51 protein-coding genes and 11 pseudogenes (1 of these 62 running past the window's edge) are annotated in these 57,671 nt (G+C 45.2%); 19 read left to right on the top strand and 43 right to left on the bottom strand.

What is annotated here, in order from left to right:
* Nucleotides 1–38: 38 nt before the first annotated feature.
* On the bottom strand, nt 39–467 hold the full coding sequence (locus UA76_RS08240; protein ID WP_047044953.1) for a GNAT family N-acetyltransferase: 429 nt from the start codon (nt 465–467) through the stop codon (nt 39–41).
* Nucleotides 468–527: 60 nt separating this feature from the next.
* Entirely contained in the window at nt 528–1,442 is a 915-nt protein-coding gene (locus UA76_RS08245; RefSeq protein ID WP_047044823.1) for a LysR family transcriptional regulator, read from the bottom strand.
* Between the two features lie 256 nt (nt 1,443–1,698).
* Here UA76_RS08245 and UA76_RS08250 point away from each other — a divergent pair, with 256 nt between their 5' ends.
* Together UA76_RS08250 and UA76_RS08255 are read left to right on the top strand one after the other, a co-directional pair.
* Complete coding sequence (locus UA76_RS08250; protein WP_052771992.1) at nt 1,699–3,429, top strand: alkyl sulfatase dimerization domain-containing protein; 1,731 nt, start codon at nt 1,699–1,701, stop codon at nt 3,427–3,429.
* Nucleotides 3,430–3,500: 71 nt separating this feature from the next.
* Nucleotides 3,501–3,989, top strand: coding sequence for a hypothetical protein (locus tag UA76_RS08255; RefSeq protein WP_047044825.1), 489 nt, complete (start codon nt 3,501–3,503; stop codon nt 3,987–3,989).
* A gap of 26 nt (nt 3,990–4,015) precedes the next feature.
* Here the strand turns inward: UA76_RS08255 and UA76_RS25430 are convergent.
* Nucleotides 4,016–4,527, bottom strand: a pseudogene (locus UA76_RS25430) (DNA alkylation repair protein).
* The gene (locus UA76_RS24545) at nt 4,464–4,715 is read right to left on the bottom strand and encodes a DNA alkylation repair protein (protein ID WP_337588522.1); all 252 of its coding nucleotides are present in this window, start codon (nt 4,713–4,715) and stop codon (nt 4,464–4,466) included. Before UA76_RS24545 ends, UA76_RS25430 begins: the two are co-directional and overlap by 64 nt.
* Before the next feature lie 272 nt (nt 4,716–4,987).
* On the opposite strand from UA76_RS24545, the gene UA76_RS25180 reads away from it, so the two are divergent.
* Nucleotides 4,988–5,497: a TonB-dependent siderophore receptor gene (locus UA76_RS25180; RefSeq protein WP_202906920.1), complete on the top strand. Its 510-nt coding sequence runs from the start codon at nt 4,988–4,990 to the stop codon at nt 5,495–5,497.
* Nucleotides 5,491–7,122 (top strand): TonB-dependent siderophore receptor, encoded by a 1,632-nt coding sequence (locus tag UA76_RS08265; protein WP_202906921.1) that lies wholly within the window; start codon nt 5,491–5,493, stop codon nt 7,120–7,122. Before UA76_RS25180 ends, UA76_RS08265 begins: the two co-directional genes overlap by 7 nt.
* Before the next feature lie 399 nt (nt 7,123–7,521).
* On the opposite strand, the gene UA76_RS08270 is transcribed toward UA76_RS08265, so the two are convergent.
* From UA76_RS08270 to UA76_RS08315, 10 genes and pseudogenes are all read right to left on the bottom strand, one after another.
* Nucleotides 7,522–8,748 (bottom strand): tetratricopeptide repeat protein, encoded by a 1,227-nt coding sequence (locus UA76_RS08270; protein ID WP_047044827.1) that lies wholly within the window; start codon nt 8,746–8,748, stop codon nt 7,522–7,524.
* Nucleotides 8,745–9,361 (bottom strand): annotated as a pseudogene (locus UA76_RS08275) (energy transducer TonB). The gene UA76_RS08270 and the pseudogene UA76_RS08275 overlap by 4 nt, the downstream one beginning before the upstream one ends.
* Nucleotides 9,361–9,765, bottom strand: a complete 405-nt coding sequence (locus UA76_RS08280) for an ExbD/TolR family protein (protein WP_047044830.1) — start codon at nt 9,763–9,765, stop codon at nt 9,361–9,363. The pseudogene UA76_RS08275 and the gene UA76_RS08280 overlap by 1 nt, the downstream one beginning before the upstream one ends.
* On the bottom strand, nt 9,762–10,319 hold the full coding sequence (locus UA76_RS08285; RefSeq protein ID WP_047044832.1) for a MotA/TolQ/ExbB proton channel family protein: 558 nt from the start codon (nt 10,317–10,319) through the stop codon (nt 9,762–9,764). The genes UA76_RS08280 and UA76_RS08285 overlap by 4 nt, the downstream gene beginning before the upstream one ends.
* Nucleotides 10,319–11,673 (bottom strand): annotated as a pseudogene (locus UA76_RS08290) (MotA/TolQ/ExbB proton channel family protein). The gene UA76_RS08285 and the pseudogene UA76_RS08290 overlap by 1 nt, the downstream one beginning before the upstream one ends.
* 29 nt (nt 11,674–11,702) lie before the next feature.
* Nucleotides 11,703–12,467, bottom strand: coding sequence for a DUF3450 domain-containing protein (locus UA76_RS08295; protein ID WP_202906922.1), 765 nt, complete (start codon nt 12,465–12,467; stop codon nt 11,703–11,705).
* A 246-nt stretch (nt 12,468–12,713) separates the two neighbouring features.
* On the bottom strand, nt 12,714–13,475 hold the full coding sequence (locus UA76_RS08300) for an iron ABC transporter ATP-binding protein (protein ID WP_047044838.1): 762 nt from the start codon (nt 13,473–13,475) through the stop codon (nt 12,714–12,716).
* Nucleotide 13,476: 1 nt separating this feature from the next.
* Nucleotides 13,477–14,426, bottom strand: a pseudogene (locus UA76_RS08305) (iron chelate uptake ABC transporter family permease subunit).
* Nucleotides 14,419–15,377: pseudogene (locus tag UA76_RS08310) on the bottom strand (ABC transporter permease). The pseudogenes UA76_RS08305 and UA76_RS08310 overlap by 8 nt, the downstream one beginning before the upstream one ends.
* 90 nt (nt 15,378–15,467) lie before the next feature.
* Entirely contained in the window at nt 15,468–16,406 is a 939-nt protein-coding gene (locus tag UA76_RS08315) for a siderophore ABC transporter substrate-binding protein (RefSeq protein WP_047044955.1), read from the bottom strand.
* Between the two features lie 278 nt (nt 16,407–16,684).
* On the opposite strand from UA76_RS08315, the gene UA76_RS08320 reads away from it, so the two are divergent.
* The 6 genes from UA76_RS08320 (at nt 16,685) to UA76_RS08340 (ending at nt 22,505) form a co-directional block, all read left to right on the top strand.
* The gene (locus tag UA76_RS08320; protein ID WP_047044842.1) at nt 16,685–17,464 is read left to right on the top strand and encodes a siderophore-interacting protein; all 780 of its coding nucleotides are present in this window, start codon (nt 16,685–16,687) and stop codon (nt 17,462–17,464) included.
* A gap of 93 nt (nt 17,465–17,557) precedes the next feature.
* Complete coding sequence (locus tag UA76_RS08325; protein ID WP_047044845.1) at nt 17,558–18,019, top strand: hypothetical protein; 462 nt, start codon at nt 17,558–17,560, stop codon at nt 18,017–18,019.
* A 404-nt stretch (nt 18,020–18,423) separates the two neighbouring features.
* A complete protein-coding gene (locus UA76_RS08330) occupies nt 18,424–19,923 on the top strand; it encodes a DUF1800 domain-containing protein (RefSeq protein WP_047044848.1) in 1,500 nt (499 codons plus the stop codon).
* A gap of 5 nt (nt 19,924–19,928) precedes the next feature.
* Nucleotides 19,929–20,300, top strand: a complete 372-nt coding sequence (locus UA76_RS24550) for a twin-arginine translocation signal domain-containing protein (RefSeq protein ID WP_238322222.1) — start codon at nt 19,929–19,931, stop codon at nt 20,298–20,300.
* A gap of 128 nt (nt 20,301–20,428) precedes the next feature.
* Nucleotides 20,429–21,688: a DUF1501 domain-containing protein gene (locus UA76_RS08335; RefSeq protein WP_238322223.1), complete on the top strand. Its 1,260-nt coding sequence runs from the start codon at nt 20,429–20,431 to the stop codon at nt 21,686–21,688.
* A gap of 145 nt (nt 21,689–21,833) precedes the next feature.
* Nucleotides 21,834–22,505, top strand: a complete 672-nt coding sequence (locus tag UA76_RS08340; protein ID WP_238322224.1) for an enoyl-CoA hydratase-related protein — start codon at nt 21,834–21,836, stop codon at nt 22,503–22,505.
* 238 nt (nt 22,506–22,743) lie between these two features.
* On the opposite strand, the gene UA76_RS24055 is transcribed toward UA76_RS08340, so the two are convergent.
* Both UA76_RS24055 and UA76_RS08345 read right to left on the bottom strand, forming a co-directional pair.
* Complete coding sequence (locus tag UA76_RS24055) at nt 22,744–22,911, bottom strand: hypothetical protein (protein ID WP_202906924.1); 168 nt, start codon at nt 22,909–22,911, stop codon at nt 22,744–22,746.
* Between the two features lie 86 nt (nt 22,912–22,997).
* The gene (locus UA76_RS08345) at nt 22,998–23,852 is read right to left on the bottom strand and encodes a hypothetical protein (RefSeq protein WP_238322225.1); all 855 of its coding nucleotides are present in this window, start codon (nt 23,850–23,852) and stop codon (nt 22,998–23,000) included.
* 200 nt (nt 23,853–24,052) lie between these two features.
* On the opposite strand from UA76_RS08345, the gene UA76_RS08350 reads away from it, so the two are divergent.
* A complete protein-coding gene (locus UA76_RS08350) occupies nt 24,053–24,751 on the top strand; it encodes a hypothetical protein (RefSeq protein ID WP_047044850.1) in 699 nt (232 codons plus the stop codon).
* A gap of 73 nt (nt 24,752–24,824) precedes the next feature.
* Here the strand turns inward: UA76_RS08350 and UA76_RS08355 are convergent, their stop codons facing one another.
* The 3 genes from UA76_RS08355 to UA76_RS08365 form a co-directional block, all read right to left on the bottom strand.
* The gene (locus UA76_RS08355; RefSeq protein WP_047044853.1) at nt 24,825–25,241 is read right to left on the bottom strand and encodes a DUF192 domain-containing protein; all 417 of its coding nucleotides are present in this window, start codon (nt 25,239–25,241) and stop codon (nt 24,825–24,827) included.
* Between the two features lie 90 nt (nt 25,242–25,331).
* A complete protein-coding gene (locus UA76_RS08360) occupies nt 25,332–26,024 on the bottom strand; it encodes a DUF1826 domain-containing protein (protein WP_084705490.1) in 693 nt (230 codons plus the stop codon).
* Between the two features lie 218 nt (nt 26,025–26,242).
* On the bottom strand, nt 26,243–26,575 hold the full coding sequence (locus tag UA76_RS08365; protein ID WP_047044856.1) for a zinc ribbon domain-containing protein YjdM: 333 nt from the start codon (nt 26,573–26,575) through the stop codon (nt 26,243–26,245).
* Nucleotides 26,576–26,970: 395 nt separating this feature from the next.
* Here UA76_RS08365 and rsgA point away from each other — a divergent pair, with 395 nt between their 5' ends.
* Nucleotides 26,971–28,032 carry a ribosome small subunit-dependent GTPase A gene (gene rsgA, locus UA76_RS08370; protein ID WP_047044859.1) on the top strand — a complete coding sequence of 354 codons (1,062 nt, stop codon included), beginning with the start codon at nt 26,971–26,973 and terminating at the stop codon, nt 28,030–28,032.
* A 108-nt stretch (nt 28,033–28,140) separates the two neighbouring features.
* Here rsgA and UA76_RS24555 read toward each other — a convergent pair whose 3' ends face one another.
* Both UA76_RS24555 and UA76_RS24560 read right to left on the bottom strand, forming a co-directional pair.
* On the bottom strand, nt 28,141–28,434 hold the full coding sequence (locus UA76_RS24555) for a DMT family transporter (protein ID WP_238322226.1): 294 nt from the start codon (nt 28,432–28,434) through the stop codon (nt 28,141–28,143).
* 20 nt (nt 28,435–28,454) lie between these two features.
* A complete protein-coding gene (locus UA76_RS24560) occupies nt 28,455–28,934 on the bottom strand; it encodes an EamA family transporter (protein ID WP_238322227.1) in 480 nt (159 codons plus the stop codon).
* A 268-nt stretch (nt 28,935–29,202) separates the two neighbouring features.
* Between UA76_RS24560 and UA76_RS08380 the strand changes: the two genes are divergently transcribed.
* Nucleotides 29,203–29,697, top strand: a complete 495-nt coding sequence (locus tag UA76_RS08380) for a peptidylprolyl isomerase (protein ID WP_047044862.1) — start codon at nt 29,203–29,205, stop codon at nt 29,695–29,697.
* Nucleotides 29,698–29,766: 69 nt separating this feature from the next.
* Here the strand turns inward: UA76_RS08380 and UA76_RS08385 are convergent, their stop codons facing one another.
* From UA76_RS08385 to UA76_RS08405, 5 genes are all read right to left on the bottom strand, one after another.
* Nucleotides 29,767–30,009, bottom strand: a complete 243-nt coding sequence (locus UA76_RS08385) for a DUF3297 family protein (protein WP_047044865.1) — start codon at nt 30,007–30,009, stop codon at nt 29,767–29,769.
* A 110-nt stretch (nt 30,010–30,119) separates the two neighbouring features.
* Nucleotides 30,120–30,593, bottom strand: a complete 474-nt coding sequence (locus UA76_RS08390) for a GNAT family N-acetyltransferase (protein WP_047044867.1) — start codon at nt 30,591–30,593, stop codon at nt 30,120–30,122.
* A gap of 17 nt (nt 30,594–30,610) precedes the next feature.
* Complete coding sequence (locus tag UA76_RS08395) at nt 30,611–31,366, bottom strand: ribonuclease H1 domain-containing protein (RefSeq protein WP_047044966.1); 756 nt, start codon at nt 31,364–31,366, stop codon at nt 30,611–30,613.
* A 168-nt stretch (nt 31,367–31,534) separates the two neighbouring features.
* Complete coding sequence (locus UA76_RS08400) at nt 31,535–32,929, bottom strand: serine hydrolase domain-containing protein (protein WP_047044869.1); 1,395 nt, start codon at nt 32,927–32,929, stop codon at nt 31,535–31,537.
* A 252-nt stretch (nt 32,930–33,181) separates the two neighbouring features.
* Entirely contained in the window at nt 33,182–33,520 is a 339-nt protein-coding gene (locus UA76_RS08405; protein WP_047044969.1) for a hypothetical protein, read from the bottom strand.
* A gap of 264 nt (nt 33,521–33,784) precedes the next feature.
* On the opposite strand from UA76_RS08405, the gene UA76_RS08410 reads away from it, so the two are divergent.
* The gene (locus UA76_RS08410) at nt 33,785–34,273 is read left to right on the top strand and encodes a PaaI family thioesterase (protein ID WP_047044872.1); all 489 of its coding nucleotides are present in this window, start codon (nt 33,785–33,787) and stop codon (nt 34,271–34,273) included.
* Between the two features lie 49 nt (nt 34,274–34,322).
* Here the strand turns inward: UA76_RS08410 and phnX are convergent, their stop codons facing one another.
* The 3 genes and pseudogenes from phnX to phnW form a co-directional block, all read right to left on the bottom strand.
* Entirely contained in the window at nt 34,323–35,138 is an 816-nt protein-coding gene (gene phnX, locus UA76_RS08415; protein WP_047044875.1) for a phosphonoacetaldehyde hydrolase, read from the bottom strand.
* A gap of 41 nt (nt 35,139–35,179) precedes the next feature.
* A pseudogene (locus tag UA76_RS08420) lies at nt 35,180–36,573 on the bottom strand (aspartate aminotransferase family protein).
* Between the two features lie 26 nt (nt 36,574–36,599).
* Nucleotides 36,600–37,703 (bottom strand): 2-aminoethylphosphonate--pyruvate transaminase, encoded by a 1,104-nt coding sequence (phnW, locus tag UA76_RS08425; protein WP_047044877.1) that lies wholly within the window; start codon nt 37,701–37,703, stop codon nt 36,600–36,602.
* A gap of 269 nt (nt 37,704–37,972) precedes the next feature.
* On the opposite strand from phnW, the pseudogene UA76_RS08430 reads away from it, so the two are divergent.
* The 5 genes and pseudogenes from UA76_RS08430 (at nt 37,973) to UA76_RS08450 (ending at nt 43,692) form a co-directional block, all read left to right on the top strand.
* Nucleotides 37,973–38,982 (top strand): annotated as a pseudogene (locus UA76_RS08430) (putative 2-aminoethylphosphonate ABC transporter substrate-binding protein).
* 182 nt (nt 38,983–39,164) lie between these two features.
* Entirely contained in the window at nt 39,165–40,286 is a 1,122-nt protein-coding gene (locus UA76_RS08435; RefSeq protein ID WP_047044880.1) for a putative 2-aminoethylphosphonate ABC transporter ATP-binding protein, read from the top strand.
* An 8-nt stretch (nt 40,287–40,294) separates the two neighbouring features.
* Nucleotides 40,295–42,012 (top strand): annotated as a pseudogene (locus UA76_RS08440) (putative 2-aminoethylphosphonate ABC transporter permease subunit).
* 9 nt (nt 42,013–42,021) lie between these two features.
* Entirely contained in the window at nt 42,022–42,726 is a 705-nt protein-coding gene (phnR, locus tag UA76_RS08445) for a phosphonate utilization transcriptional regulator PhnR (protein ID WP_047044884.1), read from the top strand.
* Between the two features lie 60 nt (nt 42,727–42,786).
* Nucleotides 42,787–43,692 carry an EamA family transporter gene (locus UA76_RS08450; RefSeq protein ID WP_047044887.1) on the top strand — a complete coding sequence of 302 codons (906 nt, stop codon included), beginning with the start codon at nt 42,787–42,789 and terminating at the stop codon, nt 43,690–43,692.
* A 355-nt stretch (nt 43,693–44,047) separates the two neighbouring features.
* On the opposite strand, the gene UA76_RS08455 is transcribed toward UA76_RS08450, so the two are convergent.
* The 14 genes and pseudogenes from UA76_RS08455 to UA76_RS08515 form a co-directional block, all read right to left on the bottom strand.
* Nucleotides 44,048–45,280 carry an MFS transporter gene (locus UA76_RS08455; RefSeq protein ID WP_047044890.1) on the bottom strand — a complete coding sequence of 411 codons (1,233 nt, stop codon included), beginning with the start codon at nt 45,278–45,280 and terminating at the stop codon, nt 44,048–44,050.
* Nucleotides 45,281–45,547: 267 nt separating this feature from the next.
* Nucleotides 45,548–46,810 carry a metal-dependent hydrolase family protein gene (locus UA76_RS08460; protein WP_047044891.1) on the bottom strand — a complete coding sequence of 421 codons (1,263 nt, stop codon included), beginning with the start codon at nt 46,808–46,810 and terminating at the stop codon, nt 45,548–45,550.
* Nucleotides 46,811–47,002: 192 nt separating this feature from the next.
* Nucleotides 47,003–48,525, bottom strand: a pseudogene (locus UA76_RS08465) (PTS transporter subunit EIIC).
* 346 nt (nt 48,526–48,871) lie between these two features.
* Nucleotides 48,872–50,131: an ABC transporter substrate-binding protein gene (locus UA76_RS08470; RefSeq protein WP_238322229.1), complete on the bottom strand. Its 1,260-nt coding sequence runs from the start codon at nt 50,129–50,131 to the stop codon at nt 48,872–48,874.
* On the bottom strand, nt 50,128–50,235 hold the full coding sequence (locus UA76_RS25435) for an ATP-binding protein (protein ID WP_337588523.1): 108 nt from the start codon (nt 50,233–50,235) through the stop codon (nt 50,128–50,130). The genes UA76_RS08470 and UA76_RS25435 overlap by 4 nt, the downstream gene beginning before the upstream one ends.
* Nucleotides 50,236–50,237: 2 nt before the next feature.
* A complete protein-coding gene (locus UA76_RS08475) occupies nt 50,238–51,560 on the bottom strand; it encodes an ATP-binding protein (protein ID WP_238322230.1) in 1,323 nt (440 codons plus the stop codon).
* 1 nt (nt 51,561) lies between these two features.
* A pseudogene (locus UA76_RS08480) lies at nt 51,562–52,259 on the bottom strand (response regulator).
* A gap of 222 nt (nt 52,260–52,481) precedes the next feature.
* Nucleotides 52,482–53,033 (bottom strand): hypothetical protein, encoded by a 552-nt coding sequence (locus tag UA76_RS08485; RefSeq protein ID WP_238322231.1) that lies wholly within the window; start codon nt 53,031–53,033, stop codon nt 52,482–52,484.
* Nucleotides 53,034–53,070: 37 nt separating this feature from the next.
* On the bottom strand, nt 53,071–53,634 hold the full coding sequence (locus tag UA76_RS08490) for a copper chaperone PCu(A)C (protein ID WP_047044894.1): 564 nt from the start codon (nt 53,632–53,634) through the stop codon (nt 53,071–53,073).
* A gap of 55 nt (nt 53,635–53,689) precedes the next feature.
* Nucleotides 53,690–54,301 carry an SCO family protein gene (locus tag UA76_RS08495; RefSeq protein ID WP_047044897.1) on the bottom strand — a complete coding sequence of 204 codons (612 nt, stop codon included), beginning with the start codon at nt 54,299–54,301 and terminating at the stop codon, nt 53,690–53,692.
* Nucleotides 54,302–54,374: 73 nt separating this feature from the next.
* Nucleotides 54,375–55,274, bottom strand: a complete 900-nt coding sequence (gene cyoE, locus UA76_RS08500) for a heme o synthase (protein WP_047044899.1) — start codon at nt 55,272–55,274, stop codon at nt 54,375–54,377.
* Nucleotides 55,275–55,286: 12 nt separating this feature from the next.
* On the bottom strand, nt 55,287–55,637 hold the full coding sequence (cyoD, locus tag UA76_RS08505) for a cytochrome o ubiquinol oxidase subunit IV (RefSeq protein WP_047044901.1): 351 nt from the start codon (nt 55,635–55,637) through the stop codon (nt 55,287–55,289).
* Nucleotides 55,637–56,293, bottom strand: coding sequence for a cytochrome o ubiquinol oxidase subunit III (gene cyoC, locus UA76_RS08510; protein WP_047044905.1), 657 nt, complete (start codon nt 56,291–56,293; stop codon nt 55,637–55,639). Before cyoC ends, cyoD begins: the two co-directional genes overlap by 1 nt.
* A gap of 17 nt (nt 56,294–56,310) precedes the next feature.
* Nucleotides 56,311–57,671 (bottom strand): annotated as a pseudogene (locus UA76_RS08515) (cbb3-type cytochrome c oxidase subunit I) (it continues 567 nt past the right edge of the window).

The raw sequence follows: 57,671 nt of genomic DNA on the forward strand, positions 1-57,671 counted from the left end.
AAGAGACAGCCCATGTAGAAGCCTTAAGACAAATAATTTTAGTCGGTGAATGTTTTTCTTAGCCCAATTCGGCTGTGGCCGACTGGGAAGTTATCTAATCGTGTAAACTCTTCAAAACCTAGGCTCTTATAGAAATCTGGCGCTTGCCAGCTTTGCGTCCACAGCCAAAGTCCTGAGAGATCCTTATCTACAGCGTACTCCTCTGCCTTGGCCATTAACTGCTTGCCCATGCCTGTACCACGGCAACTTTCATCAACCCAGAGCTCGTCAATATATAACCAGTCCCACAGTAGATTAGCGGTTAACGCGGCGATAAGTTTCCCCTGCTCATTAACCAATGTCCAATTCACATTTTCTTTGACGTAGGGAGGCGCTTGTTGAACTTCACTGTGCGACTCAAAGCCAACCTTCAACTGAGCTTGATAACTATCGGACAAAGGCCCTTGGTTAAATTCAATTTCTAACATGTTTCTCACTCTACTCGTTTGATATGTGTCCATATCAATCATTTTTTATATCCAAGTAACTTAATGTGCAACGCTCGAATCAATAATCTGCTTTAATCGCTTTCGACACCATTGATGGCTTGCTATTGAGCTATTCGACTTGTGCCAGTACATATAAAAAGGGATTTTTTTGAGTTCAATTGGAACTTCCAAAACACGCAATGATAGGGCATCTTTATACTGATTAGCTAACCGACGAGTGGTATGACAGAATAACTCAGTGCTACTGGCTACCAACATGCTTGTCACTAGAGAGCTTGCTTCATGAGCCACATTGCGCTCAATCTTAACCGGAGAATCTAAAAACATCTCTAACGCACGTTTATTATTGCGCCTAACATTTAATACTGCTTGAGGAAGTTCTTGATACTGTTCTAATGTCATCGTACTTCCAATTTGGCTGTTATGATTAGAAACTACGATGACAATTTCATCCTCAAACAAAAGCTCACTTTCTAGTCCAAAGTCTTCCAATAGATGGCTATCTACCGCAAGATCCACCCTACGAGATCTCAAACCACTAATGGCTGAGTCTTCATCGAGAGCTTGTTCAACCAAAGAAAACGTTAACTGTTGATTACTTTCCAATGGTAGGTATTTAAGTAGAGTAGGATTAAGTTCTTCTGGCACTGAAAGGGTAAAATGAAATGCAGATGAGTCTGGTGTGAATTCTTCAAATGCATTCACCACTCGTTCTAATGCAAGGTATTCACCTCGTACATTATCATATAAAGCTAGAGCCGTTGAGGTGGGCTGTATCACACTGTTACCGCGTATAAACAACTCTTTACCCAGCGCTTTTTGCAAGCGTCCCATGGCAAGGCTCACGGCTGGTGGTGATATTTCCAATACTTCCGCAGCCGCCGCGTAACTTCCTGTTTCAATCACCTTAATAAAAGCTTTAAATAAATTAAGGTCAAATCCATTAAATTTCATACGCTTTCCTCTACTGCAAGTAGTGTTCAATCCACGAGGTAAATAAAACTTATCTCAAAGGTAATCATAGGTCAATGTTGTTTATCTCAAATCTTCTTTACAGTTGCTCTGTTCCAATAACTCACCGACAAGAGAGTGACAATGAAATTAGTAAAAACATTACTTGGACTTGCGATTGCGGGTGCCGTGACATCAGCGAATGCCTTAACCGTGCATGAGTCGAACCTTTTTTTTTGGAGAAGGTGAACGGATCCAGGTGATCGACCGCAACGGTAAGAATAAGGCCTACACAAAAAATGATGACCGCGTACATCCAAAGCTAACTGAGCACTCACGTAAAATGGATCAAGCTGTTATACAAGTCGATAATAATACATATATGATTTACGGCTACGGTATCACAGCACCAGTAGTATTCGAAGGTGACCACGGACTGATCGTTGTCGACCCGGGTGAAACTACTGAGCACGGAACAGAAACTCATGACGTTTTTCGCCAAGTCACAGGGATTACTAAACCCATAGTTGGTGTTGTCTATACCCATAACCACATTGACCACATCGCAGGTGTGCGGGGATGGGTCGATCAAGAAGATGTTGACGCTGGCGAAGTGAAAATCTATGCCCACGATACACTTGTGGCTGCTGTCGCTAATTGGTCATCCAACGTAGGTAATATTCTTGGTCACCGTACCTCCTACACGGCTGCATCATTTTCAGGAATTGGTCCCTATGGTTCGATTAACTCAGCTTTAGGCTCACAATTCGATGTTGGGCATATTGGGTTTATCTTACCTACTGACACTTTTGCAGACGTGTTGGATGTAAGTATTCCAGGCCTGAATATTGAGCTTCATTACGTTCCTTCTGAAACCAATGATGAGATTGTCGCTTGGTTACCTGATCAAAAGATCCTCCACGCTGCTGAAGTGCTGCAAGGGGAGAACTTCCCTAACCTGCATACCATACGCGGAACAAAAACTCGTGATGCTGAAGTTTGGTACCGTGGTATCGACCAAATGCGTCAGTTCCCTGCTGAAATCATGGTCAACGCCCACGGCCGTCCTGTAGAGGGCGCAGAGTATGTTTCTGACGTACTGACCGCTTACCGTGATGCAATACAATATACTCATGACCAATCCGTTCGTTACATTAACCATGGCTACCGACCATTTGAAATGATTGAAGCCGTTAAGCTGCCAAAGCACCTAGCTGAGCACCCTTGGCTTGGGGAACACTACGGCACTGTTTCACACGCTGTGCAGCAGCAATACAGTAATTACATCGGTTTCTACCATGCAGACCCTTGGCAACTTGAGCCAATGCAATACGATCGTCGCGCTGAAGAAACAGTCAAGCTTATGGGTGGTCGCGACGCAGTTCTTAAAGCAGCAGAACAGTACATCAAGAATGGCGACTTTACATTTGCAGCTGAAATACTAACGCCAGTGATCACAATAAACACTGAGGATGTCGAAGCACGTAACTTGAAAGCGGACGCTTACCGTCAATGGGGCTACGAGCAGTTCAACGTAAACTGGCGTAACTGGGCAATGACTGCCGTAGGTGAATTGCAAAATAATCTAGACTTTGAAACGGGTGCTGAGTTTACCAGTGATGAAGTGCTTCGTGAGCTTCCAACGCTCAATATCATGGACATGATGACTGTACGTTTGAAAGCAGAAGACGTCGTAGATAAGCACTTCTCTACAGCGATCCGCTTCACTGACACAAATGAAGCCTTCACTTTCGAGATCCGCCGTGGTGTTGCAGAACTGCACACCGAGGTTCTTGATGAGAGCACTACGGTTGTAGAGACCACGCGCGAACTGCTCAATCAGCTACTCGCTGCAAAAGATGGGCTAACGCCGTACTTGGTAAAGCGATTCAAGAAGGTGAATTCAACTTTAGCAAAGGCAGCATGGAATCTTTCCAAATCTTCATGGCGGCATTCGAAAAGCCTACGCCACGTGAAGAGCTCAAGCTAATCGTAAGATAAATCAAATTCATAACAAATACCTAATCTAAGGGGATGCATACATCCCTACATGAGGCAATCATGAAACTCAAGTTTACTCTTTTCTTCGCAGCCTTACTGTTGTCTTCAGTCAGTACTGCTTGTAACTTTCATGGTGGATTTGGTATTCAACTACCGTCACATGCTGGGTTACTCACCACACTTTCCAATGTCGCCTTGGCCGAGAAGCATGGAACCATTTCAACACGAGACAAACCTGAGACGATTCTTAATTGGCAATTAGCTCAGAAGGCCAAAAACAAACCCGATATCGACATAACATTCTATCAAGTACTTCAAGGACACTACTCTACGATTAGCGGACATTCATTTCGTTTCTTTGACAACTATCAAAGAGAAACAGCACCTGTAGAAGAGGATGTGATAATACTCAGCGAATTTAGTGTTTTCGGTTCCATATTAGAAGGACAGCTTTCCATGCATGAAGCGATGAAACTTGAACTTGTTACTATCACAGGCTCTGAAATCGCTAAGGATCAGGTCAAGCTATGGTTACTAGACAGCTTTTGACAACCACCAGTTCTCATAGGTCAATTCTACAGTAATGCCGCCACCCTGAATTGGCTCTGAGCGTTGACCCATTTAAGAGCTTCACGTTTCGCTAGACCATTAATCTGGGCGTGTTTAATAAACTCAATTACTTTAGGTGCATCGGTTTTCGAATATTCACGCAAAGACCAACCAATCGCTTTTTGGATAAAGAACTCTTTGTCATGTTTATTCTCAACAATCAACGCAAAAAGTAGATCAACATTGGTTTGATGTTTGTATTTTAGTTGAAACAAAATGGTGGTGCGGCGAAGCAAATATTCTCAGAGCCTCGCCATTTTTGAATGTAGTGCTCTGCCTCATGAGGGTAATTAAGCGCAAGCATACCCACAATATGGCTTGCGAGAAAATCAACGGTATCCCACCAAGATTTGGTCGTGACCCATCGCTCAACGTCTTCAAATAGGGTCGCGGGCAGTTTCTTTTTAACCTTGATCAGTAAATCGATGCCGACCAGTTGGTACTCACGCTCTGGCAATGCCCACAGTTCATCAACCACTCTCGAACTTCCGCAAGAGGTGGCAATTTATCAGAAGCAAAATGTCCTTTTACTAGTGTTCGCCTTGACGCCGATTTAATTCCCAAAAACTCAAACTGATCGCGCATATACGATTTCATCGCAGTGGCGTTCGTTTCGTTTTGTGCCTGATTTAGCACTTGTTGAATATCCGTGACCCAAGCAGTCATTGCTCGTCCCTACTCCAATTTCCCCTAACATCAAGACTCTATATCGAATCCGATTAAATAGGTAGAGCCCGACACATTCGTCAGTAACGCGCAGTTTGGTTAACGGTTGACTAACCATTCATTAACCTCTTGAACTGGCGACTAAATATCCGAATAGCCCTATTTTTGAAATAAATATTTACCTTTCTAAAAAACATGATAATGTGCATGCGAATTAATATCATTTGCATTACACAAACAAATGGAAAGTACTGAAAAGTAAGGAGTATTCCATGAATTTCAAGCTAACAGCTGTTAGCACTGCAATCGCAGGGGCACTATTTTCAAACATGGTCATTGCGCAGAGTGACGTTAAAACAGATGAAACTATCGTGGTGACGGGTCAAAGCTTTACCGACTATAAGGTCGACACTTCCGTTGGCGCAATGCGCACCGACGCGACACTTTTAGAGACACCTCAATCGGTCAGTGTTATCCCAGAAATTGTACTCGACGAGCAACTTGCAACAACGCTTGGTGACGCTTTGACGAATGACTCTAGCGTTAGTCCGGGGACTAAAAAGTGGAACCGCGAAGTGTTCACGCTACGTGGTTTTGAATTGAGTTCTTCAACCGGTTACTTACGTGATGGTCACCCGCAGTTCTCCCACTACATGCAGCCTATTGAGACGTTAGAGCGCATTGAAGTACTAAAAGGCCCTTCAGGACTTCTATATGGCCAATCTGAGCCGGGTGGTTTGATCAACATGGTAACGAAAAAGCTACTCACGAATCCATGGTGAACGTTGGGACTGACATCGATGACCTAGGTGGTACCCGATACCACATTGATGCCTCGGGTTCGCTCAATGAATCTGGCACACTTCGCGGCCGAACCGTGATGGTAAAGCAAGACACAGAATCAAGCCGTACGTTTGCAGACGGCTCAAACCAAGAACGCGACCGTTTCTTGGGCTACGTGGTTGTGGAAGGCGATATTTCAGATTGGGGACTTTGGTCTGCGCACTATGAACGTACTCATGATAAAGCTCAGCTAGACAGTGGCGCTTGGTTAGATTCTGAAGGCAATGTCATTGGTAACCCAGACCTCATTAGAGATATGTCTTGGGCTTTCATTGATAATGAAGTAGAAAACATCGGCGCTGATTTTACTTACTTCATCAACTATGACTGGACACTTAGCACAAGCTACAACTACCAAGAAATGAGTCGCCATCGCTTCGATTCATTGCCTGGTTCGACGTCCACCACCGCAACAGACGGAACTTACGTCGTCAAGCCGTTCGATCGTCACGACAAATGGAAACATCACACTTTCCATGTTGATTTAAACGGTGATTTTTCTGCATTGGGTATGCAGCACCAAACTCTATTTGGGGTGAACGGCAAGCTGTCAACATACAGCCAACATCGCATCAATGCGAACACGCAAACCATCGTACCAGGCCAAGGAACGCCGTCTTACCCAGATTTCGATGCAGATGCGACTGCACGCCGTGTTCGTAGTGAAAGCCAGTATTACGGCGTGTATGCGCACGACTTAATGACCATCAACGACCAATGGCAACTGTTGGCTGGTATCCGCTTTGATAAGAATTACGAAGATGACCTAGACGCAGATGGCAATGTTGAAGCCAAAGGCGTTGGCGATGCTTCTGCGTTCTCTCCGAAATTCGGTATCATCTATCATCCTGCGGCCAACGGTTCAATTTACGCGAACTACTCTGAAAGCTTCACTCCGCTTTCTGCAGATGTACTGAGCGATGGAACGCTTGTTCGCTTCGATCCAGAAGAGAGCCGTCAGTACGAACTCGGCACAAAGTGGGAACTGTTTGACAACGACCTGATGCTAACTGGTGCTATTTTCGATATCGAGAAATCAAACATCCTGATAGACGACTATGACAGCAATAACGAGCAGATTACGACTCAAGGTGGTAAGCAACGCCATCGCGGTGCCGAAGCGGGCGCACAAGGCCGCATCGGTGACCAGTGGTTCGTGATGGCAACTGCAACTTATCTAGACGCCGAATACACAGAACACGACCAAGATCTAAAAGGTAAAACACCAACTAACGTTCCTGAATGGTCTAGCTCAGTTTGGACTCGCTACTCTGTAACCGACTACACAGCGCTTAACTTGGGTATGATTTACCAAGGCGATCGTTGGGCAGATACTGGCAACACTATCAAAATGGATGCCTACACTCGTTTCGATGCTGGTGCCTCTCATCAGGTGAAAAGCGGTGATGTAACTTGGGACTTCCGTTTCAACATTGAAAACTTGTTCGACAAAGAGTATTTCGTTGGCTCAGGCGGCAGCTCTGTAGACAACAATGGCGTACTAACCGATGTACACTACGGTGATGAGCGTCGCTTTAAGTTCTCGATTAACGCTGCGTTCTAACGAGCAATTAACCCGATATGGTTCAAAGGCTTTACACTAGGGTAAAGCCTTTTTTATTGCCAAAGACCAAAATTAAATATAGGTTCATCTAAAACTGTGCTCTTTGCAGATAAGTTCACCGAATTTTTTGCTCACTTCCATTTCCGTTAACTTACAGAAAAACTGATCATTTCAGCGCGCAATACACAAAATTCATTCCAGCTGTGCAAGAAAAAGGCTTTGCGGTAATTAAACTCTATGGGTTTGATTAATTGAGTTGGTTTGTTGACATTAAGTGCACAACAAACGGGTAAACCTTGAACATTGAGGTTATCTCAGTTGCCTCTCCGCGATGAACCTATAAAAACGCCGTCTATCTGAGATAGACGGCGTTTATACATCTTACTAAGATCCTTCAAGCTATCGCATTTGGCGAAGCTGAGTGAGATATTGGATCCAGTTGTTTGCCTGATTAGAAGGTTCAATATTATTGGCTCTTTTCGCTTGATATAAAGCATCATCCAGTCGCTCTAACTTATAGAATGCACGAGTTTTAGCCAAAGCGACTTGCTCTGCTCTTCCATCCACATTCTTTAGAGTATTAAGAGCTCGTTCGTACTGACCTTCTTGCAGCATGATTTGCGCAGCATTCCAGTAATATTCCGTTTCTACCTTAGCCAATTTCAACCATGTCTGCGTGGCTTTGTTCCACTCTTTAGCTTGTTGCCAATAGCTCGCTTGTTGCTTCAACAATTTTGTATCGGTTTCTGCATCATCCAACGTCGATATCTGACGTGCTGCTTTTTCAGGCATACCACGCTTGGCATAGAGTTGAGCAATCAGATAACGTTCTTGGTCGTTGAGCCCTAATCTTTGCTGCTCAATCAGGACTAGGCTACTTAACGCCTGTTTCTCTCGCCCGAGCTTAAGCTGAAGCGAAACAAGCTGACGCCACCACTTAACCTCCTTGGTATCAAGCTCAATGATCTGCTCGATTGTTGGAATAGCACTCTTCCATTGAGAGAGTTGAAGCTGCGAGCCTAGCTTAATCGATAATGTTGAGACATTTGGATTACGCGTATACTTGTGCAAATTGTCCACAGCTTTAATCGACGAAGGCCAATCTTCTAGCTGATAATGAGATTGCGCGATACGCAGCTTAACATCAGATGTTGATTGGTGAAGCTGCTTGTCTGACTCGTCTTTGTTTACTGTAGAAAACACCTGCGAATAGGACAGCAAATTTTGGTAGTGAGTCAGGGCTTCACGATATCTTTGTTCTGATAACAATAGATCCGCCAACATTTTTTCCGTTGACCAGCGCTGACCATCGTCGAGTAATCTTGACTCAACAGCTATATTAATCTGTTCAATCGCTTTAGAACTTTGGCCATTTTGCCAATAAAACACCCCGAGCATGCGCGCAATGATGGCTTGATCGTACTGACGTGTGGTGTCGATGTCGCTTAAGACTTTAATAGCGCCAGTTAGGTCATCATTCTGCGCCAATTCATTGGCTTGCATCACGCGCGAAGCAGAGTAGCGAGATAGTTCATTTTTGGCGAAGGTCGGTATTGAAACTAGCGTGATACCCAAAGCTAAACCAACGGGGACAAGCTTCGAAACTATAGAGTTAAATGTGATCATTTCTCGATTTGGAACTCCAGCTTAACAGTCTGATTGGGCTGGCGTACCGCCTTTCCACCTACCACTTGGGTTGATACTTCCAGTTTCTCAACGCTCGAACCGCTTCTCGCTCAAACATTCGTCTTGGATTCGCTTCCACCACTTCAATATCGTCTGGTTTGCCCGTTTCATCTATTGTGAATGACATAATGACATAACCTTCAACACGACGTTTGAGCGCCTTTGCGGGGTAACGCGGCTCAACGCGGTAAAGTGGCATCACCTCTTGGTTTACTGCAAAGTCCATCACCGAAGGAGCATTAATCGCAAGCCCGTCAATGCTGGTGTCTAAGTCCAGAAACGGTTGATCGACCATATTCAGATCCGTCACCACTTGCTCTGTTTCAGATACTGGTGCTTGCTCTGGTACTTCCGGTGCAACAGGTTTTTCAGGCGCTGTTCGTTTGCGGCGCGTTAAGTCCTGCTCATTCTCAACCATCACCATATTGAAGCTTACCCCTTCACTCTCTTCTAGCGCGCGTTTTCCACTTGTATCCACCATCCAAGACATGAACAGGAACAAGCTTAATGTCGCGCCAAGAGCTAGAGGTAGGGCTAATAAAAATCGCGTCATTATTGCTTCTCTGCCGCCAATGCAATGTTGACGACACCTGCCCCTTTCGCTGCATCCATCACTTTAACCACCGTTCCGCTGAAAGCATGTTCGTCTGCCTGAATAACCAAAGATGCATCTGGCTTATCAAGGAGCAAGTGTTCCAAAGTGGCTTGCACGCGCTCTACGTCGATAACGCGCTTATCAATGTAAATATCGTTCGATGAAGTAATGGCAACGAAGATACCGGCATCTTTTTGGCTCACTACGTTAGAAGCTTGTGGGCGATTCACTTCCACACCTGACTCACGCACGAATGAACTCGTCACAATGAAGAAAATCAACATGATGAATACGATATCAAGCATGGAGGTCAAATCGACTTGAGCCTCATCTTGCTTATGCTGACGTCTACCGAGTCTCATTGACGACTCCTTAAAGATTTTTCTAAATGAATTTCACGTTTTTGACAGGCCTTAAATAAACGCGCATGTAAGAACATACCCGTTAACGCCGCTACCATTCCTGCCATCGTCGGCAAAGTAGCTAGCGAAATGCCCGAGGCCATCAACTTTGGATCGCTACTGCCTTGAGTAGCCATCACATCGAATACAGATATCATCCCCGTAACCGTGCCCAATAAGCCAAGCATTGGGCAAATCGCGACGAGAACTTTGATGAAGTTAAGATTCTGATACAGGCTCTGATTCGCCTGCGCTAACCAACCCTCTCGGATGGAGCGAGCAAACCAAGTACTGTGATCGTCTCTCTGCTGCCAGTTCGCGATCCACTGGGCTTTTTGCTTAGGAAAGCTCACGACCAAGTAAAGAATGCGTTCAATCACAAGCATGAGCGATACCGCAACGACTGCCGCGAGCCACCATAAGACTTGGCCGCCTTGCTGCATAAAACTCATGAGTGACACAGATATGTCACTCTGAGTTAACGCCATAGGGAGCAAATCGAAAAGGCTACTCATTAGGCTGCGCTCTCTGCCACTTTAAGCGGTTTAGATTGAGACTTTTGCTCCGACTCAGCTTGTTCAGCCACTAAACCAATACCTTGTTTTTCAAGAATATTACGAATCGATTCTGCTTGGCTGCTCAATACGTTGTGAGCCAGTAGTAGTGGCATCGCTGCGATAAGGCCTAGTACTGTGGTCACTAGCGCCATTGAGATACCGCCCGCCATCACTTTAGGATCGCCATTACCAAATTGAGTGATCACCTGGAAGGTCTCGATCATACCAGTTACCGTACCCAGTAGACCTAGCATCGGCGCTAAAGCAGCAAGAAGCTTCAACATAGAGAGACCTTTCTCTAGGCTTGCTTGCTCATCAACCACGGTTTCAAGCAGTCGAAGCTCTAGCGCTTCCACACTGCGATGTTTGTCTTGCTCGTATACTGACAGCACACGGCCTAGAGGGTTGTTAGTTGGCGTTGCAGGTTTTTTAAGCTGCTTGCGAATCTTGCCTTTTGTCACCAATAGGCTAATACCACGAACCAAGGCAATTAATAGGCCGACTGTCAGCAAACCCAGAATGATCTTACCAACCACCCCACCCGCTTCAAAGCGGTCTGCCAGCGTTGGCATTAAAGCAAGTTGCTCTAAAAGGAAGCCGCGAGAGGGATCGAGAGTCACCATCTCAACACTACCTGCCGAAAGCTTGTCAGCCACAGATAAAGTTGGCGGGTTCACTGGCTGCTTAACGTAGTGCTTTGCTTCTAACTTGTCGTTGTTCCACTGCAAATAGCCTTGTTCATCAACTAACCCAAAGCTACCTAAACGAGCGACACTTTTATCTGTTGCTTGTCCGTCACCATCGATGTAACGCACAGTTGTTTGAGCGATTTGGCCGCTTGCGTGATCTGTTCTTCCAGTGCTTTCCATAGACCGGTTAGCTGGGTCATTGAAGGCAGCGTGGTTGCTTCGGTAATTTCATCAACCAACTCACGATATTGCTGGGCATCCGCAGAGGTTACCGACTGCTCTAGCTCGCCTTCAAGCTCTTTGGCCGTTTGGCGAACCACGCCAAAGACTTCACCCAAGCTGCCCGTTTCTAAACGAAGCTGCTCTTCTAGCCTTGTCAGGCGATCTTCGTTTTCAGAAAAAGTCTCTGCAAGGCGAGTATTCTCTTCTTCTAGCGCTTTCTTCTTTTGCTCAAGTGTTTTCTTTAATTGAGCAAATTCTTTCTCGGTTAGCTTGAAGCCAGATTCACGTTTACGATCATGTTGAGTTTGCTCTACTGCGTGAGCTTTTGCGGTACTAGTAAGCTCAGTATTGGCCGTTGCCGATAGAGGCTCAACACCAATAACACTGCTAGAGCAGAAGATAAAGATAGCTTGTTGATTAGCTGAGTCATTTATTTCACCTCCGCAGAAGTTAGAGACACAGGAAGCGTAAGTAGGGTTGGAGCAATTTGCTTATCTGCAAGACGGAACGCTTGCTCTAGATCTTTATGAGTTTTTGCATCAACCAGAAGCCACTCGTTTTGGCTTTGATCCCACGACCAGTAACGCGCACCATTTGAACTCTTAGCCAATAAAGACAAGCGACCTAGGTAGAATTTTTCAACATCAAGCTGCTGACCTTCGAATTCAATATTGCCTTGGTAAACGGCGATCTTAGTGCCGTAGTCCATTTCAATCATGTAAGCTTCTAGAATTCGACGGTATTTTTCAGCATCACTTACATCTGCGCGAGACATCATTGCTTGCAAGCCAGATACACGGTTGTTGCGTGCTTCCACTCGAATTGGAACGTCTTGTTCAATATGGCTAGCCAGTGCATCAATCATTTGATACATCAGCGGCACCACGCCTTGACGAGTATCTTGAATTTCATCAATCTGCGACTCAAAGCTCACCACTTCTTCTTCCTGATTCGCCAATAGTGCGGTCAAGTGGTCGCGGTAAACTTCAAGGTTTTTAATCTCTTGCTCTAGCTGCTCGATCTCGGCGCGCATGGTTAGCGTTTTTTCCGAACTTGCGTCAATACGTTGCTGACTTTTCGCCGAATTTGCATGACTTTTTTCAGTCACGTTCGCAGCATTTTGTAAGTCTGATGCCCAAACTGAGCTGACAGAACTTGCCAGCATGACTGCTAAGCAAGGTTTCAAAAATTTCACAGGTTTCAACACTTTTATAACCATACGTTAAGCTATTCAACAAATGATAAGAATTATCATTCAAGTACCGGAATGTTACCGGAAGTCTTCTTTTTTGCAACTCAAAGCCATCTCAAAAAACGGCTTTTAACCAAGTATTTGCGACGCGTTCTCACAAACAATAGCGACAAATTAAAAATGAGAAAAATCCATTATGCCTGATACCATCCAACATTGGTTGGGCAAATAAATTAAGGTCAATTCAATCTAACCACGATAGTAGAGACACACTTTGACGCCATCGATTTCGCGAACGTCAAATGCTATCTCATAAATCGCTTCCATCACCTCTTTTTGAATCACTTCGTCTACTTTGCCTGCTTTAATCACTTCACCTTTTTTCATCGCAACGATGTTATCAGAGTAGCAAGAGGCAAAATTAATATCGTGAATCACGATGACAACGGCTTTATTCAACTCATGCGCCAATCTCTTTAGAACAGACATGATTTCTACAGAGTGTTTGATATCAAGATTGTTTAACGGTTCATCTAAGAAGACATACTCTGTGTCTTGTGCAACCACCATCGCAATGAAGGCCATTTGACGCTGACCACCACTGAGCTGATCTAGGTATTTATCTTGAATTTCAACAATGCCAAGGTGCTCTAGTGCTTGGTCAATGACACGTTCGTCTTCTTCGGTCAATCGACCTTGAGAATGAGGAAAGCGCCCAAACGACACGAGCTCTCGAACTGTAAAGCGCATGTTGATGTTGTTCGACTGACGCAGCACAGATAGGCGCTTTGCGAGCTCTTTGGTATCCCATTGTGCAAGTAGCTTATCGCCAATCACCACTTCGCCCGCATCGCTTTCGGTTAAGCGGCTCGCCATTGAAAGCAAGGTACTTTTACCTGCACCATTTGGGCCAATGATGGAGGTGACTTCCCCCTTTGGAAAAAGCGCATCTGCGTCTTTTACAACAAACTGACCGCCATATTGTTTACTTAATCCGGTTAATTTAATCATGCTAGTTAATTCGGTTTCTCATGAGTAGGAACAAGAAATAGCTGCCCCAACTAAGTTAATAATCACACTGATTGTGGTTTGGAAAGCCAGAACCTTTTCAACAAACCATTGGCCAGTAACCAACAAGAATACCGCTAGCAAGCTGCTGGCAATGATCAAGAATCGGTGTTGGTAACTCTTAAAGATTTCACGCGTTAAGCTCACAGTGATTAAGCCAAAGAAAAGTACCGGCCCCACCAATGCGGTGGAGATCGCGATCATCACGGTAATCAGGATCATAATGCGTTGAGTGAGCTGTTTAGTGTTTACCCCTAAGCTTGTTGCATTATCGATACCAAGCCAAAGCACATCAAGCTGCGATGAGTAGTAAAATAGTAACGCTAAACAAATAGAGAGAGGAATCAAACTCCAATAAACCAATTTGGCGTTGATGTTATTAAAGCTTGCAAACATAGCATCCTGAATGGCCGTAAACTCACTTGGGTCCACTAGCATGGTCATAAAGTTGGTTACGCTGCTAAACAGACTTCCGCAAACAATACCAATCAATAGCAAAGTAAACACATTGCTGTCTTGTCGCTTAAAATAGAAATGGAATAGCAGTAAAGAGAAGCCAATCATCACGCCCGTTGAGAGCGCAAAGTTGGTCATTGCATTCACGACCAAGAAACTCGTACTGCCGAAAATAACCACAATCAAAACCTGAACCATGGTGTACAGGGCATCAAAACCAAGGATTGATGGTGTTAGAATACGGTTGTTGGTGATGGTCTGAAATACCAACGAGGAAGCAGAGATCGCAACTGCTGCTAAAACTATCGCCAGTACTTTTGGAATTCGACGAGACAAGAAGAACTGGTAGTTATCCATTGTCAGGCCTTGGCCTATAAACCAACCGATAATACCCACACAAGCAACGATCAATAGAAATATTTTGTTGATATCACGCATTGGCTCTATCTCTTAAAACTAGGTAGATAAATAGAGCACCACCAAAGATGCTGATGATCATTGAGATTGGCATCTCATAAGGGAAGATAATCACGCGGCCCAATATGTCGCAAGCCAGCACCAACACGACACCCCAGTAGGCTGTCCACGGTAAAATGCGTTTCATGTTATCGCCCATAAACAACGAAACGACGTTGGGAACAATGAGGCCCAAGAAAGGAATAACGCCCACGATCATCACAACCGCGGAAGAACTCACCGCCACCAACATCACACCGATAAAGACAATTTTTTGATAGTTAAGGCCGATGTTCTTAGCAAAACTCTCTCCAACACTTACAGCGCTGAACTGCTGCGCAAAGAAATAAGCCAGCAGACACGCAGGAATTGCGAGGTACAAGATTTCATAGTTTCCTTGCAACACACTCGCGAAGTTCGCCGTCGTCCAAGAAGACATGGTCTGAACTAAATCAAACTTGTAAGCGATAAAGGTGGTGAGTGCCGAAATCACATTACCGTACATAATGCCGATCAAAGGAACGAGTACCGCGTTCTTAAATTTCAACCGCTGCAAAAACTGAACAAACAGCAAGGTACCAGCGACAGAGAAAGTGAAGATAAAACCTAAGTGCGCCCACTGGCTGTCACCACCTAAAAAGATGAGCCCATGACATAGCCAAACAAAGCGCAGTCAATAGTGCCAACGGTCGATGGTGAAGCGAATCGGTTTTGAACGATCTGCTGCATGATTAAACCTGCAACGCTTAAACCAGCGCCAGCAAGAATAATGGCAATGAGTCTCGGAAGTCGGCTTACGACAAAGATTGTGTAAGCATGTTCGTCACCCTGAAATAAGCCAGCAATAGAAACATCTGCAACTCCTAAAACCAGCGAAGTGAATGCTAGGCAGGCAAGAAGTACAAAAGCAGAGAGTGATTGAAAGGAAAACATTGATTGCCCAATGGAAAATAAGAAACTGATATAGTGGTTTTATTATGAGAATCTGGCCAAAAGCTTGGCCAGATTCGATTTATAGGGGGATTAATTAACCGCTTTACTTACGTCATTGATCATGGTTTGAGTCGCAGTCACACCGCCACCAGAGATGTACCATGCGTTTGAATCGATGTAGACAATTTTCTTGTTCTGAGCTGCTGGCGTAGAGTTCACTAGCGTGTTGTTAAACAGAGCCTTCGCTTTACCCTCGCCTCGGCCAATCGCCTGTTCGCGGTCTAGAACAAACATCACTTCTGGCTTTGCATCTGAGATGTATTCAAAAGAGATAAGGTTGCCGTGCGCACCTTCAATAGGCGCTACATTTTGACTGGTTGATTCAGCAAAACCGAAATCATCAAAAACGATAGAGAAACGGCTGCCCTTGTTGTACATCGCAACATTGTTGCCGTTGTTCATCACCATCAGCGCATTCAGTTGCTCTTTCACCACTTTGCTAGACACATCGTCAAGCTGAGCTTGTGTTTCAGCAATTAAAGATTCTACGTTTTGCTCTTTATTGAATAGCTTACCTAGCATACGCCAGTTAGCTTGCGTATCTTGCCAATACTGACCGTTGTCCACATAGAACATAACTGTTGGAGCGATTTTGTTTAGCTCATCGTAAAGACGCAGCATACGGTTTTCTGCAATGATGACATCAGGTTTAAGAGTGAAAATCGCTTCAAAATCTGGTTCACCCACTGAACCTGTATTTGTGGTCGACGTTTTGTACTCACTTAAGTAACTAGGTAATAAAGAGTGCGGTGCGCCAACAGGCTGAACACCAATGCGATCCAACACGTCTAAACTACCATTTCCTAGTACCACAACTCTTTGAGGTACTTGTTCAAAAGTGGTTGTTCCCTTGAAGTGCTCGATAGTGATAGATGCAGCTTGAGTGCTCATTGTCACTAATGCCGCGCAAGCCACTGCTAATCGCATTACGCTCTTTAGCACGTTAGTCATATTTAAGTCCTTAATCATCCAGATATTCTGAGCGTGCAACATTACACTCATCACTAATGGGAATCAATATCATTTACACTTTCATTTTTAATCTTATTTATTCTTGATCAAGGAATTGAATTAATAAATAAGTTAGCACGCCAGATCTATTTAAATTTTATATTTCACAAACAGTTAGCATTTATGTTCCTGATTGGCCCTCTAAACTGGCAAACAAAAGTGTGTTCGTCCCCCTTTTCTCCAAACAAATTTGTGGTAATCTAAATGATAAGAATACTCATTAACCAAGTTGTAACATGTCAAAACCAGTGCCTATCCTGCTTACGGTCAACTCCTCAACCCAGATATCTGCGAACATGCAGCGCATTCAATTATCTGGCGATGAGCTTGAACGCTACCCTACTCATTGCGCTGGCGGTTACATCAAACTCCTGTTTAATCACAACGGCGGAACAGACTTAACTGGCTACTCTCCGGAAAATCGTCCAGTCATGCGCACTTACACGATTCGCTCTTTTGATTCTGCTGCATTAACCATGGACGTTGATTTTGTTCGACACGAATGTAACGACGACAAATCAGGATTTGCCGCCAAATGGGCAATGAATGCGAAACCGGGTGACACTATTCATGTTGGCGGTCCTGGCACAATAAAGAGTCATAACCTCGAAGCAGATTGGTTCATGATGGTTGCTGATATGACAGCTCTTCCAGCTCTATCTGCCAAGGTGAAAGAGCTGCCAAGCGATGCTAAAGGCTACGCCGTGATTAAAGTGATTGACGAAGCGGATATTGTCGAAATTGAAGCACCTGAAGGACTTGAAGTTCTCTGGATTACAGGCAATGACTCTCTGTCAGATAAGGTAAAGAGTTTAACTTGGTTAGAAGGCGAGGTTTCTGTATGGAGTGCCTCTGAATTCGATGATATGCGAGCACTTCGTCAATACTTCCGTAACGACAAAAATGTAGATCGAGACAATATCTACATCAGTAGTTATTGGAAACAGGGCGTGACCGAAGACGGCCACAAGGTTATCAAACAGGAAGATGCGATCGAGAAAGAAAGCCGAGCTTAGGCCCTAAGATAGCTCCTAAGATAGTTCCTAAGAAAACACCCTATAATTGTAACGAACACCCAGTTAAATAAGCTGTAACTAAGGTAGTCACTCATGGCAAAAACATTGTGCAAACTCCCAAGGCGAGAACTTCGAAGTAATATTGGAGAAGTGCAAAACTCAGCGACTAGCGAGTACTATGTTTGCCAAGCGTGCTCTCGCATTACCTCGATGGCGAACCAAGTCTGCAAGCCTAAAGCTCTGGTTGTTAACGCTGTTAAGCCAGCGCCGCAACCTGATTCTGCAAACGATGCTTCTTTAGATCAAGCCGTTGGTGTCGGCGTACAGTACTTCGATGATTTTTCTGGAATAGTTGCTAGCAACAACAAAGCCTCCTCAGATGGTTCATCTGACAATGACCTAGAAACAGCGCCAAGCAACGTGACTAAGTTTAAGCCGCTCAGTAAGAAGAAAAGTCATAAAAAGCGTATTAAAAAGCTCGCAAAAATACAGAAAAAGCAGGACAAGATTCAGCGTAAACTCGAAAAACAGTTCTTAAAGCTCGCTTCTAGCTAACTCCCAGAACAAAGCATTTCTACTTTGGCCACTTAACGATAAGTAATCATTAAGTGGCCAAATTTTTTGGTGTTTCTACTCTATTCAGAAACACAAAAGGCCAAAAGTATAGACCTCATTTTTTCACCTCGCCTCCCGCTCAGTTGCATATCAATTTAGACCAATAATTTATTTTGGTCGTTCTGAGCAGTTTTATCTATAACCATTCTCCTACCCACCCATGTAAAAATCTTCAAGATCAGACTGACTCAAAATAAAACAGCATTTCTTGCCCTTCACATTTGCTTGATTTTATAAACTTCGAGCAATGAAATTAACGCCATTCTCAAAAATGCAACTAATCTGATACTGAGTCGAAAATTGTCGGCTTAAAACGTCAAAATGAACAATTACAAGGAGTCACTATGGAAAACTTGACCTACAAACAGGCTTCACGTTTCCTAGACTTAGCAACAATGGGGGTTCGTCCTCAAGATGTTGACGACCTACTCTCATTAGACAGCAAACAGGCTTGGCTAGAACAACAATTAACCGCCCCTTTCGCCGTACATACGGACAGAGTGGCATACCAAAAATCACAACGCGGAGAAACTGAATCAACCCAAGAAATGCGCGTGGGCGCCTGGTTCGATATCGCTTTTTGGAGCGGCGCTCAACTCAGACAGCGTATGGCCTTCGCCTTAAGCCAGATCGTCGTGGTCAATGACAGAGACGCTCAACTCGCCCCTTACCCTGAAGGGGTCGCCAATTATTATGATCTACTCACTAAGTATGCGTTCAGCGATTATAAAACCTTGCTCTACCATGTTACTCGCTCACCCATAATGGGCCACTTTCTCACCATGGTGGGCAATCTGCCCAAATCGGAAACTGGTGTAAACCCAGACCAAAACTACGCCCGTGAAGTGATGCAACTCTTCACCATTGGCCTAGAGGAGCTTAACCTAGATGGCACCAAGAAGTTGGATACAGATGGCCTGCCAATAGCGACCTACGATGATACCGACATTGAAAACATGGCGAGAGTGTTCACTGGCTGGTTCATGAGCAACGGCAGTATGCTTGAACCCATGGTCGCGGATGATACTTATCACGACCAAAATGCCAAAACCATTCTCGGGCAATCGGTGCCTGCCGGGCTTAGCGCTGAGCAAGAACTCGACACCGTATTGGATATTTTGGTCAACCATCCCAACACCGCTCCTTTTATCAGTAAATTTCTCATTCAACGCTTTGTGACTTCCAATCCTCTTCCAGAGTATGTGCAAAGAGTCGCGAATGTGTTTATTCAAACCCGAGGTAACCTTGGCGAGGTGATTACGGCAATACTTCTCGACCCACAAGTCGATGTAGAAAACAGCGTCCATCGCGCCAAGCTGAGAGAGCCGATTCTCGCCATGACCCACCTATGCAGGGCATTAGATTGCAAGCCCGGAAACAACGGGTTAATCACTTATGATGCACTGCTCTATCGAGATACATTCAATCAATATCCTCTTGGTGCCCCTTCCGTTTTTAATTTTTATTCTCCAGATCACCAACCGCCCGGCGCACTTGCCGAGCAAGGTTTAGCATCGCCGGAGCTTGAGATCATCGACTGGAATCAAGTGATTAAAATGAGTAATTTGACATGGAAGTTAGTGCAAGATAACGGCTACAAAACAGGTTCAAACAGCAAGCAAGAGTTGTATCCCCAAGTCTCTGACTTTACCAATATTGCCGGTGACTATAACGCCTTGGTAACGTTGATCTGCAATCGGTTCTTTCACGGAGAGCTTCCTACCGACATAGCACCAAGACTAGAAGCCTTATGGAGTGCAAAGAACAGCAACAACAAGCCTTACGCCGTAGCACCCATGATCTATCTGGCCTTTGTCTCACCTAACTTTATGGTACAGGAGTAACGACGATGAAAATCTCAAGACGTAATTTCCTAAAGACAGCGGCCTACTCTGCGGGCTCAACAGCCTTACCATTAAGTTTATCGTTACCTGCCAATGCTATGACAGGTGGAAGTGGCGATTACAAAGCGATGGTCTGCCTTTTCCTATACGGCGGTAACGATTCGTTCAATATGCTCGTGCCTGCCAACGGTAACAACCTGACCAACTATCAAAACTCACGGCCAGGTATTCAACTCTATGATTTTGAGCGCGCGACTATGCCAGGATTTATGGATGAGTCCGGCCAAGAAGTCGTCCTCAACGGCTCTATGCCTCAGTTGGCTCAGCTCATGCTAAGCGGAGCGGCAACGACCGTGTCAACGTCGGCACGCTACTAGAACCCACAACCAAAGCTAATTATTCTAGCGTAAAACGGTCACCCAACATCGGTGCTCACAACAAGCAGCAGCTTGCTTGGCAACGCAGCTGGGAGACTTCTCAATATCACCCTTATGGTTGGGCAGGCATGATGATGGATGTGCTGGCCACAGGAAGTGAATTAGTTTCACCAACAATGGGGCTTAGCGGAAATGAGTGGTTAAACGGTCAGACTGGATCAGAGCTCAAGCTTTCAAGTGAAGGTATTCGAGCCATGTCGCCATTGTCGGTCAACTCGGTTAATAACAACGTAACCAAGCTATTAGCAGACAATAATACCTCTGTGTTTGGTCAAGCTTATCTGGATAGATTCCAAGAAATCTACGATTTTCAGGACACACTAACTGGCATATTAGATCAATATCCAGCCGACGAATCTATTCCGTCGAGCTACCTCGGTGGTCAGTTTAGAATGGTGAAGCGTTTAATTCAGGCGAGTACTCAACTTAACCAAGGCCGCCAAGTCTATTTCGTTTCAATGGGTGGGTTTGATAATCACAGCAACCAACGTGGCAAACATGATTCATTACTGGCTCAAATTGATTCGGTTGTTAGTGCTTTTTATGCCTCGCTTCAGGCTGATGGTTTAGAAGAGAGCGTCGTCACCTTTACGATGTCTGACTTCGGCAGAACTATTGAAAACAACAGTAATCAAGGGACTGACCACGGCTGGGGAAGTAATCAAATTGTGGTCGGTGGCCCAGTCAATGGCGGTAAAGCTTACGGGCGTTACCCAGAGTTCATACGCGATGGGCAAGACGCTTGGGGTAATAAATTTATTCCAGGTATTGCATCAGAGCAGTATGCGGCCACTCTGTGTAAATGGTTTGGGCTCAGTGACACAGCGGTCGATTACATCTTCCCTATCCTATCTCCTGATAGAGAGAATGCCTTTACCAGCCGCTACCTGAGCTTCTTAGGCTCAGATAGAGTGGAACAGACACTAACGATTGATAGTGTTTCAGCTTCCCAAAGTAGTCGAGATCGTACACCTGAGAAGGCAATTGACGGTGACATTGCCACCAAATGGGTAGCGCAAGGCACTGGCATCACCTTCGACATTACGCTTGCCGCGAGCGCGTCGCTAACACAAATCCTGTGGTCACAAGCCAAGGGAGACGTTAGACAGTACTTTGTTGACATCGCAATCAGTAGCGATGGCATCAACTTCACCCCACTCAAAAGCGTTAGTAGCCCTGGAGACACGAAAGACCTTGTGGGTTTTGACCTTGAAGGTGTCGAAGCACAGCACATAAGACTGACGTGTAACGGTAACAATGATCCATTAAGAAGCGATTTACGCACTTGGAACAACTTCCAAGAAATCCAAGTTAAAGGACTCGCTTGAGAAAGCCTTGGATGTGAAACCTAAAATATAAGTAAGCCGATGCTGAACTACTGTCCGCTCAGCGTTGGCTTACTTTCCTACAACTCTCTCAAATTCTTCTATATTTTTAGTAGGTTCGTTGGGAAAACTGCTAAGGAGAATGAATTTGAGTGTAGCGTACCAGATTGATTCAAATCGATGTGCCACCATTACCCTCGATCGCCCACAGACTCACAACGCCTTCGATGATGTTATTATTCAAATGCTAATCGACGCCATAAACCAAGCGCACAGCGATAATGCACGCGCGCTGATATTAAACAGTAACGGAAAGCACTTTTCTGCGGGCGCAGACCTTACTTGGATGAAATCGATGGTCAATAACACCGAGCAAGAAAACTTTGATGACTCAATGCAACTTGCTACTCTCATGCACAATCTAAACAGCGCGCAAATGCCCGTTATTACTCTTATCCAAGGGGCAACTTATGGAGGTGCAGTTGGGTTAGCCGCGTGCAGCGACATTGTTATCGCCACTTCTAAGGCGAGTTTCTGCTTTAGTGAGGTTCGAATCGGCTTGATCCCCGCAGTCATCAGCCCATATGTCATTGCAGCAATCGGAGAGTCGCAAGCAAGGCGCTACTTCCTTACTGCAGAAGCCTTCGATGTCACTACCGCAGAGAAACTTAACTTAGTTCACATCATCTCTGATGACTTGAACGATGCGAAACACCAAGTGCTCAATCAAATACTAAATAACTCACCCAAAGCAATCAAAAAAGCCAAAAGCCCTAATCCAAGACGTATCGAACTCCCCTATCGACCAGCAGCTAATTGAGGAAACCGCACAACGAATTGCGTGCATTCGAGTCTCGAAAGAAGCACAAGATGGATTGAGCGCATTCTTGGAGAAACGCCAGCCAAAATGACAAAGTTAACGCCTAATTAAGCACTACCTCCACCTTAAGTATTCCTGTTCACTATTCTAGGTTACTTATCCAATCCACTATTACAGTTCAAAACGAAAAAACCGAGCCAAAATGGCTCGGTTGTCGCGTTGATACTTTATGTGAGTCTTAGTCGCTGTCTCTGTTAGAACGATCCTTGGGTTCAACATGCCAGTGTTCACTTGGATCGAATGCTTCATCACATAAGTCGATGGTAAAACCCATCTCAGCTATTTCTTTTAAGGTGAGATTATCTGCCATTTGGGCGATGTCACCTCTGTCATTTTTGATTTCCATACACCCTCCGAGAAAGTCGGCCTGCGTTAATGTCCCTGTAATTATAGTGGACTATTCAGATTGGCAGATGGAAATTTCAGGTTTAACTAATTTAGCTTGATCCAACCTGCGACTTGGCTATTCATAAAACCGCTCTCTTTCAGTGCTCGTTCAATCGTGCCACTCTGACGAAGTACTCTCAAGCCTCGATTCAAGGCATTATTCAAAGCTTCGCTATTCGGGTAGTTTTTAGAAATGATAAAATGGCGAGAACCACGTAGGCCAAGCTTCACACCCTCGATTGGCTTGAAGTGATAATCACGACTGGTAAACGACAGATCATCAGTGACTTGAAAAGGAGCCAGTAAAAAATCAACTCGCTTGTAAGCCACCATATTGACCATAGTTCGCCATTCAGGAACATCGACAAGATCTTTCAAAGGAAGCTCTTTCAGAGTATTCCAATCACTGATCCAATGAGAACTGCTCACCGCCTTTAGCATCTCTAGCTGTATTTGATCCCCAGACTTGAGCAAATCTTCCCGAGTAGCAATCGTGTACAAGCCCGCTTCAAATTCCGTATCACGAATGAATGGCTGGCTAATCCATAGATCATCGCTGTTTTCACTCACCGCGGTTCGCCATACCGTATTGGCCTGCATGGCGTAACCATGCAAAAGCACCATGCGACGCATACGCTCCGCGCCGGGAGCAAACTCAAACTTGAACGTAACGGGCATATTACCCAACGAGAACGCTTGCTGGATCAATACGATCTCTACCGTACTTCGCCTTGCTTTCGGGCCAGTGAAATCTCTGATTTCCAACGGGTCACGGCCATCCAGAAATTCGATGTAGTCATTGTAGACTTTCTCTTCAACAACCACGGGCAGTTCAATTGCCAGAGCAGCCGTGGGAAAGACTAATAAAGGGAAAAGAAGAAGCAACAACAAGCTTCGCATAAAAAACACTCTTTCATCACGTATAACTACTAGCTTAGAAACGAATCAGTACATTTGTCTAGCACCCTCAGAGTAACAAAAGGACCAAGTTAGTCTGATAATTCCGAATTTGTGTTATCACTCGAAACATTTATCTGTTGAATAATTAATCTTGCATTAAATTACATGAACAAAAACAAGCATCTAATGGAGAGTAGATAATGAACAAGTTATTACCACTTATGGTGATATTCCTTTCTTTGAGTGGCTGTCAGACCACACAAACCATGTTCCCGCCAGCGCACAAAGTCATGATTACTGACGATACCTTGGTCTTTGATGCCATCATCACTGGCGAAACCGTGCTCGAAGCCATTCGAATTGCTCGGGAGTCTGATACGCCCGTTAAGACACTTCGTATTACTAGCCCAGGAGGAGAGATCGCATCAGGCATTGAGCTTGGTTACTTCGTAAAAGAGAACAACTTAGATGTCGAAGTCAGCCAACTCTGTTTTTCAGCTTGCGCAAACTATGTCATCACGGCAGCAAACAAAGTCACCATCAAAAAAGATGCTCTTGTTGGTTGGCACGGTGGCGCCCGCCAGTCTGATGACCTTTGGAAGCAATCAGTCAATCCAAAAGACCATGAAGAACTACTCAAATACATTAACCGCCTTCGCGCCAAAGAAACTATCTTCTTTAGTCGAATTGATGTTGATCCAAACATCACGGTTTACGGTCAAACTAGCCTAAAGCGCTGCCAACTGTCTGAAACCACTGACGGTTGGTACTACTCATTGGCTGACCTAAATACAATGGGTTTGAAAAATGTGGAAGTTCAAGGTGAGCTGGCCGCTTCTGCCGAATATATGGGTGAAACTGTTCGCTCTTGCCTAATGCCAAGCATTGACCAATCATAATCTTCAATGAAAAAGCGGTAGCCTCACTTTCCCATCGGCTACCGTTTGTTTTTATGGGTATAGAATCGCACCTCTAACGCAACACCAGCCTATCACCCACCTGAATGTTGTGCTGCTTGGCAAAACCAGCGTTAGTTTCTAAAACATAGCGAACAGGCTGAGAACTTTTTAGGCCTTCCAGTGAATGCGGAATGGTATTTTCAAATATCTCTGTCACAATCATATCTTCTGAGATGTAAAACATATCCAGCGATATCAGAGTGTTCTTCATCCACATTGAAACATGTCGAGTTTCATTAAAATCAAACAGCATGCCGCACTGACTGCAAAGCTCTTGGCGATTCATCAAACCAATTGCCCGCTCCTCTGCGCTTCTCGCATGTTCGATCTCAACAGTGACCATTTCATCGGCGTCACGATGAAAAGAGGCAGTATTAGCGCAAGCAGATAGAAAAAGAGTGCTGAAAAGCAATAATAGGCGTTTAGGCATGACAGAGTAACAACTTGAAAACACCGCAAAACTATCGTGAATTTAGCGAGAGAAATCAACAAAAAACTGTAGTCGCTTAACCTAACGCCTTTATGCACCAAAATCCAGAGTGACTAATAAACGCGGTCCATCTTCTGGAACAGCTGGCGAGCGATGAACCAAACCTCGGTTTTCATTCCCTTCCCAACGATCACCTTTTAGCAAAGCGACATCACCTGATTTCAAGTGATGGATATCATTGTTTTGACGATACACGCCTGATTCGCTATCCAACAACCCATGACTACCCCGCCCTAACTTTGAGCGGTCGACTAAATCGTTAGGCAACCAATCTGTCGCAGTTCCCTGATACGTGGTAACCAAACGGCAAGGCACCTGATCGACATGGAAACGCGGGCACATCGCTTTATCAAGCACCGCTAAACGCAAACCAACCGCACCGAGGTCGAATAAGCAGCAGAACATATCCACCAAGTTCGCAAGATCTTGCAGTAGTGCCGGCTTGGCGACATCTCCAAGAGAACGTTCCAGTCGTTCATACGCTTTGTCAGGGGATAAGTTGTAAGACTTTTTGATACCCAGATTGTCGTTAACGAACGAGCTAATCGCTTCTGTCAGTTCCCTATCGAATGAGCGCTGCCAAATAGCGATATTAATATGGTCTTGGTATATGTCCGTCAGTACTGTCGGATGTTCACCACGACTATAGGGGCAGGCTGTACTCCAACCTTCTCGTCTAATTCCACCAACTCTCCAACAGCAACACTCATAACCTAACTCCATTTCCTCTCTGTTATGCTGGCATGACACATAACCAGAATATCATTTATTACGTTATAACATAACACTCATTACACAATAGTCTAGGGTGAGGATGAGATTTGTATTCTGAATAGAGCTAGTCAGAGGTAAAAGAAGATAACCGAGAATTTAGACATGTTAATTGATGTGTGAATAGGCCAGTAATGTATCACTGGCCTTATAGGGAGAGCTCCGGCAAATTAAGCTTTCTTCACGTACTTGCCTGTAATGAGCATCTCACCGGCACCATCAACTTTGCAGTCTAGTTGGTGATCTTTGCCTTCAATAATGCGTTTAATCACGGCCTTGGTGCCTACCTTGACCACCATTGAACTGCCTTTCACTTTCAGGTCTTTAATCGCAGTGACTTTATCTCCTACTTCCAGCGTTTTGCCGTTCACATCTTTTACCGTGAATTTGTTTTCTTCGACTTCTACCGGGTTCCATTCATAGGCACATTCCGGACAAACAAGTTGGTCTTGATCTTGGTAAACGTATTCAGATTGACACGATGGACATGGAGGTAACGACATAAGTAGGCTTCTTTGAGTTAGGAAAAACGAAGAGACAATGTTACCTGCTCTAATCGCACCGCACAATTCCAGTTACCCCACTCATCGATGAATGGATTGGGTATAAGAAAATGTTTTTTATTACTAATCTCCCGTTGCAGCGATGCTTGACCGCGGAATATACTTGCAACGCAATTTAACGATAACTCAAACCGGAGGACATAAGATGATTGTAATGACTTTTAAGCGCGGGCTTAGAAACTTCTAATTTAAGAGAAACTTAACAAACTTTCCCTCCATTTAGATTTCTAATAGCCCGGATAATAACCGGGATCCGACTCTTTTCGAATTTGATCCTACAGAACTCATTCTTATGAGCGAGCAACAGAAAAATGCTTGCTTAGGAAAATTCGACAATGACAAATAATCATTTATCTACAAGCACTTATTCTAATCAAGAACTTGGTTGGAAGGGTTTTTATCAACAACAACTTACCCTAGAAGACTACGACAACACCGTTTTTGCACGCGTGGTCGCGCACCATCGTAGCGGTTACGTATTGTGGAGTGAGCAAGGCCAGATCACGCTCGACATTCACTCGTCACTACCTGCAATGACGGTTGGTGACTGGGTCATTTTGAATGAACAGCATCAATTCGTTCGCCTGCTCGATCGTTTAAGCGTTTTTAGCCGAAAGGCAGCAGGAAGCAAAGTCGCTCGTCAATACATTGCGGCCAATATTGATACGCTTTTTATTGTCGTATCACTTAATGATGACTTTAATCTAAGCCGTATTGAGCGCTACCTTGCTCTTGCTAATGAAGCGGACGTTGAGCCTGTGATTGTTCTAACCAAACAAGACTTATGTTCGGATGCAGACGAAAAACGACAGCAAGTGATGGCACTCGATCCAATGTTAATGGTTGAAACAGTCAATGGCTTGGAGCCAAGCAGCGTCGAAGCACTCTCGTCTTGGTGTAAAACTGGCCAAACTGTTGCTTTTATGGGGTCATCTGGTGTAGGTAAATCGACGCTAGTTAACACCTTACTTGGGCAAGAAACGCAATTGACGCGCGGCATTCGAGAAGATGACAGTAAAGGTCGTCACACAACGACTTCGCGTTCGATTCACATCATGCCATCTGGCGGTGTGTTAATTGATACGCCGGGAATGCGTGAGCTTCAGCTAACTGATTGTGAGCAAGGTGTCAGTGAAACCTTCTCTGATATCGATGAGTTGGCGCAGCAGTGTCGTTTCTCTGATTGTCAGCATATCAGCGAACCCGGCTGTGCGGTTCAACAAACGATTGAAGATGGAAATCTTGATGAACGTCGATTCAATAACTATCAAAAGTTGCTTCGAGAACAGCGCCGAAATACCGCGACCTTGGCCGAGCAGCGGGCTAACGCTAAAGAGTTTGGTAAGTTGATTCGGACAACGATGAACGACAAGCAAGGTCGAAAGAATCGCTACTAAGGCTCATTCAGCTAACTCGGTAACGTAACACTAAGGCATCCAGTTCTGGATGCCTTCTTCTTGCTTAACAATGTTTTTTAAGAACAAGGTTTTTGAAGAACATAGCTTTTAGGCTCTTCGCGCTTTGAGCACGATTCCAATGCCCCCGAGTACCAATAAGCAAGCCAGCATCAATCGCAATGTCAAAGGCTCTGCAACAAACACCACGCCTCCCAATGCCGCAATCACAGGGACCGACAACTGAACGACCGACGCTTGAGTTGCACTCAACCCATTTAAAGCTTGATACCAAATGGTGTAACCGAGAGCCGAAGCTACTGCACCAGATAATGAGGCATACACTACCCCTTCTGTACTGATGTTTTCCAAAGAGACGGTAAACACCGCTAATACAACGACCAATGGCATCGTATAGTAGAAGTTCAGGGCCGTTTGCTTGAGAGGATTAGCTGCCCCCTACCCAGTATTGAATAAACACCCCAAGCGACGCCAGATAAAGTCATGAGAAGATACCCTGTTAAGTCGTCAAGACCAGTACTCGCTTGAGACATACTCGGTAGCATCAAATAGGCAAGACCACCGAACGAAATCAACACACCAATGACTTCTTGAACCGTCAACTTATGCCCTTGAGTCACACCCATTAGAATCATAGTGATCTGCACTGAACCAAATAACACCAACGCTCCCGTTCCAGTATCTAACTCCGTGTAGGCAAACGAGAACAGCACTGCATAGGCAAACAGCATAGCAGCAGATATCAAAGTTAATCTTGTATTCTTACCACTCTCTTTTTTGTCGACCTGTTCTTGGACTGAATCCTTTGTCCAAACAAGACTCAACACAACAAATACCAGAACGCCGGAAACTAGCCTGACCACCGAGAAGGTTCCCGCATCCATTTCGCCTTCTTTTAAGCTAGCCGGCACAGCACTGAGTTCGCCGCAAACGCCACCAGCGCCAAAACGGCATAAATGAAGGTTTTCAGAGGGGAGTTTTGACTCATGCTGTTAAACTGCTCCTTGTCCATAATGCTAGCGATGGAACTGCTTCCCACGGTTGTTAGTTTGCAAGGTTCCTATCCTTTCTTTGCCCGGCGAGTATAATACCGCACTAACACAATACCCAAACGACTATACCACTAACCACTTTACGTAAGGCGATACCGTTATGATTACGCTTTCTACCAACTTTGGTGATATCCACATTGAACTAGACATGGAAAAGGCGCCAGTTAGTTCAAAGAACTTCAAAAAATATTGTGAAGATGGTTTTTACAACGGCACCATTTTTCACCGTGTCATCAAAGGGTTCATGATTCAAGGTGGCGGCTACGATGTTCTGTTAGATGAAAAGCCAACGCATGGCCCAATCGCTAATGAAGCGAATCGTGGCCTGAAAAACACAGTTGGTACAATTGCAATGGCGAGAACAGACGCTCCGCACTCTGCGACAGCACAGTTCTTCATCAACTTAGCTGACAACGACTTTTTAGATCATACCGGGAAAACCAATCAAGGCTGGGGCTACGCTGTATTTGGTAAGGTCACAGCCGGGATGGATGTGGTGAGCCGTATTGCCGAAGTCGATACCATGTCTCGACTTGAACACGATGATGTGCCTGTTGAAGCGATCACCATTGAAAGCGTGACGGTTTCTGAATAATCGAATACTCATGGAATACAAAAAGGCGAGCAACTTTCATTGCTCGCCTTTTTTAATCTTAACAGCGACTTATACGTAATAAGCTTCTACTGTACCTTTTAGCTTGATCAACATTGGTTGACCCCAGCGATCTTTCGCTTTTGGTGAAGGGATCTTCACCCAACCTTCGCTAATGCAGTACTCTTCAACGTCGTTACGCTCTTTGCCGTTTAGACGAATACCGATTTGATGCTCAAAACACTCAGCTACGTAGTGTGGGCTGCGTGGGTTGCCTGCTAGATGATCTGGCAGTTCTGGCTTGTTATCGCTCATGATTCATGACCTGAAAGAAAATAATAGAGCGCTATTGTAGTCAATCGAACATAACCACTCAAGCCATATGCTTATTGTTTTCACCTAAAGATCTGACCTGCAAAACTCGCTTAAGACTTACCCAAATACGGAGTTAAGCATGCGCTGACTGCTTCTTGATTGAGGGTACATTTCATTTCAATCAGTCGGTGTTCACCCACTTGCTCTGAGTCCGAGACGAAATCAAAGCCAAAACCTTCATAGAAAGTCCTTAGATATTCGTGAGCATGAATGCTAACCGCCTGAACGCCGTGCTCTTGCGCATAATTCATCATCAAGGTAACAACGTCAGACGCAATACCACGACCGCGATAAGGTTTGGTCACAGCAACACGGGCTAGCGTAGCTTGTTGATTAACATCCACAGTTAATCGGGCCGTCGCCACTAAATTCTCACCGTCAGTCAGCAAAGCATGAATCGAACGCTGATCTTTACCATCCAAATCCAGCTCTAACGGAATCTGCTGCTCATCAACAAAAACCTCATATCGAATCGCATGTGCCCGCTCGATAATATCTGGGGTACTACCAATTTGTTGCTTCATAAACGTCTTTAAATCTTTTAGCCAGTTCGAAGGGCGAGAATCTCTGAGATATCGTCAGTGTCTTGATAATGCTGTAGAGCAGGCTCTTTAGTATCGATTGCCACAATCGACATTCTATCCGCAAGTTCATTCCCTTCAATGCCGACATGTCCGTTGACATGATGAATCTTAATATCAGCTTCAATCTGTTGGTAGAGTTCAAATGCCGGTTGGATGATATCGAGGTTTTTAATCTCTCCACCAGATTTGGTCCAACCCTTTTTCTGCCAGCCTTTTGCCCATTTCGTGATGCAGTCTATCGAGTACTTCGAATCACAATAGATCGCCACGGTATTACCTTGGGCGAGGACTTCTTTGGCCATGATTAAAGCGTGATGCAGACCTTTAAGCTCTGCCGTATTGTTCGTCCCCATTGCTTGATAGAGACCATACCAAAGCGTATCGATTTTGTTGTCTCGATAGACCGCAATACCTGTTCCGGATTCACCAGGGTTTGGCTCACTCGCGCCATCAGTGAAAATCTTCACTTGGTAAGGCATGTCATCAATTTGAGCTTGAGTAAGCGCGTTGGGTTTAGCTTGTTTGGTCGCCCCTTTGGGCTTTACAGGAACTGCCGAAGGTTTGCCTGAATATGCGGCCTCGGCTTCAGCTTGAGTTGGGAAAGACTTGTACTTGGCTCCAGCAAAGCCATCAACTTGCGCTTTGCATTCATTCCAAGTCGTAAAAATGCCTGGCGTGCGCCCTTTCCAAACCACATAGAATTTCTTTGCCACAATCACCCCTTTCTCTACGGCCGATAAGCTTCTTAGACAAAAAGGCTTAGCACAACACTAAGCCTTATAGAATAATCTAGTTATATAACACTTACGCCCAAACGAAAATCACTTCCCTAAGAACTTGGTAATAAGTGATGAGAAACTCACCATTCATCAGCTCATAAACTAAAGGAAAGCGGGTAGAATATGCTCGTCAATGATTTTTCGATTGTCGCCAAAGCGTTCAAAATTGTAGCCCGTCGTAACAATGACAAGATTATGCTCTTTGAACACCGCAATAGTCTGATCACCCCAACCAGATGCGAGGATAGCAGCGTGACGTTTTTGATTACGGACAAACACATCATTCCACCAATAGTAACTATAACCTTGGGCGACTGGGTAAACCAATGATTGTGTGCTTTCCTCAATCCAACCTTTACTTAATAGTTGCTTACCATTCCACTCACCATCATTTGCAATCAGTTGGCCAAATTTCAGCATATCACGTGGCCTAAAGTACATACCACCTCCTGCGCCCATTCGGCCATCTTGCATGTACGCCCAGCTAGCATTGGTAATGCACAAGTCTTTCAGTCGACTCGCTCTAAAATACTCAGCGGCATTAGTTTGTGGCGTTGCGTTGTGAATCAGTTCTGCGACTACATCCACCGCACCACCGCTATAAGCGAAAGTTGTTCCTGGTGCGTTTGCCAATGGCAGGTCCAAAACATACTTGATTGTATCTCTAGCCGTCATCTGCGCAGTTCGAGCATTTTCTGGATGAGTATAAGGCACAGCCCACTCATCCCACTCCCAACCGGCTTGCATTAAAAGTGCGTGTTTTAACGAAATTTTGTCTTTACCATCATCAAACGACTTTCGGTACTTAGGAAAGTACTGGCTTATCGGATCGTCGACGCTGTTAATGTAACCTTCTTCAATTGCACTACCTGCAAGCAGAGAGGTAATGCTTTTACTCACCGACTGCACCATCTGCTTTTCATCTTTATTGAAGCCATGAAAGTACTTTTCGACAATGAGCTCTCCGTCTTTAGCAACCAATACACTGTTGATGCGACCGTATGTGCCTTTATCAATTTCATTCCACAAAGAGCTTAAAGCTTCGTTATGAGTTAACGTCACCTCAAATGGAAAAGCGTTTTGACACTCCTCTGGATTGGTATGACCTAGATCAGCAGCGTAAAAAGGTTGATGTGAAATAGTGGCAACGTTCTTGTCACCAACGGAATCAACACGGCTATAGCGTACTTGATGCGCCCAATCCCGATAGATGATTTTCTGAAATTTACCCTTGCGGACATTTGAAAACGCGCCGCCTGCATAAAAGTTGACTAAATCGAAGGTATTATTATTCGATAGCGCGACCTCCATCACTCCTTGCGTATTGTACATGTACAGCTTGTCCTCTCGCTGCTCAATACGAAGGTAGATGTTTGAGTCAACCTCTGATTGATAAATGCCAACATATCTTGAGAGGTCCTGAGCTAAGGCATAGGTTGAAGAGATTATGCAAAAAATAGCGAGCCAATAAGCCTTAATCCATTTCGTATCAAACATCCCATATCCCTTAAAATTCAATTAAAGAATCTAAAGCCTATGGAATAAACTGATAACTTTCTTGCTTTTAATCAAACTGTTAGATTCAAATCACTTACAACGTTTTCTTTCGCAGACTGATTAACAAAACCCATGTACACAATGCAAAAAATCGCAACTATGCAGACACTTTTCATCACTAATGAGTGATGACATTTAAATGAGTGGCTAGAAAAAATAAAGCCTCCAGCGTGGGGCACTGGAGGCACTGACTTATAAGTATAGGGAGAATAGCAAACAGACCGTAATGGTGATTGCGGTGTACCAGAAGTATTGCGATCGTGTATCGGCAACGTGGTTACGAATGTAGTAAATTTCTTCACTCGCCATTGCAACAAAGTCGGTATGATTAATCGTTAAATCGCGTTTTGAAGCTGTCAGGTCTTCAAGCAAACGTAGATACGCAGATTCAATGAACTTCTTCACTTCGCTAATCGGTGCAGCAGGTGATATTAGATTGTTCCATACCGCCATACGAGATTCGTATTCGCTATCGCTCACACAGTTCAAAACGCGTAGGTCGTGCTCACGTCTGTCACGCTCTTTACTCATTTTTACTGAGTCCATAGCTTTTATTCGTTCCAAGTTTCTTCTCCAAAGGATATTCAGGTTCAAAATGTGTTGAAGAAAGAACGACTCTCGCATGTAGGGCAATAGTAGGCAGCGGATTGAAAGGTTTCAAACGGATGATTTTTGTCTAAACGACAAATAATTTTGTAGCCACTTTCAGCCCCTCCCAATCACTTGAGAAAGTGTAAGTTGATGAACATTCGCAACGTGTTCTATACCTAATAGAAAGCATTTCTGGAGGTTTCGATGGCGGACAGCGATAACCCACACATTGCGATTCAAGATCAAATTCCACACAACCATTGCTATGGATGTGGTAACGAAAACCCCAAGGGGCTGCACATCAAAAGCTTCTGGATGGATGAGAATGTCGCCTACTGCAACTTTAGGCCACAGCCACATCATTGCGCTGGGCCTATCCACTTTGTTAATGGTGGGATCATTTCGACCATTATCGACTGTCACTGCGTGTGCATGGCAATTTCTAAAGGCTATCAGTTACATGGCAGGGGAACGGGCGAAGGTGAACAAATTTGGTTTGCGACGGGTAATTTGAATGTGTCTTTTTTAAAGCCAGTGCCAATTGATACGGCGGTAACCCTGCGAGCCGAAGTGATTGAGGCTTCTGAAAAGAAAATGAAGATAGTGTGCGAGCTATTCTCGAACGAGGCCATTTGCTGTCGCGCAGAAGTCATAGCGGTTAAAGTTCCTAACGAGTGGTTTCATTCTCGTTAGGAGCTTTCATTCTCGCTAGGAACAAAGATAGATTTGGTTTGTGAACGGTCTATGGGCGTTCGCCGGCCTCTAAACGGCGCTCAATGTCGGCAACCACTTCTGGGAAGTCCGCAATCGTATCGATCAAATAGTGCGGTGAGCTTTTGATAAGCTTGGCACGAGCTTTTTCACGGGCTGCATTCAGTGTCTCTTCATCTGCCGCTTGGTACTCTTCAAACGTCAGACCCGCTTCATTGCCAGAAAGCAGAAGACCAACAGTCCACATACCTGCGTTATGCCCTTCATCAATACCCGGCGCGGCATCATCCACTTTGATACAAGCGTTAACGTCAGTCACGTTTAGCTCTATCACATTCTTCAATGCCATGAATGGCGCAGGGCGTCCTCCTTGAGGAAGGTCGTCCGTCGCAACCACGTAATCGGGTTTGTATCCGTAGTCTGCCGCAACTGGAATCAACACATTCATGACTTCACGAGGGTAGCCGGAACAAGAGCCAATTTTAATGCCTTTGTCTTTCAGGCCGTTGACCACCTCAATTGCATTAACGATTGGATCGGCGTGATCGGCTACCTTGGCTTTTTGCAAAGGCATGAATGCCGCGTAGATTGCATCAATGTCTTCGCTCGTCATTGAACGACCGAACTTGTCATTCCATCGCTTATCTACTGCAGGAATTCGACCTACTGCTTGGATGTGGTCCCATTTGCCCAGCCCCATTGGTTCGCGTGCTTCTTCCAAGTTGATATCAAAATCAAAACCTTGTTTGAACGCCTCAACAAATATGCTGGTTGGCGCAAATGAACCAAAGTCTACGATAGTACCAGCCCAGTCAAAGATAACTGCTTGAATTGGTGAGTTACTCATGTTTAATCCTTTTTATGTTTGTCAGAGCGCTTAACAGCCCATTAAATTGATAAAGTGGTTGGATAGTTAAAGTCTTCGCATACTTTGGTGATCGCTTCTTCGAAGATAGCCAACGCTTCGGTTAGTTGTTCGCGAGTAATGATCAGAGGTGGACTTAACTGAATCACATTGCCTTGAGAAACTTTAAAGCTCACTCCATTGTTCAAGCACTGGTAAAGCACAGCTTCAGCTTCATCAAAAGCGCGCTCTTTGGTTTCACGATCAGTCACAAGCTCAATGCCCCACAACATACCGATGCCACGTACATCGCCAATCACTGGGTATTTGGCTTTCATTTCCAATAGCTTTTCACGCATGAACTGACTGTCGTCTTTTGCTTTTTCTAGCAGGCCTTCTTGCTCGATAGCTTCCATAGTGGCCAATGCCGCTGCACAACCAATTGGGCTTTTCTCGTGAGTGTAATGACCCATCGAGATTTGTTCGGCCGTGTTGTATTTGTCTTTGGTTACCATGGCGGCGATGGGTACTAGCCCTCCACCTAGGCCTTTACCAATACAAAGCATGTCTGGTTCAATATCATAAGCTTGGTAGGTGAACCATTCGCCGCTGCGACCCATGCCATTAGGAATATCATCGATAATCAGCATGACATTGTGTTTGTCGCAAATTTCACGAATGCGCTTCCAGTAGGCTTTGCTCGGTACTTGAACGTCGGTATTGCGAACCGCTTCAGCGATAAACGCACCCACACCACCCTCTTTTTCTATCACGTATTCAAGGTAATCGGCATAGTGCACATCACTGCCATCAGGACTCGCCAATGCACCTCGGTAAGACACCGCTGGCGGAATGCGCTCAACACCCGCCATTAACGGCCCCATACCTTGGCGAAAACACGCTTCGCCCCGACAGAGATAGCATCCAACGATGCGCCGTGGAAAGAGTCCCACAACGACACTACCTTGTAGTTACCTGTGATGTGGCGTGCCAACTTAAGTGCCATACCCACCGCAGATGTCCCACCGGGTGCAAACAATACACGATTCAGTTCGCCACCACAGATTTCCGTTAGCTTTTCCGCACACTCAATCGCCGTTTCATTAGTAAAACGACGTGGTGAGAACGGCAGTTTGGCGATCTGCTCTTGCACACGTTTAATCACATGCGGATGACCATATCCTAGCTGGTGAATATTGTTGCCATGAAAATCCATGTATTTTTTTCCTGTGGCATCTTGGATGTAAATCCCCTCTGCTGCTTCAAGCGTGTCGAGACAAGGCGTTGACATCGCTTGATGAAGAAAGACTTCAGAATCTCGTCTCAATAATGCTTGAGTTCGCGCATCGTCCATCGACGCATTCCAGGCTTGCCTCGCGGGCGTAGTGTTGACATCACCTTCACTGCGAAAGTGTGTTGGCTGTACATTCTGCTTCATGATTATCACTTACTTCGCTTTCTGGCTTACGCCACTTTCCAATACATGGCTTTTTCAATCGCACCAATTAGACGCTCAATATCTGCAGGGTAAACTTCACCAATATTGCCGATACGGAAACAGTCTGCGTTTGACACTTTGCCTGGGTAGATCACAAAGCCTTGTGCTTTTAAGCGCGTATAAAACTCTTTGAACTGGTAATCGCTGTGATTAGGCGAATAGAAAGATGTGATGATCGGAGAATGAAGTTCATCATTGAGCAGTGGTTCAAAGCCTAATGAGCGCATACCCGCAACTAAGGTGGTTTGATTGGTTTGGTAACGATGGTGACGAGCTTTCACGCCCCCTTCTTCTTCAAGCTCCAGTAGCGCTTGGTAGAATGCACGAACCGTATGGGTTGGAGACGTGAAGCGCCATTTCCCATGATTAGCCTCCATACAGTGCCACTGGTCGTAAAGATCTAAACTCAATGAACGTGCTTGTCCTTGACACTTTTCAAGTTCACTTTGCTTTGCAATCACAAAACCAAAGCCCGGCACACCTTGAATGCACTTGTTAGCCGAACTGATCATAAAATCAATGCCTAGGTCGGCAATATCGATTGGAATACCTCCAAAGCTCGACATCGCATCTAAGATGACAACTTTGTTATGGGCATTGGCAACTGAAGCAATCTGTTCAATTGGATTGAGCATGCCTGTGGTGGTTTCACAATGCACGATCGCAACGTGTGTGATGCTAGGGTCCGACGCCAGTGCGGTTTCAACCTCGTTCAAGTTAGGCTGTGATGTTTCACCTGGGGAAACCACATGGCACGGAATATTCAAGTATTGAGCGATTTGAGCAATACGAGCACCGTAAGCGCCGTTGTCTACAACGAGTAGTTTGCCTTCTCGACCGATCGCGCTACCAATTGTCGCTTCAACCGATGCTGTCCCGCTACCTTGCATTAATACGCTGGTGTAGCCGTCTTTTTGAGTCGCGAGTTTCACTAATTTAGCGCGAATAACTTCAACAATCTCTTTGTTGTAATCGTCATCCCAAGTGCACCAGTCTTTAAGCATGGCTTCACGCACGGTTTCTGAAGTAGATAGCGGACCAGGAGTTAACAGTAGGTATTCATTCTTCATCTTGATTTCCATTTAATCGACCACTCGGCATATTTGGTATACACCAGATTTAGAGCTACTCTATCAAGTTCGAAAATCATTCGTAAACAGGCCAAAAGCGAATTTCATAAAACTTTCATATGGCATATTCTAAATTCAACCTAGTGCATATTGACCCTTAACTTTCGCAAAACTGCCATTTTAAGGTCACATATTCGTCATAAATGCTCAGTAGCTTGTAGAACACCAACTGGTACAGACCAAATTGACTTAGCCAATAACTGGAGAACATGATGAAAAACCGTTTTATGAAAGGATCACTGGCTGCGCTTGTTTCTTTGCTAGCCTCTAATGCAATGGCAGCACAGGAAGTAACGGTTTACACCGCTTTCGAAACTGACATTCTTGCGAAATACAAGTCTGCATTTGAGAAAGATAACCCAGACATCAAAATTAAGTGGGTTCGCGACTCAACGGGCATTATGACTGCGAAATTGCTTGCGGAAAAAAACAACCCACAAGCCGAAGTTGTATGGGGACTTGCAGGTTCTTCAATGGCGCTGCTTAAAGATGAAGCCTACTGAAGCCATACACACCCGAGGGTCTTGAGCAACTACACGCAAACCTAAACGACCCACAAGATAACCAAGCATGGTTCGGTAACGACGCATTTTTTAACGCCGTTTTGCTTTAATGAGATTGTGGCAAAGCAGTTGAACTTACCAAAACCAACCTCTTGGGAAGACCTAACCAACCCAGTTTATAAAGGTCACATTGCGATGCCAAACCCTGCTTCGTCAGGCACGGGCTACATGCAAGTTTCAGCTTGGCTACAAAACATGGGCGAAGACCAAGCATGGAACTACATGCGTGAGCTAGATAACAACATCGCACACTACACACACTCTGGTTCTAAGCCATGTGTTCAAGCTGGTATGGGTGAAGTTGCAATTGGTATTTCTATGGCAAGCCGCGGCGCTAAATTGAAAACTCAAGGCGCACCGCTTGCGGTTATTACTCCGCAAGGTATTGGCTGGGAATCAGAAGCGGTTGGTCTAGTCAAAGAATCTGACGCAGCGAAGCGTGTGGTTGACTGGTCAATCTCTAAAGCGGCTAACGAACTTTACGTTGAAATGTACCAGCTGTGGGCCATAAAGATGTGAAGGCAACTGTCTCCCACTTCCCTAATGTACAAGAAAACATGGCAGATATGGACTTTGCAGAGATGGGTAGCAAACGAGCAAAGATCCTTGCGACATGGTCTGAGAAATTCGACGCGAAATCTGAGCCGAAATCATAGTCGATTGATGGTGAAATTTTCTGAAAAGGGAAGCTTCGGCTTCCCTTTCTTTTTAAACCCAATAACTCATCGAACACGACTAAGTGGGCTTTCATCTTACTGTCATCGACTAGCTATAAATTTGTCATCGCAACGTAACATGGCAACTTTAAATTTGGTATATACCATTTGGAGTGTGTATTATGTCTACAAAACAAGATTATCTAACGATCGAAAACCTAGTAAAAAACTTCGGTCAATTCACTGCCTTAAAAAACATTTCATTATCCATTGAGAAAGGCGAGTTCGTCTGCTTTCTAGGCCCTTCTGGCTGCGGCAAGACAACCTTACTAAGGGCAATTGCGGGCTTAGACTTGCCAACGTCAGGCACTATTTGTCAGCATGACAAAGAAACCACATTCTTACCTCCTGAGAAACGAGATTTCGGCATAGTTTTTCAATCTTATGCACTGTTCCCTAACCTAACCGTGCAAGAAAATATTGCGATTGGACTGAAAAATCAGGGGATGTCGACAAAAGAAGCATTAGAGAAAGTTGACTATTGGCTGGAGATGATTGGTCTGCCAACATCTGCACAGAAGTTTCCTAACCAACTTTCTGGAGGTCAACAGCAACGTGTAGCGCTAGCTAGAGCACTCGCCCTATCTCCAGGATTATTACTTCTCGATGAGCCACTATCTGCTCTCGATGCTAAAGTTCGTGTCCACCTACGCGATGAAATCTGCAAACTACAGCGTAAGCTTGGCATTACCACCATCATGGTCACCCATGACCAAGATGAAGCACTTTCAATGGCAGATCGAATTGTAGTAATGAACCATGGTGTTATTGAGCAAGTGGGCACACCACAAGAAATCTATCAAAAACCCGCAACCCGTTTTGTCGCAGAGTTTGTTGGCCGTATGAACTTCATTGAAACCTCTGCGCCGACTTCGACTCAGATCCGCGTTGCCGACACACTGTTACCAACACCAGCACTGACAAACCGCACAATTTCTGCAGGTGAACGATTTGACCTAGCAGTTCGACCAGAAAGCATCCGATTCATTGAGAAAAGCCAAGTTGGGAATGACCAATATGCGCTACCTGTTCGAATCACACAAACAGAGTTCTTGGGTGCTTTCTTCCGCATTGATTGCGTACTTCAAGATAATAACTCAGCGAAGCCCCTAGCGATTGATGTCGCTGTAGATACAGTAAAGCAATTAGACATCAAAGTGGGCGACGTCCGCCACATTCAGTTCTCCAATGACGGACTGCATGGGTATGCCATTCCAGCCAATGCTAAAGCTATCGCAGCATAGGTAACACGATGGAAGCGAAAACTATGAATAGCCTAATGACCCAAGAGCAATCTAAATCTTTTATTAGTCGCATCAGCCGAGACAACCTCATCCTATTTGGCCTTTTAGCAGGACTATCGACATTAATGGTGTTGTTCATCCTAATGCCATTGTGGGCAATGCTTGCCAAGAGTGTTCAGAATGCCAATGGTGAGTTTGTCGGATTAGAGAACTTCTCAACTTACTTTGCCTCGTCGAGTTTGTGGGTTTCGGTCGGTAACACCTTCACACTAGGCTTAATTGTCACCACTATCGTTGGCTTTTTGGCGTTTGGCTATGCTTATGCCCTTACGCGTTCATGTATGCCATTTAAAGGCTTGTTTCAAATATTGGGAACGGCTCCTATCCTAGCACCATCATTGTTACCTGCTATTAGTTTGATTTTCCTATTTGGCAATCAAGGTATCGCTAAAGAGCTACTTGGGGGACACTCAGTCTATGGTGTCATCGGTATCTCTATGGGACTTATCTTCTGGACATTCCCTCATGCTCTGATGATTTTGACGACGTCATTACGAACCTCAGATGCTCGACTATACGAGGCTGCTCAAGCATTAAAAACGTCGCCAATCAAAACCTTTTTTGTTGTTACGCTTCCAGCGGCCAAATATGGCTGATCAGTACACTTATCGTGGTGTTCACGTTAGTTATCACTGATTTTGGTGTGCCAAAAGTGATTGGCGGTAGCTACAATGTTCTGGCTACGGACATCTTTAAACAAGTCGTCGGCCAACAGAATTTTGCTATGGGTGCGGTGACAAGTATTATGTTGCTTTTCCCTGCTGCTATTGCATTTGGCGCCGATCGCTGGGTGCAAAAGAAACAGAAAAACCTGTTCGACACCCGTTCCGTGCCTTATCAACCAGAACCAAACAAGACGCGTGATGGGCTTTGCTTGGCTTACTGCTCGCTCATTTCAATTGCTGTACTCGCAGTGCTAGGTATGGCGGTTTATGGCTCACTTGTTACCTTTTGGCCGTGGAACAAGGCACTTACTCTCAGCAATTATAACTTTGCCGAAATCAGTACCTATGGTTGGAGCCCGTTCTTCAATTCTCTAACCTTAGCAGGTTGGACTGCCGTTATTGGTACTGCTGTGATTTTTGTTGGTGCTTACGGTATTGAAAAGGGTCGCGCCTTTGCACCTATTCGTCAAATGATGCAGATGCTGAGTGTTGTGCCAATGGCAGTACCAGGTATGGTGTTGGGCTTGGGCTACATCTTTTACTTCAATGATGGCAACAACCCACTTAACTTCCTATATGGCACCATGGCATTTTTGGTCATCAACACGGTCGTACACTATTACACCGTAGGCCACATGACGGCACTGACTGCACTAAAACAACTACCATCAGAAATTGAAGCGACCGCAGCTTCGGTTAAGCTTCCGCAGTATAAGCTGTTTTTTAAAGTCACGTTGCCCGTGTGCTTACCAGCAATACTCGATATTGCTACCTACTTGTTTGTTAATGCATTAACCACCACTTCTGCGGTAGTATTCCTTTATTCGACTGATACTATCCCTGCGTCAGTGTCCATTCTCAACATGGATGATGCTGGGCAAACCGGTTCTGCAGCCGCCATGGCGGTAATGATCATGATTGCCGCAGCGATCGCTAAATTAGTACAGATGACATTGGGTAAACTGTTAGAAAATCACACCCAAGCTTGGCGCAAAAGATAAGGACACTTCGTGCAGTACGTAAAAATTAAAGATTCTATTGTTGAACAAATTGAAGCAGGTATGCTTTCCCCGCGTCAGAAACTGCCTGCAGAGCGTAAGTTGGCCGAGTCATTTGACACCACCCGCGTGACACTTCGTGAAGCGCTCTCTTTACTAGAAGCAGAAGGTCGAATTTATCGAGAAGATCGTCGTGGCTGGTTCATCTCGCCAGAGCCGTTACGTTACGACCCTACTCAAACGCTTAACTTTCCCAACATGGCGAAAGCACAAAATCGCAGCCCAAAAACCGAGGTAATTTCGGCCAAGAGCAGCCTAGCCAATAAACAAGCGGCTCGCTTGCTAGACTTGCAGCCTTTCTCCGATGTGTATCAAGTGGATCGTGTACGCTATCTAGAAGACAGACCTGTGGTATTTGTGACCAACTACATCCGTCCAGAACTGTTTCCAAACTTACTGAGTTACGACTTTTCAAATTCCCTGACGGACATCTATCGCGAGCACTTTGGTATGACCTACCAAAAGATACGCTACCGCATTTCCACCAGCACTTTACTCGGAGACATTGCTCAAGCACTTCGTGCAACATCGGGGACACCTGCTATGGTCGTTGAACGTGTGAATTACAATCAACATGGTGAGTTAATCGACTGCGATATCGAATACTGGCGACACGATGCTATTAGTATTGAATCGATAGCTGAGATTAAGCGCTAATAGGCCTTTCCCAAGAGCTCCGCTAAGGGGCTCTTAAATATTTAGAATACAGGAAAGTTAATGGACTTTTTTGCGATAACACTCGTCGTAATTTCAGCAGTTCTTCATGCTGGTTGGAACATCTTAGGCAAAAGTAACTCCGGCTCTGGTTTGGCCTTTACGATGGCAGCTAGCTTTGCCGCTTGCTTTTTACTGACTCCATATTTACTTTGGTTTCTCGCATCCATTGGTTGGTCTGCTCTACCTGAACAGTTTTGGTTAATGCTCCTTGCCAGTGGTATTGCACAAATTGTTTATTTGGTGGGGCTCATCGTCGCTTATAAACATGCTGATGTTGGCGTTGTGTATCCAATCGCTCGTGCCTTGCCTGTCATGATGGTTGGCGCGATTAGCTTAACTTTAGGCCATACATTAACGCCCTATCAATGGATTGGATTTTTCTTCATTACGTTTGGTTGTATGTTGGTTCCGTTGACTCAATTTAGCCAAGTAAAACTAAAATCGTACGCCAACATCGGTGTCTTCTGGGCTCTCATAGCGGCAGTTGGCACTACAGGCTACTCAATTGTCGACAAAGAAGCGTTGAACCTACTGACAGAGGTCGCGAATCAAACCTTCAGTGATCAATACAGCGCCATTTTCTATCTAGGGGCACAATTTTGGGCCATCGCGGTACCTTCTTTAATTTGGTGTCTCATATCAGGAAAATTCCAAGAGGTCGTGACCGCGTGGCATATTCGTCGCAATGCCAGTATTGCAGGTGTAATGATGGCTGCAACTTACGGGTTGGTTCTGTTTTCTATGACAATGACAGACAACGTAAGTTTAGTGGTCGCACTACGACAGATTAGTATTGTGTTCGGACTCTTGATGGGTATTTGGTTTTTACGTGAGAAGTGGTACCTCACGAGAGGCCTTGGCGTACTCGCCATTGTTTCGGGGATTATTTTGGCTCTCTCGCCTTAGAATATAAAAAGTCCCAACAGAGTACGTCAAGTAAAAGCCCCAGTGATAGTTGATACACGCTAATCGCATTCCAAGTCACGCACATCACTAAATGAAACAGTTGAACCTGCAGTGCGGGCTGACATTGTTGAAGCAACATTAAGTGCCCTTATAGCAAGTACAAGTAGATGGACAAAAGAAAAAAGCCCAGTTGTGACTGGGCTAAAAATTGATGTAATTTAGATTAAAGCTCGTGAAGAATCTCTTGGTAGATCTTCGCAACATCAACTTCGCCCTCTCAGTAGCGAATCCAATTTCCGTTGGTTGACTTTTTCAATTGATGAAACAAGCCATTTCCAGTTATAGCTGCCACAGCCTATTGTTCGGTTTGAATACGTAACTTTCGACGACTCATCAGATAAAAGCTTGCGATCGTCGCGGCTGTTAGAATGCCACTCCCCATCAATAGTACATCAACGGAAGAGTACTCGACTACGAAAGCAGATAAAGCACGAGAAAACGGGATCGCCCCCACTACAGACAGCATAACCATAGAGATGGTTGTACCTAAGATATGACGCTGCGTTGTTGTTTGTAAATGAGTAATTACAGTTACTCTGATACAAGCATCAGCAAAGCCAATTAATGCGACAGCCAACAGAATCAGATATTTCTGATAGAACACAGCCAACGCAAACAAGGCAGAAGCAATCATCAATTGGAACATGCAAACTCGGCTAACAGTACCGGCTTTAAGCTGCAGCTTTGCAATCAGAAGATATCCAATAATAGCACCCACGGCTTGGACTGAGAACATCTGACCATAGTTGCTAACATCAGCAGCAAAGCGCTCAACAACAATCAATGGATAAGCGACACTCGATGGCCCGACGGCAAACACACAGACAAGAAACAGCAACAAGATAATGTTTCTTACTTCATTGTTCGCCCAGACCGTTTTGATGCCATCCCATAGGCTGCCTGATGGCGACGGAGATTGATTAGAAATGGGTAACTTTCGAATCAGTAAAATGGCAAGCAACTGGGCGACTGCCGCCGCTACAATCGGATAAAAGTATTGCAAGTGATTTTGTTGCCCCAGAGATTCTAAGTAAGCAATCGAACTTGCTGCAGCAGCCGGAGCGAATATCTGACACATTTGAATCGTACTCATGATCATGCTGTTGGCACTATTCAAATGATCTTTCTCAACAATAGAGGGAACTATGCACTCTGTCGCGGGGGCAATGCTTGCGCTAAACAAGCTAAATCCCAATGCAAACAAACAGAGGGTATAAATGTTTACCCAATCATTCAGCAGTAAGCTACCAAACACTCCAAAGAGGAGAACTAACCCTAAACGTGCCCCAATCAGTAGACGTTTGGCCCCAAATTTGTCTGCCAGCCGACCACCATAAATGATAGCTAAGCCCCGAGGAAAACTTTCTATGGCGAGCACTACAGCCACCGCACTTTTACCGCCGCCGTCGACTGTTAGTGCCATCCAAGGCATCATGATTAACATGAAAAAGTCGGCGAACGACGTCAGAGTCGTTGCCCCAACATGCCTACCAAACGCAGGATAAGACTTTATAAGTTGATAGGCCATATGCGAACTCTCACCTTCCCTTTTGCTTTTCTATCGCAACCAATATTCCATACGCTCTGGGTATGGTGTCTAAACAACGATGTTCATGCGAGCCTAGATAATAAATTTTCGATAGACATCAGGTAATTAGTGGGGAGTGCAAAGCTAAAGCAAACCACAAAGTGTCATCTGCTTTGTGTTTAACTTCTGGATGAGTTTACTGACCAATGAAAAAAAGCAGGCCCCATACGAAGCCTGCTTTAGTACTAGTTAATATGGTCTAGATTGCTACAGCGTATTCTTGTAAACAACGCCATCTTTCATAATCACTTTTTTAGTTTCATCTTTCACAACACACTCTACTCCTTCTAGTGGGTTACCATCGATGATAAGTAAATCCGCATAGGCTCCCTCAACGATTTGACCTAATTTACCTTTCTGATACGGGTGCTGGTAAGTCGACATTTCAAATAAACGAGCACAATTTGACGTCGCCATACGCAAGGCAGTAATCGTGTCGAATGTGTTCTCGATTGCTGTCAGTTCTTGCATTTGAGTCTCGTGCACATTGCTTGTGCCCACACAGTCAGTGCCAAATGCGATGTTTTCGATGTTGTATTTCTTAATCAGCTCAGCGGACTTGAACATTGCTTTGCCCACACGTTCTGTCTTCTGGTACGTCTCTTCATTAGGCAGTGGAATCTTACGCTCTGCAATTAGCGATGAGGTAAAGTACGAAGGTACAACCCAAATGCCTTTTTCTTTGATGATTTGAGCGATCTCGTCATCCATTATTGTTGCGTGTTCAAAACATTTAACGCCAGCTTCCGCCGCTCTGTGCATTGCCGGTGCGGTATGGATGTGCGCCGCCACATAAGTGCCATAATCGCTCGCGGCTTCTACTGCCGCTTTCATCTCATCTAACGTGTATTGCAGCGTATCAAGAGGATCATACGTCGAAGACGCGCCACCACCCGCCATAATTTTGATTTGAGATGCGCCGTTGAATAGTTGCTCACGCACCGCTTTCAGCACTTCCGTTCTGCCATCGGCTACTTTGAAGGTGCCTGTTTTCATGATTGGAGAATCTTCGTGACCACTGGCTAAACGCTGCTGCGCTTGGTTCTGACGATAATCAGAGTGGCCGCAAGTTTGCGAAATTGCCGCTTGCGAAGGTAAGATTCGAGGCCCTGTCGCGTAGCCAGTATCAATCGCGTTTTTCAACCCTAACGTATTGCCGCCAACATCACGGCATGTTGTGAAACCGCGCATCAGCATCTCTTGGGAGATTTTCGCAGAACGTATAGCAATCTCGTTCGTGGTCATTGAATCCAGTACATTAAAGCCCGCCGAAAGAGTGATATGAACGTGAGCGTCAATCAAACCTGGCATCACGGTACCGCCATTCGCGTCGATGATTTCATCGGCAATCGCTGGGTCAATATCGCCAATCTGAATGATCAGATTGTCTTGAATAAGCACCGAAACATTTTCAATCAGTTTGTCATCAGTACCATTAAATACGTTTGCATTGATAATCAGTGTGTTCATTGTCTACCCCTTGTCAGAAACAGGTTTATCTCGTTGATGGGGTAACTATATGAGTATCTTACGCGTAAAAATTGCCATTAGGTGACAATCAATTATAACGTCTCAAGCTGCTGCAAAATGGCAATAACATTACGTACTAAAAAGGCCATGGCGAAAACCATGGCCTGAACTCATCAGTTAGATTGATATTCGCTACGCAGGATTCGCCGCCGTTTGCACTGCTGATGCATCACCTGAACTGTTGATGATCTCTGAAACAAACTGAGCTTTTGCGCCTAGGATGATTTGCAATCCGTTGCTACCGACTCGAATCACACCCATTGCACCCAGAGCCTTAATCGCCTCATCATCAACTATCGATAGGTCTTTCAACTCTAAACGCAGTCGAGTAATACAGGCGCCAGCGGTAATGATGTTCGGTTTACCACCAATCAGAGGCAGGATTTCCGTCGCCAAATCTTCGTTCGATAGTTCGATAGCTTTAAGCTCTCCATCATCACGACCCACAGTCTTGAAGTTAAACTTACGAATCGCAAAGCGGAACACACTGTAGTAAATCACCGCCATAGCAGAGCCCCACAGCAATACGTTCACCCAGTTGGTATTAAAACCGTCCATAGAAGGCAGCACACCGAAGGAGACAAAGTCGATGATTCCCGCAGAGAATGTTTTACCAATGTGAACATCCAATGCATACGTTACTGCGTATGACACACCCGCCATAATGGCAGAGAATACGTAAAGCAGTGGTGCAACAAAGATAAACGCAAACTCCACAGGCTCTGTAATACCTGTCACGAATGACGTTAACGCCGCTGAACCTAAAATACCCGCAGCGATCTTCTTGTTCTTATCTTTCGCTTCGTGGTACATCGCTAGACAAGCTGCTGGGAAAGCGAACATGTAAATAGCGAAGTTACCCGATAGGAACTTACCTGCCGATTGATATTCATCCGTTGAGAAAGTCGTTACGCCATCTTCAAGCATTTTGAACCAGATAGTGTGGTCACCATTCACTACGGTACCGGATAGAGTTGTGTATTCACCAAAAGAGAACCAGTAAGGGCTGTAGAAGATGTGGTGCAGACCAACAGGAATAAGCGCACGCTCCATAAAGCCATAGATGAAGGTAGACACATACATGTTACCGCCATTGGCCATATGAGACAGCGCATCAATACCCGATTGGATGTAAGACCAAACATACGGAAGCACTAAGCCGATCAAGAAAGCGCTAAACGCGGTAACAATTGGTACGAAACGCTTACCCGCAAAAAAGCCAAGAAAGTCTGGTAGCTTAGTATCGTAGAACTTTTGATACATGACGGCTGCAAGCACACCCGCTATCAAACCACCAAACACACCGGTTTGCAGTGACGGTATGCCCATTACCATGGCATATTTACCACCGCTCATGGCCATTTCTGGCGTAATACCTAAAGCAACACCCATGGTTGCATTCATTACCATCATAGCAACAATCGCTGCTAGGGCGGCAATACCCGATTCTTTGGTTAGACCCACCGCGGCACCGACAGCAAAGAGCAAAGCGAGGTTTTCAAAGATGATCCCCCGGCTCTCATCATCAATGGAATATCAAGTTTGGCACCAAACGCAAGTAGAAGACCTGCGGCTGGCAAAATAGAGATAGGTAGCATCAGCGCTTTCCCGATGGAGGATAGCCGGGATAGCCCACTCTTAGCATTGTTCAACATAGTTAGATTCCTTTATACATTTCACGTTGTGGCATGCTTAAACTATCACTCGGCAAAAAGCTAAAGGTTACAAATGGCTATCGATTTGTAAGTAGACTGCTTACAAACACGAAATAATCGTGTAATACCTTGAGAAAGAGCCAATATTTAATGACTTATGCGGTACAGAAGACAAAAAAAGGGCACCGATAATCGGTGCCCTTTGGAGTTGTAGGGGGTGGCTTCTTTTATCAAGATGCCATTTGATAATACCGAAATGACGAGATAAGTCGTTTGTCGGTTTGTAGCCGTTTTGTAAACAAAGTCGTTACAAATCTATTTTACGACTATTCAAACCTAGTCTGCGCTAAGGCGTTCGTACTCGAATCCCCATCAAACGTACGACAACCGTTTCAGGTTGAACCGAGTCATCCGAGAAGTAGCGATAAAGCTCGCTCGCCACCGCGTTTTGTACAATTGGGTCCACGGCCATCGAATCCACAATACTTGGTATGGCAGCGCCTTTCTCAATCGCCTTTTGATAATCGGCGTAAGACTGCTTTTGACAACTCGACAAAGAATCAATCGGAATGTTCTTTTGGGCCGGAATACTGCCTTTTCGTCTGTTCAGTTCTAACAAAAACTCAGGTGAACTTAACTCTGAAACCACATCCATCCCCGACGGACGCTTAGAATCAAAGTGACGGAAAAAGACTAAGCTGTCTGAGTTATAGATAAAACCGGACTCCGTCGAAGGAAACGGCGCACAGCGAATATGCTTAGGTACGTCATTGTGATGATAGAGGATCTCGCCCAATGCCCAGTCACCGGTAAACTGAAATGCATGATCACCACGCATCAGAGCTTCGACCCCTTCATCCCAACGCATGGTTGGCAATGGAGAACCAGCAATCTGGCTTATCTGACGAAAACGTTCAAACACCTGCTTTGTTGTATCGCTGTTTAATGCTTCAGGATTGAGGTTCACAAACGCATCCACGTAATAATCTGGGCCGCCAACCCCAAAAGCAATGTTCTCGAACAGTTGTACGATTTGCCATTGATCATTACCCAACGCGATGGGTTTAACACCCGCCTGTTTGAGCTGTTCCAGACCTTGAATCAGAGATTCCCAATCACTAGGGATCTCAACCTTATGCTGAGCGAGTACATCATAATTAATCCACATCCAATTAAGACGGTGGATGTTCATCGGGATAGCCACGTAATTCTGCTTATAGCGGTTAATATTTCGAATATCGCTGTATAACAAAGTGTCCCACTGCTGCTGAGCAGCGACTTCATCCAAATCCACTAGAAAGCCTAGCGCCGCCCAAGAGGAAATTGCTGGGCCTTCCATCAACGCCATATGCGGCGGATTACCCGCAATGGCTCGAAACTGCAGAGTCGTCTTTGCCGCTGCTCCACCACCACCCACAATCGGATCACTACGAAGTCGGTGTGGGGTTTTATCAAAGCTTCCTTCAATGACTGATAAAGCCTCAAGCTCTCCTTTTGATGTCCACCAATGTAAGAACTCGACCTCCTCTGCAAAAGCCATTGAAGGGAGACTAGAAGCTAAACCAGACGCCAATATCAAAGCCAGCATTGCCTTACGTATTCTCATTGAGCACTCTCTAAAGTTAGGTTCACGATTAGCCCTTGCTCTTCATCGTTTGACATCGTGATATCACCACCGTGTGTTCTGGCGATGGTTCTCGCAATGGCCAAACCTAAACCACTGCCGGGGTCGATTCATTATCAAGACGGGTATAGGGTTTGAAAATGTCCTCAAACTTGTCTTCAGGTACACCCTCCCCATAGTCTTTGAAGGTTATGGTGGCAACACCCTTATGATAAGAAGCATCCACATCCACGTAGTCGCCATATTTGACCCCGTTTTCAACCAAGTTAGCGATACATCTGCGAATCGATAGTGGGCGACCAAAAATAACCACGTTACCCTGAACGGAAACCTGCACACGATTCTCTTCCCGATTGTGTATTTCGGCGCTTTGGTTGATTACTTCTTCAAGGTTCACCCAGTCTAAGTCTTCGTGGATACCCTCATCCTTTAAGCACTGCAAGGCACCATCAAGCATCAGCTCCATGTCATTAAGAAGCTTTTCGAATCGCAGCCTTGCTTGAACATCATCCAACATTTCGGTACGCAGTTTTAAACAAGCCAAAGGCGTTTTAATATCGTGAGAAACGGCGTTAAAGAACAACTCTCGATCGCGTAGATAAGATTTGATCCTTTGATTCATCTTGTTGAATGCGTGGATGGCAGCTCGAGTTTCAACACTGCCCTCTTCCTCGATAGGTTCGACTTCCATACGCGCGCTCATCAAAGACGCAGAACGCGCCAATGAGCGGAAAGGACGCACCTCTTTCTGCGCCACTATGTAAGCTACACCAAGCAACAAAATCGTCGCGATAACAAGAAATACTAACTGTTTGGTTTCGAAGATCTCGTTCGTCAGTGAGTTGTATGACAGCGGCAGAACCGTCGCCATGTATAACCAACCATCATCTAGTTTGGTTTGAATCACTACAATCGGAAGATCCAAGTCCCCTAACACCAAACTGTAGTCTTTCCACAGCGCTGGCAGTTCATCGAGCTTGAGCTCTGAGTCAAACACCACCAAATCTTCGCGGTGGGTAATCACCAATGAAGACTCTTTTGGGTACTTCATTTTCTGTTGAAGTAGTTCGATCGATTGCTGCTCGATACCTTCCACTAAGGTGTAATTATCGAGCGACTGAACATCAAGATGATGGCTGTTGATCGAAATAAAAAATCGCGTACCGCCCATATTGCGTAACTGCTGCAACACTAAATGGCGATAGCTTGTCGGTAAGTCGACAAAATAATTAATCGTGTCGGAGGCAGACGTGGTGATGGCCGACATCGCATTCCATGCTGATTCTTTCTTGGATTCTGCGTTACTGGTATACCAAATAGCACCAACAAAGACTTCGGCCACCACGATCACCGCCAGCATCGAGAAAGTGATGCGAGATACCATAGACTGGAACGGCGCTTTCGCAAACATATCAGTTCACCGCTGAATCTAAGACAAACATGTAACCTTGATTTCGGAGGCTCATAATCACGCTTCGGTCATGGTCCCCAATCTGTTTTCTCAGACGGCTAATCTGAACGTCGATACCTCGCTCTAGTGGCTCGGCATCACGCCCCCAAAGGCTTGAGCAATATCATTGCGACTCAGTAAACGATTCGGTGAACTCAACATCAACGTCAGCAAGTTATAGTCAGCGCCAGACAAAGCGACAACCTCACCTTGCGATCCCAATAGATGCCGCTTCAACGTATCAAACTTCCACCCCATAAACTCGACAAAACGCGAGGAATTATCCGTGGTGTAACTGGAACGTCTGAGCAGCGCTTTAATGCGTGCGAGCAGCTCTCGAGGATTGAAGGATTTGGTGATGTAATCATCTGCGCCAATTTCTAATCCCGCAATTCGGTCGGCATCATCGGTCACGGCGGTCAGCATGATGATAGGCACCTGAGACGTGGTTCGCAGCTTTTGACACAAAGTTAACCCATCATCGCCGGGCAACATGATGTCCAAAATGATTAAGTCGGGTGTGGTGGAGTCTAAGATCTTCCACATATGGCTACCATCGGTGGCGGTCTTTACGGTAAAGTTTGCTCGTTCTAAATACTCGCTTAAGGCATCCAAAATTTCTTGGTTGTCGTCAACAATGAGAATAATTTTGTCGTCCATTACAGCACCTACACCTATTTAGAAACTAATGACCCATCGGTTAATCACTGATTTATCACATTTCTAAATCTGGCGACAGCGAGCAGTTTCAATTATGCAATAATCTGTGACAGCAAATTCGTTTTATCGAGTTTGAGACAAGTTCGGACTTATCGAGACGTAAAAAAAGGCCTAACCAACTGGCTAGACCTTTCTATGAGTGAGTTCTCTTTAGCAGAACGCTTAACTCGATACGACTTGTCTGGTTGTAACCAAACAAAGCAGTCCGAACTGATCGGTGAGGAAGGCTTGCTTACCATTCACACGCTTGCTCGATAACACCATGGTATTTTGATTCAGCTTGCCCTGAAAGTCCCATTTGCTGAAGGCTTCATGGCGAGCATCTGAACACGATGTTTGCAGAATAAAGCTTTCCGTCACCGAGGTATCACAACGTCCTTGAGAGTTCACGACACCATGAAACGTCACATGACTGCCCCGGTCTCGGTATTCTGCGACGGCAAGCGCGTTGAACATTTGGTTGTCGCTGTCTGATTCGCCATAAGCCAGCATACGATGCGGGTTTTGCTTAAGGGTTTTCGACGCCAGCCCCCTAAGTTCAACGGAGCAAGGAATACTTCGCTCTTCAGAGATGGTATCCATTGAAGTACGCACTGGCGCTACTTCTTGGTTTGCCAACACCGAGGTGCTCATCACTGCGCTTACAATAACGCTTGAGACTGCTGCTTTCTGGAAAGGCATTCTCCCGAACATAAAGCCTGTTAACCCTTTCATACCGCTACCTCTTATCTCGATTTGCTGTTGAGCTAAATTAGTCTGCTTTGATCACTGGCATGTCGATGGTCGCTGTTGTGCCATTATCAAACACCAACTCAACCTCGATACTTTCACCATCGGTTAAACGTTGGTTAAGCATCATAAACATCAAATGATAGCCACCTGGCTTTAAGTAAAACTTCTCGTTTGCTTCAATTTCAACGTACTCCACTTTGCGCATTGCCATTTTGCTATCGCGCATGAACATGCGGTGGATTTCAGTGTGTTCAGCAACCGTAGTTTTCGCTTCTGTTAGACGCAGCGTTTCATCGCTTTCGTTTACGATGGTTAAGTATCCCGCACCCACTTTAACACCAGGGATCGTCGCTTTCGCTCGCGCATCTTCAATGGTAATCGCGTCACTGATCGACTGGCTTTCACCTATGAACTCGCTGCTACTCCCATGATGAGCATGGTCGTGGTTGTGTTTCTCATGGTCGCTATGTTGCTCATGGTCACTGTGGTTTGCGTGTTCGCTGTGGTCACCGTGATGATGAGCGTTCGCAACTTGTGACATTAAAATCGCTGCAGCCAGCAAGCTAAGAGATTTGAGTTTCATTGATGGCCTCATTTCTAAATAATTGGTTTTGGAACGATTTGTACTTTGAGCAGTACTAATTATTGGTTGTTATCGCGCGCTCAATTCGAGCAGCCAGCTCAATTGGCGTGGTAGCGTAACTCATAGAATCAACGAGTTCGCCTTGAGGGTTGATGATGTAAAATCGCGATACATGGTCGACGGTATAAGAAAGTCGAGATGATTCCATGGCCACTAGGTCATAGTAGACACCATACTGACGAGTCATCGCTTGGATCTCTTCAGGCGTCCCTGTGATACCGAGAATGCGTGGGTCAAAGTACTGCGCGAACTCGTGTAGAGACTGCAGGTCATCACGCTCTGGATCGACGCTAATAAAGAAACCTTGTACGTCATCATAGTGAACTTCGTCCACTTGTCCTAGCGCGGCTGAAATCACGCCCATTGAGGTTGGGCAGACTTCTGCGCAGTTCAAGTAACCAAAATACATGATGACTGCTTTGCCTTCGTACTCGGCCAAATCGACCGTGCCATCGAGGTTTTTAAGTTGAAACTGACCGCCTAAATCCTTGGCTTGAACAGGTTTTTCGCCCACCGGCACCGTAATATTGTCCAAATACAGTGCCAAGATCGCAGTCAGCGCCAGCGCGCCCGCGACCATTACCCATTTCACAGGATTCATTTGCATTAACTTCTCCCGATAGAGACTTCAAACAGCAATGACTCAAAGAACCATAGTTCTGGAAGCATCGTCTCTGAAATCAATACTGCTTGGCGTGTCGCTCCATTTCTGGCGCTGCTAATTCTGGGGAAGTAAAGTCGATAGAAATCAACAAACAGAACACCATAATCGATACGATGGAGAAGATAGTAAGCTGCTTGCCCCATTGCTCTGTCGGCATTTTTTGGAAGCTCACCTTCGCCAGATACAGCCAGTACAAGCTCACTAAACCAACACCCAGTGCATACCAACTGCCCGCATAGCCTAGATAACTTAACGCTAAAGCCGCAATGGCAAATGCCACTATGTAAGCAATGATGTGCGTGCGCGCTTTGTCTACGCCTTCTTTAATTGGAAGGACCGGAATATTCGCCGCTTTGTAGTCGTTGAATCGGTAGATCGCGATCGCGTAAGAGTGCGGGATCTGCCAAATACAGAACGTGATGAACAAAATCACCGCGCCTGCATCAAATTGGTTGGTTACCGCGCAGTAGCCAATCACTGGTGGACAAGCGCCAGACAGGCCACCGATTAGCGTGCCATGAACTGATTGTCGTTTGTAGTAAAGCGTGTAAAAGCCAACATACACGACAAAGCCCAATAAACCGAAAACAAACGCAAGAAAAGACGTGTAAAAGTACAACGTCGCAAAACCCACAAAACCAGATGCGAAGCCCAAGCTAATCGCATGTGAAACCGGTACGATTTTCTGTACCAGTTCACGCTGACAAGTTCTCTGCATCTTGGCATCGATATCTCGGTCCACGTAGTTATTGAACACGCAACCAGAGGCAACAATTAAGGTAGTACCAACACAAACTGCCACAAATGTCTGCCAATCAATTTGGCCTTGTGAGGCCAAAAAGAAGCCAGCAGCCGCGGCAACTAAGTTGCCGCGGATAATGCCAGGTTTGGTCAATTGGAGGTAATGTTTAAACATTGTATCTTCCGTTTAGTGACCCATAAGCATGTTGTGGTTTAGGTGATCCATAATCCACAACGAACCGACGAGGATAATCGCCACAATCACGACCACAAAGACCGCGGAAGTGGTATTCCACATCTGTTCAGATGATGTGTTCATGTGTAAGAAGAACACAAGTTGAACCATGATCTGTGCCACTGCACACACCATGATCACAGCAACTTTAAGTTGCGGGCTGCCGACGTCCATCATCACCATTGCAAATGGGATAACAGTCAGAATGATGGAGTAGATTAAACCACCCACATACTCTTTTATGCTGCCGTGTGCTTGCCCGCCGTGGCCAGTTTCGCCGTGAGCACCAGTAGAATGACCCATTACATAACTCCCATCAGGTAAACAACACTAAATACACAGATCCAGATAACATCTAGGAAGTGCCAGAATAAGCTCAGACAAGACAGACGTGCGTGATTATCTTCAGTAAAGCCGTCGCGCTTAAAGTGGAAGTACAGAACGATCATCCAAATCAAACCCGCGAATACGTGCAGACCGTGCGTCGCAACTAGAGCGTAAAACGCAGACCAGTACGCACTGCTGTCAAACGTCGCACCCGCCTGGCTGAAGTGGTAAAACTCGTACACTTCCATGATTAGGAAGCCTAAACCCAGCGCGAAGGTAATACCCAACCAAGTAAGCATTCCTTTCATGTCGCGGTTCTGTGCCTTCAGCATACCCATGCCGAAGGTAAAACTACTTAGAAGTAGTAGTGCTGTACCACCAGCCACGAACCATAGATTAAACAGTTCAGACGGTTCGATGATGCCAGCAAAGCTGTTTGAGAATACGGCGAACACTGCAAACAGAGTACCGAAAAGCAAACAGTCACTTAGGATGTAGATCCAAAAACCAAAGATGGTGTCACCCGCATAGTCATGATGATCGTGATCATCATGACCGCCATGGGGTGCTTGAGTGTCAACCGAAGATTCCGGCTGACGTTCATTAAGCGTGCTTTCAATAACAGCGGTCATAATAGTTCCTTAAATCCTTACGCAGTTGCACCAGCAGGTTTTAGGTCATCATCGCGCGATGAATCATCATCCTGCTCTGGCTTCTGAACATTCTTCTTGTCGCGTTCAACCGCCGCCAAATGCTCTCCTTCAATTGCTTCAACTTCTGATACCTCAACAAAGTAGTCTTTGCTGCGTTGGAAGCTGTAGGCAATCCAAGAACCGATCATGCCGATAGTACTTGCGATAACTAACCACCAGATGTGCCATACAAAAGCAAAACCGAATACCAACGCGAATGCACTGATGACTACGCCCGCCCACGTGTTTTTAGGCATGTGAATGCGCTTGTAACGCTCAGGTTTTTGGTAAGCAGTACCATTTTCCTTGCAGTAGTAGTGCTGATCACGGTCTTCAATCTTTGGCAGTGTCGCAAAGTTGTAGAACGGTGGTGGAGATGACGTTGCCCACTCAAGAGTACGGCCATCCCATGGGTCACCTGTGGTGTCCATGTTTTCTTTGCGGTCACGGATACTGACAAATACCTGCCAGAACTGAACTGCGATGCCTGCTGCAATGATTGCTACACCGAATGCCGCCGTCCATAGAAGCGGTGCCCACTCTGGGTTGTCAGCAACGTTTAGACGACGCGTCATACCGTTGAAGCCAAGAATGTAAACAGGCATGAAGGCAACGAAGAAACCGATCGTCCATAGCGCACACGAAAGCTTACCTAGGCGCTCATTAAGCTTGAAGCCAGTCGCTTTCGGGAACCAGTAAGTGAAGCCTGCAAAGTAACCAAATACCGCACCACCAATGATTACGTTGTGGAAGTGAGCGATAACGAACAAGCTGTTGTGTAGAACAAAGTTCGCCGCTGGAATGGCCAGCATGACACCCGTCATACCACCAATGGTAAAGGTAATTAGGAAAGCGATCGTCCACCACATACTTGCAGTAAACTCAACGCGGCCTTTGTACATGGTAAATAGCCAGTTAAATATCTTAACCCGGTGGGTATCGATATGATCATTGTGGCTATACCAAAGAATGCGTTCACGCTAGCCCCCGCACCCATGGTAAAGAAGTGGTGTAGCCATACCACGAACGACAGAACCATGATTACTGCTGTCGCCCACACCAAAGAGGTGTAACCAAATAGACGTTTACGCGAGAATGTCGCGGTAATTTCCGAGAAGATACCAAACGCAGGCAAGATCAGGATGTAAACCTCTGGATGACCCCATGCCCAAATCAAGTTCACGTACATCATCTGGTTACCACCCATATCGGTAGTAAAGAAGTGCGTGCCCATGTAGCGATCAAGCGTCAGTAACGTTAGCGTTACGGTTAGAATTGGGAAAGCCAGTACAATCAGAGCGTTAGAACACAGTGCTGT

This window comes from Vibrio mexicanus (assembly GCF_001012815.1).
Taxonomy (GTDB): Bacteria; Pseudomonadota; Gammaproteobacteria; order Enterobacterales; family Vibrionaceae; genus Vibrio; species Vibrio mexicanus.

Bases quoted from the DNA above. Each gene is read 5' to 3' on its own strand.
- UA76_RS08240 (WP_047044953.1), bottom strand. From the start codon at position 467: ATGTTAGAAATTGAATTTAACCAAGGGCCTTTGTCCGATAGTTATCAA.
- UA76_RS08245 (WP_047044823.1), bottom strand. From the start codon at position 1,442: ATGAAATTTAATGGATTTGACCTTAATTTATTTAAAGCTTTTATTAAG.
- UA76_RS08255 (WP_047044825.1), top strand. From the start codon at position 3,501: ATGAAACTCAAGTTTACTCTTTTCTTCGCAGCCTTACTGTTGTCTTCA.
- UA76_RS24545 (WP_337588522.1), bottom strand. From the start codon at position 4,715: ATGACTGCTTGGGTCACGGATATTCAACAAGTGCTAAATCAGGCACAA.
- UA76_RS25180 (WP_202906920.1), top strand. From the start codon at position 4,988: ATGAATTTCAAGCTAACAGCTGTTAGCACTGCAATCGCAGGGGCACTA.
- UA76_RS08265 (WP_202906921.1), top strand. From the start codon at position 5,491: ATGGTGAACGTTGGGACTGACATCGATGACCTAGGTGGTACCCGATAC.
- UA76_RS08270 (WP_047044827.1), bottom strand. From the start codon at position 8,748: ATGATCACATTTAACTCTATAGTTTCGAAGCTTGTCCCCGTTGGTTTA.
- UA76_RS08280 (WP_047044830.1), bottom strand. From the start codon at position 9,765: ATGAGACTCGGTAGACGTCAGCATAAGCAAGATGAGGCTCAAGTCGAT.
- UA76_RS08285 (WP_047044832.1), bottom strand. From the start codon at position 10,319: ATGAGTAGCCTTTTCGATTTGCTCCCTATGGCGTTAACTCAGAGTGAC.
- UA76_RS08300 (WP_047044838.1), bottom strand. From the start codon at position 13,475: ATGATTAAATTAACCGGATTAAGTAAACAATATGGCGGTCAGTTTGTT.
- UA76_RS08315 (WP_047044955.1), bottom strand. From the start codon at position 16,406: ATGATTAAGGACTTAAATATGACTAACGTGCTAAAGAGCGTAATGCGA.
- UA76_RS08320 (WP_047044842.1), top strand. From the start codon at position 16,685: ATGTCAAAACCAGTGCCTATCCTGCTTACGGTCAACTCCTCAACCCAG.
- UA76_RS08325 (WP_047044845.1), top strand. From the start codon at position 17,558: ATGGCAAAAACATTGTGCAAACTCCCAAGGCGAGAACTTCGAAGTAAT.
- UA76_RS08330 (WP_047044848.1), top strand. From the start codon at position 18,424: ATGGAAAACTTGACCTACAAACAGGCTTCACGTTTCCTAGACTTAGCA.
- UA76_RS24550 (WP_238322222.1), top strand. From the start codon at position 19,929: ATGAAAATCTCAAGACGTAATTTCCTAAAGACAGCGGCCTACTCTGCG.
- UA76_RS08335 (WP_238322223.1), top strand. From the start codon at position 20,429: ATGATGATGGATGTGCTGGCCACAGGAAGTGAATTAGTTTCACCAACA.
- UA76_RS24055 (WP_202906924.1), bottom strand. From the start codon at position 22,911: ATGGAAATCAAAAATGACAGAGGTGACATCGCCCAAATGGCAGATAAT.
- UA76_RS08345 (WP_238322225.1), bottom strand. From the start codon at position 23,852: ATGCGAAGCTTGTTGTTGCTTCTTCTTTTCCCTTTATTAGTCTTTCCC.
- UA76_RS08350 (WP_047044850.1), top strand. From the start codon at position 24,053: ATGAACAAGTTATTACCACTTATGGTGATATTCCTTTCTTTGAGTGGC.
- UA76_RS08355 (WP_047044853.1), bottom strand. From the start codon at position 25,241: ATGCCTAAACGCCTATTATTGCTTTTCAGCACTCTTTTTCTATCTGCT.
- UA76_RS08360 (WP_084705490.1), bottom strand. From the start codon at position 26,024: ATGGAGTTAGGTTATGAGTGTTGCTGTTGGAGAGTTGGTGGAATTAGA.
- UA76_RS08365 (WP_047044856.1), bottom strand. From the start codon at position 26,575: ATGTCGTTACCTCCATGTCCATCGTGTCAATCTGAATACGTTTACCAA.
- rsgA (WP_047044859.1), top strand. From the start codon at position 26,971: ATGACAAATAATCATTTATCTACAAGCACTTATTCTAATCAAGAACTT.
- UA76_RS24560 (WP_238322227.1), bottom strand. From the start codon at position 28,934: ATGGATGCGGGAACCTTCTCGGTGGTCAGGCTAGTTTCCGGCGTTCTG.
- UA76_RS08380 (WP_047044862.1), top strand. From the start codon at position 29,203: ATGATTACGCTTTCTACCAACTTTGGTGATATCCACATTGAACTAGAC.
- UA76_RS08385 (WP_047044865.1), bottom strand. From the start codon at position 30,009: ATGAGCGATAACAAGCCAGAACTGCCAGATCATCTAGCAGGCAACCCA.
- UA76_RS08390 (WP_047044867.1), bottom strand. From the start codon at position 30,593: ATGAAGCAACAAATTGGTAGTACCCCAGATATTATCGAGCGGGCACAT.
- UA76_RS08400 (WP_047044869.1), bottom strand. From the start codon at position 32,929: ATGTTTGATACGAAATGGATTAAGGCTTATTGGCTCGCTATTTTTTGC.
- UA76_RS08405 (WP_047044969.1), bottom strand. From the start codon at position 33,520: ATGAGTAAAGAGCGTGACAGACGTGAGCACGACCTACGCGTTTTGAAC.
- UA76_RS08410 (WP_047044872.1), top strand. From the start codon at position 33,785: ATGGCGGACAGCGATAACCCACACATTGCGATTCAAGATCAAATTCCA.
- phnX (WP_047044875.1), bottom strand. From the start codon at position 35,138: ATGAGTAACTCACCAATTCAAGCAGTTATCTTTGACTGGGCTGGTACT.
- phnW (WP_047044877.1), bottom strand. From the start codon at position 37,703: ATGAAGAATGAATACCTACTGTTAACTCCTGGTCCGCTATCTACTTCA.
- UA76_RS08435 (WP_047044880.1), top strand. From the start codon at position 39,165: ATGTCTACAAAACAAGATTATCTAACGATCGAAAACCTAGTAAAAAAC.
- UA76_RS08450 (WP_047044887.1), top strand. From the start codon at position 42,787: ATGGACTTTTTTGCGATAACACTCGTCGTAATTTCAGCAGTTCTTCAT.
- UA76_RS08455 (WP_047044890.1), bottom strand. From the start codon at position 45,280: ATGGCCTATCAACTTATAAAGTCTTATCCTGCGTTTGGTAGGCATGTT.
- UA76_RS08460 (WP_047044891.1), bottom strand. From the start codon at position 46,810: ATGAACACACTGATTATCAATGCAAACGTATTTAATGGTACTGATGAC.
- UA76_RS08470 (WP_238322229.1), bottom strand. From the start codon at position 50,131: ATGAGAATACGTAAGGCAATGCTGGCTTTGATATTGGCGTCTGGTTTA.
- UA76_RS08475 (WP_238322230.1), bottom strand. From the start codon at position 51,560: ATGTTTGCGAAAGCGCCGTTCCAGTCTATGGTATCTCGCATCACTTTC.
- UA76_RS08485 (WP_238322231.1), bottom strand. From the start codon at position 53,033: ATGAAAGGGTTAACAGGCTTTATGTTCGGGAGAATGCCTTTCCAGAAA.
- UA76_RS08490 (WP_047044894.1), bottom strand. From the start codon at position 53,634: ATGAAACTCAAATCTCTTAGCTTGCTGGCTGCAGCGATTTTAATGTCA.
- UA76_RS08495 (WP_047044897.1), bottom strand. From the start codon at position 54,301: ATGCAAATGAATCCTGTGAAATGGGTAATGGTCGCGGGCGCGCTGGCG.
- cyoE (WP_047044899.1), bottom strand. From the start codon at position 55,274: ATGTTTAAACATTACCTCCAATTGACCAAACCTGGCATTATCCGCGGC.
- cyoD (WP_047044901.1), bottom strand. From the start codon at position 55,637: ATGGGTCATTCTACTGGTGCTCACGGCGAAACTGGCCACGGCGGGCAA.
- cyoC (WP_047044905.1), bottom strand. From the start codon at position 56,293: ATGACCGCTGTTATTGAAAGCACGCTTAATGAACGTCAGCCGGAATCT.